The following is a 56,596-nucleotide window of genomic DNA, read 5'->3' on the forward strand; positions in this document are numbered from 1 at the left end:
CGTCCTCGCGGAAGCGGTGGTAGTGGTCGACCGCGACCTCGCCGGTGTGGCCCTGGAAGACCTTGCCAGGGGTGCGGCAGAAGGTGTCCCAGATCGAGGCGGTGCGGCCGTCCTCGGCGGCGGCCCCCTCCACCTGGTAGGCGGAGGTGGCCGCGCCCCAGAGGAAGCCGGCCGGGAACCGGGGCGGCGCGGTGGTGGCTGGGAGGGCGCGGGAGGGGGGAACGGGCACGGGCTGCTCCAACGGTGAGGGGGTACGGCGTTCCGGAGGCGGTGGAGATCATGCCGATGGTGAAGGTGTTGCCCAGGGCGTTCCGGAGGTAGGCGCTGTTCCGCGGGTCGGTGATGCCGGGGCACGCCGGTGGAGGCCCCCGAAGACGGCGTGGGAGCGCTCCCATGTCATGCCGGAAGGTTCCTGCCTCAGCTGATCCGGCGTCAAGGGATGAGGCCGAACTGCCCGGGGGCGCCCGCCGGTCGGCCGGTCCACGCCATCCCGGACCCGGGCGAACCATGGCGGCGCCGCGCCCCGGTGACCTACGATCGCCTGCCAGACGGGCGCGAGACCGATGGCGGCGACGGAAGGCGCGTGGGCAGTGGGCGGACGGCAGAGCGGAAGGCCGACCCTGGAGGAGGTCGCGGCCCGGGCCGGGGTCGGGCGCGGCACGGTGTCGCGGGTGATCAACGGGTCGTCGCGGGTCAGCGAACAGGCGAAGGAGACGGTGGGCCGGGCCATAGCGGAGCTGGGCTACGTGCCCGACCGGGCGGCCCGGGCGCTGGCCGGCAGCCGGACGGACGCGGTCGCGCTGGTCGTTCCGGAGAGCGAGGCCCGGCTGTTCGCGGAACCGTACTTCCTGGACATCATCCGCGGCGTGAGCGCCGAACTCGGCTCGGCGGACAAGCAGTTGCTGCTCACGCTGATCCGCACCGAGCAGGAGCGGCAGCGCTTCGAGCAGTACCTCGCCGCCCAGCGGGTGGACGGCGTGCTGCTGGTCTCGGTCCACCGGGACGACCCGCTGCCCGACCAGGTGCGCGCGCTGGGTCTGCCGACCGTGCTGAACGGGCGCCGTTCGCCGCACGAGCCGGTGGCGTACGTCGACTCCGACAACGTGGGGGCCGGCCGTTCGGCGGTGGAGCACCTGGCCGGGCGCGGGCGGCGTCGCATCGCCACCATCACCGGCCCGTCGGACATGGACGCCGCCGAGGGCCGGCTGGCCGGCTACCGCCAGGGGCTGGCGGCGGCCGGACTGCCGGCGGACGAGGGCCTCGTCGCCGTCGGGGACTTCACGGAGGACGGCGGCCGCCGGGCGATGCGGGAGCTGCTGGCGCGCTGCCCGGACCTGGACGCGGTGTTCGCCGCCTCCGACCTGATGGCGGTGGGCGCCCTCGCCGTCCTGCGGGCCAGGGGCCTGGACGTGCCCGGCGACGTCGCGCTGGTGGGCGTCGACGACTCGCCGGTGGCCCGCCACCTCGATCCGCCGCTGACCACCGTCCGCCAGCCGATCGAGCAGATGGGCCGCACGATGGCCGGACTCCTGCTGCGGCAGATCGCGGGTGAGGACGTGGAGCCGTCCCGCCTGGTGCTGCCGACGGAGCTGGTGGTGCGGCGGTCCTCCTGACCCGCGGGCCGTCCGGAGCCACGCGGGGCTCCGGACGGCCGGGGCGCTGACCGCCGGGTCACAGCGCCGGGTAGGCGTTCCTCAGCAGCTCCTGGAACTGGGCGGAGAACCACTCGCCGGACAGCGGCGCGTCCGGCAGCGCACCGGACATGTGGTTGTTGTTCCTCGGGTTGCCGGTGTACGTCGGGTCGCACATCCCGTCGAAGCCCTTGCCGTCGTTGTTCGGGATCTGCTTGCCGGCCCCGTCCGACTCACCCGGAGGCTTCATCCAGACGTACGCGTCGATCCCCGGCGCCGGGGCGGCCTGCGGCCGTTCGCCGAGGCCCGCGCCCGCCTGGTTGCACCAGTTGCCGGTGTTCAGCCGCCGGTCGTACCGCCCGCCGTCGACGTAGGCGTCGACGCTCGTCCGCGGCCCGGGCCCGGACGGCCGGGCTGCGCCGCCCCAGCCGTTGCGCGAGGTGTCGATCAGCATGCCGAGCTTGGGGTCGAAGCCGTGTGAGCGTGCACACGGACCGCTTCCGGATCAACCCTCCGTCGGCCCCCTCAGCGCCCCGGGGGGAAGCCTCCCCAGACGGACGCGGAACCGCCCGCGGACTGGGCGTCGACCCGGTAACCGTCGTTCGCGGAACCGCGCACGCCGGTGGCGTGGTTGTACTGGCCGGCGAACTCGTGCTGCCCGGCCGGAACGGTACGGCCCGGCTTGAGCACCCAGCGGTAGACCAGTGCGCCGCCGGTCTCCTGGACGGTCACGGTGAAGTCGTCGACGGGCAGCGTCCGCCAGTTGCCGGTGTCGCGCACGTCGCCGGTCTGCGCGATGCGCAGTTCGACGGTGAGCGAGGTGAGCGGCTGGGTGGTCCTGAGGGTGAGGTTGCTCTGGGCCCAGAAGACGGTGCTGTGCGGGTCGATCGACGCCTCCGACCACAGCGGGCCGTTCTGGGCCCGGCTGCTCGCCGACGGGGTCGGTCGCGGGCCGGTCGGCGTGCCGGTCGGGGCGCCGGTGGGCGGCGCGGGGGTCGCCGGTGCCGGGGCGGCGGGCGGGGGAGCGGAGCGCGTCGGCGTCGGCGTCGGTTCGACCGTCGGCGAGGGGGTGGCCGGTGCGGTGGTGACGGTGTCCGACGGCGTCGGGGTCCAGGAGCCGATGCCGGCCATGGCGAGTCCGCCGGTGGCCAGGGCGCCGACGGCGGCGAGGCCGGCGAGCGCGACCTTGGGCCATGACCGCAGGCCCGACCGTGCGCGGTGACGGACGGCGGGACCGGCCGCGCCGCGCTGCACGCGGGCCAGCATCCGTGCGCGATCGGGCTGGTGGGCCTCGGCGGCCTCGCGCAGCTGCCGGGTGATGTGCTCGTTCACCGGTTCCTCCTTCCTGCGGTCAGTTCGCCGACGGCTCGTGCGCCGAGTGCTCTCTCCAGCTCGGCCATCCCCTTCGAGGTCTGGCTCTTCACCGTACCGACCGATGTGCCCAGCGCCGCGGCGGTGTCCTTCTCCGAGAGGTCGAAGGCGTGCCGCAGCACCACGCACGCCCGCTTCCGGAACGGTAGCCGGGCGAGCGCCGCCCGGACGTCCAGCACGGCCGCCACGTCCGGTCCGTCGGTCCTCTCGGGGCTGCGGGTCCAGAACAGCAGGACCCTGCGGCGTTCGCGGACCGCGCTGCGGATCCGCTCGCGGGCCATGTTGGCGACCACCCCGCGGGCGTAGGCGAGGGGGTGGTCGGCCGCGCGGAGCCGGTCCCAGCGTTGCCACAGCGCGAGCAGGGCGTCCGCGGCGAGGTCGTCGGCCGCGTCCGCCTCGCCGGTCAGGAGGTACGCGAGACGGGCGAGTTCGGCGTAGTGGCGGTCGAAGAAGTCGTGGAATTCCGCGGAGGTGTCATCGAGGAGCATTTCCCCCGGTCTCCCTCTCCCTGCAATGTGAGCGTTAACAATCGGCGTGAGCGTAGCAGTGCCAGCTTCCGGGGCGACGCGGTGCCCACCCCGGAGGGGTGCGACCGGCCGTCGACGGAAGGGTGTCGCGGTCAATGCCGGGCGAACTGCACACGCGTGGGCTGGGCGACGTCCGGCTTCACCGCGATCCCGTCGACGGTCAGCTGCTCCCCGTAGACGTCGGTGACCCTGATCGCCCCACCGCACCCGCCGCCGTCGGGGGAGAGGAAGTAGTTGTAGTCGGTGCGCGACAACCGTCGCCAACCGCCGCCGCTCCGGACCTCCAGCGTGGCCACCGGGTTCCGGTGCCCGATCACCTGGATCCCGCACCACCACTGGGTGGACCCGGTCTTGTGCCGGACCGACACGGTGTCCGGAGCGCTGCCGGGGCTCAGCAGCGTCCAGGTGATCGGCAGCCGGCCCACCGAGAGCTCGGCGAGCTCGGCGAAGGCCTCGTGGCTCAGGTCGAGCTGCCCGGGCGCGCAGGGCAGCGGGCACTCGTTGACGATCCGCACCGTGATGCTCGCCCCGCCGGCGGCGCGGACGAGCACGTACGCTCCGCAGGCACGGGACACCTCGTAGTCGGCGTGGTTCATCGCCGCGACCATGAGGTCGCCGGACGGGCCGAACGAGCACGCGCCGTTGCCCGGGAGCAGTGCGAGGGACAGGCACAGAAGCACCCCGACGGCCGCCAGTGCCGGCGGAATCGCCACGACCAGTCCTTGCCGTCGCCGTGCCCGCGGGTCGGCGTGCTTCGTTGCCCTCATGCCCATCCAGTTCGGTAGATCGAGTCGACGTTGCACCACTCGGTGGCCACCGGAGACGGAAAGGTTGCCGCCCGATCGGGAAATCTTCGACCGGCCGGACCGTGAGTCGGAGGCGGCGGGCGGACCGCCGGACCACCGGGACGGCTCGTGCGTCCGGGGGGCGGCCTTCCGGAGCGGAAGGCCCCATGCCGCTCAGGGCAACAGGATGTTAACCAGATCGGCACACGTTGCGCCCGGAACGCGTCTTTACTCTTCCCATGGGCGTGCTTTACTCGCTCTTGACGCGTCATCAGGTCGCCGGACCGGCACCGACGACGACGCGGCCCAGCGGCGTGCCGCACCCGTCGCACCCGTCGCGGACGCGCGCTTCCGCCCGGAGCACACCGTTCCGAGGCACCGCCCCGTCCATCACCCCTTCGGCCGAAGCCGCAGGGGGCACAAAGGAGGCACCAACCCCCATGGATCCGCTGATCGACCGGGCCCGGGCCTTTCCGCAGCGCGCCGGCGACACCGGCCGGGAACTCACCGGCCTCGCCGCAGGCCAGGCACCCCAGGCCCTCTTCATCACCTGCTCGGACTCCCGCGTGGTGCCCGCGCTGATCACCAACGCCGACCCCGGGGACCTCTTCGAACTCCGTACCGCGGGCAACATCGTCCCCGCCTACCGGGCCGACCGCGCCTCGGGCGAGACCGCCACCATCGAGTACGCCGTCGAGGTGCTCGGTGTCCGCGACATCGTGGTCTGCGGCCACTCGCACTGCGGCGCCGTCGGAGCCGTGGTCCGCGGGGAGGACCTCAGCGTCGTTCCCGCTGTCCGGGCCTGGTTGCGCCAGGCCGACCCGGCCGAACTCGGCGCGGACGGGGCCGACGTGTTCGACCCCACCGTCGCCGGACCGGTGCAGCGCCACGTCCTCGCCCAGCTGGACCGGCTGCGCGGCTACCCGGCCGTGGCCCGGCGGCTGCGGGAGGGCGGGATCCGGCTGCACGGCTGGTTCTACGAGATCCACACCGGGCTGGTGCTCGCCCACCGGCCCGACGCGGACCTCTTCCTTCCGCTGTGAAGCCCCGTGAAGCCTCGCGAAGTCGCCGTGAACCCGTCGTGAAGCCGCCGTGAACCGGGCTGTCCCTCCGGTGAACGCTCACACTCCTCCCCGCCCCCGCCCCGGCGCCGCCGCCACCACCTTCCGGACCGACACCGTCCGCACCGCTACTCTCCCGAGGACCCGATGACCCGTCGTCCCGCCCTTCGGCTGAGCACTCTGCGCTCTGACCTCCCCGCTTCCGTCGTCGTCTTCCTGGTCGCGCTCCCACTGTGCGTGGGCGTCGCCGTCGCCTCCGGCGTGCCGGCCGAACTCGGCCTGATCACCGGCATCGTGGGTGGCGTGCTGACCGGACTTATGCCCGGCAGCAGCCTCCAGGTGTCCGGCCCCGCCGCCGGCCTGACCGTGCTGGTCTTCGCCGCCGTCCAGGAGCACGGTCTCGCCACCCTCGGCGTCGTCACCGCCGCGGCCGGCCTGCTCCAACTCGCCATGGGCGCGGCCCGACTCGGCCGACTCTTCCGGGCGATATCCGTCTCCGTGGTCCAGGGGATGCTCGCCGGAATCGGCCTCGTCCTGATCGCCGGTCAGCTCTACGCCCTGGCCGACGCCAAGGGTCCGGGCGACGGCCTCGCCAAACTGGCCGGCCTCCCGGGCCTGGCCGCCGAGGTCGCCGGGAGCCCGCACGCCCGCGCCGCCGTCGTGATCGGCGCCGGTACGGTGGCGGTCCTGCTGCTCTGGACACGCCTGCCCGCCCGCGTCCGGGTGGTGCCCGCACCGCTCGCCGCCGTCGCCGCCGCGACGGCCGCCACCGCCCTGTTCGACCTGCCCGTCGCCCGGGTCCGGGTGGCCGGCCTCGCCGGGGTGGTCCACCTGCCCGGCGGCTCCGACCTCGCGGCGCTCGGCAGCGTCGGCGTCCTCGGTACGGCGCTCGCGTTCGCGCTGATCGCCTCGGCCGAGAGCCTGTTCAGCGCCGCGGCCGTGGACCGCCTGCACGACGGCCCGCGCACGGACTACGACCGCGAACTGCTCGCCCAGGGCGTCGGCAACACCGTCTGCGGATTCCTCGGCGCGCTCCCGATGACCGCCGTGATCGTGCGCAGCGCCGCCAATGTGCAGGCCGGCGCCCGCACCAAGGCCTCCCGGGTGCTGCACGGACTGTGGCTGCTGCTCTTCGCCGCACTGTTCCCCGCCGCGCTCTCCGCGATCCCGCTCGCGGCCCTGGCCGGCGTGCTGGTGCACGCCGGCGCCAAGCTGGTCCCGGTCCGCACGCTGCGCCCGCTCTGGCGGGCCGATCGCGGCGAGGCGGCGATCCTGACGGTCACCGCGCTGGCCGTCGTGGTGACCAACCTGCTCGAAGGCGTGCTGCTCGGCCTGCTCCTGGCGGTGCTCAAGAGCGCCTGGGACACCTCTCACCTGCACATCGCGGTCACCGATCCGGCCGACGGTGCCGTCCGGGTGACCCTGCACGGGAACGCCACCTTCCTCCGGCTGCCCCGGCTGCTGGAGACCCTGGAATCCCTGGAGGAACTGCCCGCGGACCGCCCGGTCAGGCTCGACCTCTCCGGCGTGCGCCACCTCGACCACGCGTGCCGCAGCGCCCTGGAGCTGTGGCAGGAGCGCCACAACCGCAGCGGCTGCGCCGAGTTGGTCGGGCTCCCGGCCGCGGCGGGCTGAGCGGAGGCCCGGCTCCGGCAGGTGGGCGGGCTGTCCGGCGGTCCGGACGTGCCGATTCGGCACGGGCTGGAGAGGATGCCGGCCTACCTGCCGGTGGGGGCTCACATCGTGACCTCCGGGACGGGCGGGGCCCCGGGGCCGGGGACCCGCAGGACGCTGGAGACCGCGGAGGGGAGACGAACGGGCGGGGAACGGCACGGCGCCCACGTTTCACCGTGCTGTTCCCCGCCCGCGTTCGGGGGGCAGGCCGCGTCAGGAACCGGCCTTGCGCTTGTTGTAGACGTCGAAACCGACGGCCGCGAGGAGCACCAGGCCCTTGATGACCTGCTGGTAGTCGGTGCCGACGCCGACGAGCGACATGCCGTTGTTCAGCACGCCCAGGACCAGGCCGCCGATGATCGCTCCGAGGACGGTGCCCACGCCGCCGCTGGCGGAGGCGCCGCCGATGAAGGCGGCGGCGATGGCCTCCAGTTCGAAGTTGATGCCGGCCTGCGGCGTGCCGGCGTTGAGCCGTGCCGCGAAGACCAGTCCGGCGAGCGCCGCGAGGACGCCCATGTTGGTGAAGGCGAGGAAGACGACGCGCTTGCTCTTCACCCCGGAGAGCTTGGCCGCGGCCTCGTTGCCGCCGATCGCGTAGGTGTGCCGCCCGATGATCGAGTTGCGCATCAGGTAGCCGAAGCCGACCAGCAGGGCGCCGAGGATCAGCAGGACGATCGGCACACCGTGGTAGCTGGCCAGCAGCAGCGTGAACACCAGCACGGCGGCCGTGATCACGGCGAGCTTGGCCAGGAACAGCCCGAGCGGGAGCACCTCCAGCCCGTACGAGGCGGTCCGGCGCCGCCCGCGCAGCTCCTGGACGACGGCGACGGCCAGCACCGCGAGGCCCAGCAGCAGGGTGAGGTTGTGGTAGTCGGTGTGCGGGCCGACCTCCGGGAGGAAGCCGCTGCTGATGTTCTGGAAGCCCTTGGGGAACGGGGCGACCGACTGGCCCTGCAGGAGGATCTGGGTGCCGCCGCGGAAAAGCAGCATGCCCGCCAGGGTGACGATGAAGGACGGGATCCCGAGGTAGGCGATCCAGAAGCCCTGCCAGGCGCCGGCGAGGGCCCCGATCACCAGTGCCGCGATCAGGGCCACCGGCCAGGGCAGGTGGTGCTTGACCATCATCACGGCGGCGGCCGCGCCGACGAAGGCCGCGAGCGATCCGACCGACAGGTCGATGTGCCCGGCGATGATGACGATCATCATGCCGATCGCCAGGATGAGGATGTAGCCGTTCTGCTGGATCAGGTTGGTGATGTTGAGCGGCTGGAGCAGGATGCCGTCCGTCCAGATCTGGAACAGCACCACGATCAGGGCCAGCGCGACCAGCATGCCGTACTGGCGCACGTTGCCGCGCAGCGCGCCGGCCAGGGCGGAGCCGATGGACCGGCTCGGGCCGGCCTGCGGCGCCTTCGGGGACGCATCCGGGATGATCTCGGTCGGGGCCATGCCTCACACCTGCTCGTTGCTGGATGCGGTGCTCATGGTCATGAGCCGCATGAGGTTTTCCTGGGTGGCCTCGGCGCGGGCGACCTCGCCGGTGATCCGGCCTTCGGCCATCGTGTAGATCCGGTCGCACAGGCCCAGGAGTTCGGGGAGTTCGGACGAGATGACGAGCACGGCCTTGCCCTGGGCGGCCAGCTCGGCGATGACCGTGTAGATCTCCGCCTTGGCGCCGACGTCGATGCCCCGGGTGGGCTCGTCGAGGATCAGCACCTCCGGTTCGGCGAAGATCCACTTGCTGAGGACGACCTTCTGCTGGTTGCCGCCGCTGAGCGTGCCGGTCCGGGTGAACACCGTCGGGGCCTTGATGTTCATGGTCCGCCGGAACGATTCGGCGACCCTGCTCTCCGCGTGCCGGTCGACCCGGCCGTACCGGGCGACCTTGCCGAGCGCGCTCAGCGAGATGTTCCGGCTGATGTCGTCGATGAGGTTCAGACCGAAGTGCTTGCGGTCCTCGGTGACGTAGGCGATGCCGTGCCCGATCGCCTCCGGCACCGTCCGGGTGCGGATCTCCCGGCCGTGCAGCCGCACCCGCCCGCCGCTCCACCGCCCGTACGAGCGGCCGAAGACGCTCATCGCGAGTTCCGTGCGGCCGGCGCCCATCAGCCCGGCGATGCCGACGATCTCGCCGCGCCGCACGTTCAGCGAGGCGCCGTCCACGACGGTGCGCTGCTGGTCGATCGGGTGCCGGACGGTCCAGTCCTCGACCTCGAAGGCGACCTCGCCGATCTCGGGAGTGCGCTCGGGATAGCGGTGTTCCAGGTCCCGGCCGACCATGCCGCGGATGATCCGGTCCTCGGAGATGCCCTCCGGGCCGATCGCGATCGTCTCGATGGTCCGTCCGTCGCGCAGGATGGTCACGGAGTCGGCGACCCGGGCGATCTCGTTCAGCTTGTGCGAGATGATGATGCAGGAGATCCCCTGCGCCTTGAGTTCGAGGATCAGGTCGAGCAGCTTGCGGCTGTCCTCGTCGTTCAGCGCGGCGGTCGGCTCGTCCAGGATGAGCAGCTTGACCTTCTTGGCGAGCGCCTTGGCGATCTCGACCAGCTGCTGCTTGCCCACACCGAGGTCCGCGACCCGGGTGTGCGGGCTCTCGTCCAGGCCTACCTGGCGCAGCAGTTCGGCGGCGTGGGTGAGCGTGCGGTGCCAGCTGATGATGCCCCGGGTGGCGTGCTCGTTGCCCAGGAAGACGTTCTCGGCGACGGACAGGTACGGCACCAGGGCCAGTTCCTGGTGGATGATGACGATGCCGCGCTGCTCGCTGGCCCGGATGTCCCTGAACCGGCAGGGCTCGCCCTCGAAGAGGATCTCGCCCTCGTAACCGCCGTGCGGGTGGACGCCGCTGAGCACCTTCATCAGGGTGGACTTGCCGGCGCCGTTCTCACCGCAGATGGCGTGCACCTCACCGGCGGCGACGCTCAGGTTGACCTCGGAGAGCGCCTTGACGCCGGGGAACGACTTGCTGATCGACCGCATTTCGAGAACCGGTCCAGCCATGGTGTGCTTCCGTATCGTTCGGGGTGGTGCGGTGGGGGAGGAGGCCCCGGGCTCGGTGAGCCCGGGTTCCGCACCGCGGGTGTCGGCGCGGGGCCCGTCGACCGGGCCCCGCGGGCTACTTGAGCTGGTCCGCGGTGTACTGACCGCCGTCGACCAGGACCTTCTGGTAGTTGTCCTTGTCGACGCTGACCGGCTGGAGCAGCTGGGCCGGAACGGTCTTCGCGCCGTTGTCGTACTGGGTGGTGTCGTTGACCTCGGGCTTGCCACCGGTCAGCAGGGCGTCGCCCATCTGGACGGCGGCCTTGGCGAGCTGCCGGGTGTCCTTGTAGACGGTCTGGGTCTGCTCGCCCGCGATGATCGACTTCACCGAGGCCAGCTCGCCGTCCTGGCCCGTGACGATGGGCAGGGACTTGGCGGTGCCGTAGCCGACGGCCTTCAGCGAGGAGAGGATGCCGATCGAGATGCCGTCGTACGGCGACAGCACGGCGTCGACGTGGGCGCCGGTGTAGGCCTTGCTCAGCAGGTTGTCCATCCGGGACTGGGCGAGAGCGCCGTCCCAGCGCAGCGTGGCGACCTGGTTGAACTCGGTCTGGCCGCTCTGCACGACCAGCTTCTTCTGGTCGATGTACGGCTTGAGGACGCTCATCGCGCCGTTGAAGAAGAAGGTGGCGTTGTTGTCGTCCGGGGAGCCGGCGAACAGCTCGACGTTGAACGGGCCCTTGCCGTCCTTGAGGCCGAGCTTGTCGGCGATGTAGCTGCCCTGGAGGACGCCGACCTTGTAGTTGTCGAAGGTCGCGTAGTAGTCGACGTTCTGGGTGCCCCGGATCAGCCGGTCGTAGGAGATGACCGGGATGTGCGCGTCGGCGGCCTTCTGCAGCACGTTGGTGAGGGAGGAACCGTCGATGGCGGCGATCACCAGCAGCTTGGCGCCCTTGGTGATCATGTTCTCCACCTGGGAGACCTGGTTCTCGACCACGTTGTCGCCGTACTGCAGGTCGGTCTTGTAGCCCTTGGACTGGAACTCCTTGACCATGTTGGTGCCGTCGTTGATCCAGCGTTCCGACGACTTGGTCGGCATCGCGATGCCCACGAGCCCACCCTTGGTGTCGCCCTTGGCCGTACCGTCGCCGGCACCGTTGGCGCTCTGGCCGCAGGCCGCCAGCGAGAGCGTCAGGCCCACCGCGACGAGGCCCGCTGAAAGCTTCCGCACAAGTTCCTCCAGTGATGATGTTCCGCGACCGGCACAGAGCGACCCAGGTCAGGCGACCGGGAGCGGTCGGGCGGGGCCGGCCGGAGCGGTTCCCGGTGCTGTGGAACGGCGGGCTGCGGTAGCTCTGGCCTGGCGTGACATGAGTGTTAACGCTCACAAGAGTGGCGTCAAGGGGCCGCGGGATCACCGTTGGGTTCCAGTGTCCCGTCGGCCGGCGTGGGCGCAGCCCTCCGGCGCGGTCGAGCTCCCGGTCGGGCTCCCCGAAGTCCTGGAGGCCCGAGGCGGGGGGAACCGGCCCGCGCGGTGGCGCGCCACGTGACGCCGGGGGCTGCGTGCCTGCGTGCGGGCGCTCCGCGACCGGTCGCGCCGTGGTCCCGAGCCGAGCGCCCCGGTCCCGAGCCGAGCGCCCCGGTCCCGAGCCGCGCACCCCGCCCCCCGCTGTGACCCCGCCCCGAGCCCGAACCGAACGCGCCGAGTGGCGACCCGCTCACCATTCGCTGCCGTCGCGCGGGCGGCCGGTGATCCCGGCAACCTCCCCCGTGGAGTCTTCGTGAGCGTTAACTTGGCGATGTCGGCACCTGTGAGCAGCCGGCGTTGCTGGTATGAAGGGGGGCCGCCGGTTGAACCGAGGGTGACGGATTGGTCCGGACCTGGTCGCGTACGCTGGTCCGCAGCCTGAGGAGGGAACTGCGAGTGGGAACCGATAGTGCCGGGGCGGAATCGCGCCTGCCCGTGATGGCGGACGTGGCGAAACTGGCGGGGGTGTCCCACCAGACGGTGTCCCGGGTGCTCAACGGCGCCCCGCACGTGCGGCCCGACACCCGGGACCGGGTGCTGGCGGCCATCCGGGAGCTGGACTACCGGCCCAACTCCGCCGCCCGGGCACTGGTCACCCGACGCTCGCAGACCCTCGGGGTGGTCAGCTTCGACTCCACCCTGTACGGCCCCGCGTCGATGCTGGACGGCATCGAGCGGGCCGCGCGCAGCGCCGGGTACTTCGTCAGCGTGACCAGTCTGCGCTCCCTTGACGGCCGTTCGGTCCAGGAGGCCGTCGACCGGCTGCGCGACCAGGGGGTGGAGGGCGTCGTGGTGATCGCGCCGCAGACCTCCGCCGTCAGCGCGGTGGCCCGGCTCTCCAGCTCGGTGCCGCTCGTCGCGGTCGGTTCGGGCAACCAGACGCAGGTGCCCATGGTGTCGGTGGGCAACCGTTACGGCGCCGGCGAGGCCACCGGGCACCTGCTCGACCTCGGCCACCGCACGGTGCACCACCTCGCCGGGCCGGCCAACTGGCTGGAGAGCCAGGACCGGGAGGAGGGGTGGCGGTCGACGCTGCAGGCGGCCGGTGCCCCCGTGCCCGAGGTGGAGCGCGGCGACTGGAGCGCCCGCTCGGGCTACCAGGCGGGCCTGCGGATCGCCGAACTGCGCGACGTCACCGCCGTGTTCTGTGCGAACGACCACATGGCCCTCGGCCTGCTGCGGGCCCTGCACGAGGCCGGCCGGTCGGTCCCGAACGACATCAGCGTGGTCGGCTTCGACGACATCCCGGAGGCCGCCTACTTCATCCCGCCGCTGACCACCGTGCGGCAGGACTTCGGCGAGCTCGGCCGGCGGGCCCTGGAGCTGCTCGTCGGGGAACTGGAGGGTGTCGCGCCTTCGTCGCCCCATCTGCAGATCTCCCCGGAGCTGGTGCTGCGGCGCAGCACGGGCCCGGCCGTGCGGCGCTGAACCGGTGACGGTCACCGGTACCGCTACCGGTGACCGATCCGCGGCGTCTTCGCCTCGATCGTCCGTTTTCCAGGGTTCCTGCCGTGAACCTGCCTTGACAGCACGTTTGTTAGCGCTAACACTGCATGTGAGCGTTAACAATGGCGCTCCTTCCCGCTCCGTCGGCCGGGTCGCCGCCATCCCGCTTCTGTGCGTCCGGCCGACGGTCACCCGTTCCGCCCTTGATGAGGGAGAGGTAGCGGAACGAAGCCTGTCGCCGGTGCGCACCCGCCCTGCCCCGGTTGAGGAACGCACCGGCGACAGGCACCAATGCAGGCCTCCCGTACGAAGGATGAGAACGTGACCGTGATCCCTGCCGCCCCCGACCCGGACCGGTACGTCGTCGGCGTCGACTTCGGCACCCTCTCCGGCCGCGCCGTGGTCGTCCGGGTGCGGGACGGCGAGGAAGTGGGCACCGCCGTCCACGACTACCCGCACGCCGTCATCGAACGCGAACTCCCCGGCACCGCCGAGGTGTTGCCGCCCGACTGGGCGCTCCAGCACCCGGCGGACTGGCGTGAGGTGCTGCGCACCGCCGTCCCCGCCGCGCTCGCCGCCGCCGGTGTCGACCCCGCCCACGTGATCGGCATCGCCACCGACTTCACCGCCTGCACCGTCCTGCCGGTGCTCGCCGACGGCACCCCGCTGGCCGAGACGGACGCCTGGGCGTCCCGCCCGCACGCCTGGCCCAAGCTCTGGAAGCACCACGCCGCCCAGCCCCAGGCCGACCGGATCAACGCGCTGGCCCACGCCCGCGCCGAGAAGTGGATCTCCCGCTACGGCGGCCGGATCTCCGCCGAGTGGCAGTACGCCAAGGCCCTCCAGGTGCTGGAGGAGGACCGGGCCGTCTACGCCGCGACCGCCCGCTGGATCGAGGCCGCCGACTGGATCGTCTGGCAGCTCACCGGCGCCGAGAGCCGCAACACCTGCACGGCCGGCTACAAGGGCATCCACCAGGACGGGAGCTACCCCAGCGAGGAGTACCTCGCGGCGCTCCACCCGGACTTCGCCGACTTCGCCCGCACCCGCCTGGAGCACCCGCTCTCCCCGCTCGGCTCCCGGGTCGGCGGGCTCACCGCGCAGGCCGCGGAGTGGACCGGCCTGCCCGAGGGCACCGCGGTCGCCGCCGGCAACGTCGACGCGCACGTGGCCGCACCGGCCGCCCGGGCCGTCGACGACGGCCGACTCCTCGCCATCATGGGCACGTCCACCTGCCACGTCGTCAACGGCGCGACGCTCGCCGACGTCCCCGGCATCTGCGGCGTGGTCCAGGACGGCATCGTCACCGGCTCCTACGGCTACGAGGCCGGCCAGAGCGCCGTCGGCGACATCTTCGCCTGGTGGCTGCGCCAGGGCGTGCCCGCCGACTACCTGGCCGAGGCCGAGGCGAACGGCGAGGACCTGCACCGGCTGCTCACCCGCAAGGCCGCCGACCAACCCGTCGGCGCGCACGGACTGGTGGCGCTCGACTGGATGAACGGCAACCGCTCCACCCTGGTCGACCACCACCTGTCCGGAGTGATCGTCGGTCTCACCCTGGCGACCCGTCCCGAGGAGATCTACCGCGCCCTGCTGGAGGCCACCGCCTTCGGCACCCGCGTCATCGTCGAGGCCCTGGAACGGGGCGGCGTCCCCGTCACCGAGTTCATCGTCACCGGCGGCCTCAAGAAGAACGCCCTGCTGATGCAGATCCACGCCGACGTGCTGCGCCGCCCGGTCTCGGTCGCGGAGTCCGAGCAGGGGCCGGCCCTCGGCTCCGCCATCCATGCCGCCGTCGCCGCCGGAGCGTACCCGGACGTACGGACCGCGGCCGCCGCCATGGGACGGGTGCACCGGGACGCCTACCGGCCGCGGCAGGCCGCCGCCGACACCTACGACCGGCTCTTCGCCGAGTACCGCGCGCTGCACGACCACTTCGGCCGGGGCGCCGACAAGCTCCTGCACCGCCTGCGTGACATCCGGAACGCCGCCCTCACCACCCCGAGCGAGGCATTGTGAACGCGACCGTCGACGCCGTCCGCCGCGAGGTCAGCGACCTCCACCAGGAACTCGTCCGCTACGGCCTCGTCGTGTGGACGGCGGGCAACGTGTCCGCCCGCGTCCCGGGCGAGGACCTGCTCGTCATCAAGCCGAGCGGGGTCTCCTACGACGAGCTGACGCCGCAGAACATGATCGTCTGCGACCTGGACGGCAACGTCGTCGAGGGTGACCACGCACCCTCCTCCGACACCGCCGCGCACGCCTACGTCTACCGCCACGTGCCCGAGGTCGGCGGCGTGGTGCACACCCACTCCACCTACGCCAGCGCCTGGGCGGCGCGCGGCGAGGCCGTGCCCTGCGTCCTCACCGCGATGGCCGACGAGTTCGGCGCCGAGATCCCGGTGGGCCCCTTCGCCCTGATCGGCGACGACTCGATCGGCCGGGGCATCGTGGACACCCTCAAGGGCCACCGCTCGCCCGCCGTCCTGATGCAGAACCACGGTGTCTTCACCATCGGCAAGGACGCCGAGGCGGCGGTCAAGGCCGCCGTGATGTGCGAGGACGTGGCCCGCACCGTCCACCTCTCCCGCCAGCTGGGCGAACCGCTGCCGATCGCCCAGGCGGACATCGACAGTCTCAACTTCCGCTACCAGAACGTCTACGGCCAGCCCCAGGGCCGGTGAGGAGCCACCCCATGACCAAGCCACTCGAAGGCCGCGAGGTCTGGTTCCTGACCGGCAGCCAGGGCCTGTACGGCGAGGAGACGCTGCGGCAGGTCGCCGAGCAGTCCCAGCGGATCGCCGCAGCCCTCGACCGGGACGCCGCCGTACCGGTCGAGATCGTCTGGAAGCCCGTCCTCACCGACGCGAGCGCCATCCGCCGGGTCTGCCTGGAGGCCAACTCCGCGGACGACTGCATCGGCCTGATCGCCTGGATGCACACCTTCTCCCCGGCCAAGATGTGGATCGCGGGACTCGACGCCCTGCGCAAGCCGCTGCTGCACCTCCACACCCAGGCCAATGTCGAACTCCCCTGGGAATCCATCGACATGGACTTCATGAACCTGAACCAGGCCGCCCACGGCGACCGCGAGTTCGGCTTCATCCAGTCCCGCCTCGGAGTTGCCCGCAAGACCGTCGCCGGGCACGTCAGCGACCCGACCGTGGCCGCACGGATCGCCACCTGGTCCCGTGCCGCGGCCGGCCGTGCCGAACTGAGCGGCCTCAAGCTCGCCCGCTTCGGCGACAACATGCGCGACGTCGCCGTCACCGAGGGGGACAAGGTCGAGGCGCAGCTGCGCTTCGGCGTCTCCGTCAACACCTACGGCGTCAACGACCTGGTCGCCGCGGTGGACGCGACGGACGACGCCGACGTCACCACGCTGGCCAAGGAGTACGAGGACAGCTACCGCCTCGCGCCCGAACTGCGGGCCGGCGGGGAGCGCCACGATTCGCTGCGCTACGCCGCGCGCATCGAGCTCGGCCTGCGCGGGTTCCTGGAGCAGGGCGGCTTCAAGGCCTTCACCACCAACTTCGAGGACCTCGGCGGGCTGCGCCAGCTGCCCGGCCTGGCGGTGCAGCGGCTGATGGCCGACGGCTACGGCTTCGGCGGCGAGGGCGACTGGAAGACCGCCACCCTGCTGCGCACCCTCAAGGTGGCTTCCACCGGGCTGGCCGGAGGCACCTCCTTCATGGAGGACTACACCTACCACCTGGAGTTCGGCAGTGAGCTGATCCTCGGCGCGCACATGCTGGAGGTCTGCCCGAGCATCGCCGCCGACACCCCCTCGTGCGAGATCCACCCGCTCGGCATCGGCGGGCGGGAGGACCCGGTCCGCCTGGTCTTCGACGCCGAGCCCGGCCCCGCCGTGGTGGTCGGCCTCGCCGACCTTGGCGACCGCTTCCGGCTGGTCGCCAACGAGGTCGACGTGGTCCCCTCGCCGGAGCCGCTGCCCAACCTGCCCGTCGCCCGTGCCGTCTGGCGGCCGCGTCCGGACCTGCAGACCTCCGCCGAGGCCTGGCTGACCGCCGGCGCCCCGCACCACACCGTGCTCTCCGGCGCGCTCGGCACCGAGGAGCTCGACGACCTCGCCGAGATGCTCGGCGTCGAACTCCTGGTGATCGACGACGACACCACGATGCGCCGCTTCACCAAGGAACTGCGCTGGAACCAGGCCTACCACCGGCTGGCCCAAGGGCTCTGACCCTCGCAGTCCCCCGCGCGACGACGCCCGCCCACCCGGCGGGCGTCACCCCTTTCCCCGAACGCTGCTCCGCAGTCCCGGGCAGCCCCTTACCGCACCCCGTCGAACGGAGAGCAGCCCGTGCCCAGAGACGTCCTCGTCTCCCCCGGTGACCTGATGGTGACCCAGGAGGTCGCCGCGGCCATGCCGGACGGCCGGCGCATCACCCGCTGGACGTTCGGCTCCCGGGCCGGGGTGACGGCCGAGGTGCTCAGCCTGGGCGCCCGCCTCCAGGCCCTGAACGCGCCCGACCGGGCCGGGCGGAAGGCCAACGTGGTCCTCGCCGGCGGCAGCGTGCAGGACCTGCTCGGCCAGGCGTCGTACCTCGGCGCGACCGTCGGCCGCTACGCCAACCGGGTCGCCCGCGGCGTGCTGCGACTCGGCGACGTGATGTACCGGCTGGACACCCAGCTCACCGGACACACCCTGCACGGAGGCCCGGACGGCTTCGCCACCCGCCTCTGGGACGGCGTTCCGGTCCGGGCGGACCGGCAGGTCGGCGTCCGCTTCCGCCTGCGCAGCCCCGCCGGGGACCAGGGGTTCCCGGGAACCGTCACCGCCGAGGTGACGTACCTGCTCGATCCCGACGGTGAGCTCTCGATCACCTACCAGGCCGCCACGGACGCCCCGACGGTCGTCAACCTCACCAATCACGCGTACTTCAACCTGGCCGGCGAGGGCGGCGGGACGGTGCTCGACCACCTGCTGCGCGTCGAGGCCGCCGGGTACCTCCCGGTGGACGGGGACCTGATCCCGCTCGGCCCGGTCGAGCCGGTCGCCGGCACGCCGTTCGACCTTCGCCGCGCCCGCAGGATCGCCGAGTGCGTCACCGCGGAGCACCCCCAGCTCCGGGCGGCCGGCGGCGGGTTCGACCACACCTGGGTGCTCGACGGCTGCGGGTTCCGGCGGGCCGCCGTGCTGAGCCACCCGGCGAGCGGCCGGCAGGTCGAGTGCCTGACCACGGAGCCGGGCCTCCAGGTCTACACCGGCAACCACTTCGACGGCTCGCTGATCGGCCGCTCCGGCCGCCGGTACACCGCGTACGCGGGCATCGCGCTGGAGACCCAGCACTTCCCGGACTCGCCCAACCGGCCCGACTACCCCTCCACCCTGCTCCGCCCGGGCGAGAAGTACCGGTCGAGGACGGCCTACCGCTTCTCGGCGGAATAGCAGCGGAACGACAGCCGCCGGGAGTGAAGCGGAGGGGTGGTGGGCCCGGCGGGGCCCGCCACCCCTCCACGCTTCGCGTGCTCAGTCGGCGACGAAGACCCGCACGTCCCAGGCACCGAGGGCGACCGACCCGCCGGCGGGCACGGAGGCACCGCCCAGCACGTCGGTCAGAGGACGGCACGGTCGAGTACTACGTGCCCGAGGGGACGTGGACCAACGTCCTGACCGGCGACCGGGTCGGCGGCCCGCGCTGGGTGCGCGAACGGCACGGCTTCCACACCCTGCCGCTGCTCGCCCGCCCGGACTCCGTCATCCCGTTCGGGGCGGACGACCAGCGCCCGGTCTCCGCCTGGGCCGAGGGCGTGGAACTGCGGGTGCACGCCTTCGCCGACGGCGCCGAGCGCATTGTCGTGATCCCGCACACCAAGGGGCCCGGCGAGAGCGCCCGCTTCCGGCTGCGCCGCGCCGGGGACCGCCTGCGGGTGACCACCGACAGCCCGCACCCCCGGCAGCTGCGGATCGGCGGCCCGGACGGCACGCTGCACGTCAGCCCGGCCGGCACCCACGAGGCCGAACTGCCCTACCCGGCCTGAGGCCGGCCCCGGACGCGAGGTCCCGCGCGCCACCGCATGGGCGCGCGGGGCCTCGCCCTTTCCTCCACTCACCGCCCCTTCCGGGGCGTCCACCCCCTGTCAGCCGAGGGGCGGCGCCGCCTCGCCGAGGGACGATCCGGCCTCGCCGAGGGTGTCGCGGAGCCACTGCTCGACCCCGGCGACGTGCACGGTCGCCCAGGCGTGGGCGAGTTCCGGGCGGCGGCCGGCGATGGCGTCGAAGATCGCGCGGTGCTGCAGGCGGGTGCCGGCCACCGCGCCCTCCTCGGTCAGCCCGCGCCAGATCCGCGCGCGCATGGTGGGCCCGGAGAGGCCGTCGATCAGCGAGCAGAGCACGGTGTTGGCGGACCCGGCCGCGATCCTGCGGTGGAACTCCAGGTCGTTGGCGATGAGTTCCTCCAGCGACGCGTCCTCGGCCAGGCTCTCCAGCACGTCACCCAGCGCGGCGATGTCCTCCTCGGACATGACCCGGGCGGCCATCGCGGCGGCGGCGGGTTCCAGGATGCGGCGGACCTCCAGGAACTCCAGCACCGTGTCGTCCTGGTGGAAGTCGACGACGAAACCCAGGGCGTCCAGGAGGACTTCGGGCTCCAGGCTGGTCACGTACGTGCCGTCGCCCTGGCGCACGTCGAGGACCCGGATCAGGGAGAGGGCCTTGACCGCCTCCCGCAGGGAGTTGCGGGACAGGCCGAGCCGGTCGGCGAGGTCGGCCTCCTTCGGGAGCTTCGCCCCGGGGCGAAGCTCGCCGCTCACGATCATGGCCTTGATCTTCTCGATCGCCTCGTCGGTGACTGGCACAGCTATGCCCTTCCTGGTCATCTGATCTTCGCAGCATAAGGGTTCCGCCCGGCCCGGCCTCGGCGGTTCCGGGAACCGCCGAGGCCGGGCCGGGCCGAGGTCACAGCTCCCACACCACGGGGAGTCCGGCCGCGGCACCGGCCGCCGAGTAGTCGCGGCCGACGTCGAGGAGTTCGGCCATCCGCACCTGCCAGACGATGTTGACCGGCAGGTCCTCCAGCTCGGCGAGCAGCCGGCCGTAGTCCTCGCACTCCAGGAGGTGGAACAGCTCGGATCCGCTGCGCCAGATGGTCCAGGAGCCCACGCCGGCCGCCCTGATGGCGTCGGTGAGTTCGGCGGGCACCTCGCGGTGCGCGGCCTCGTGCTCCTCGATCCGGTCCGCACGTACGCGGGTGTGCAGGGCGATCCTCATGGCTGCTCCGCAGGCTCGGGGTCGGTGGTGGCGCCGGTGGCGCCGGTGGCGCCGGTGGCGCCGACGGTCGTGTGGAGGGTGCCGTCGGTGCCGTCGGTGGTGTCGGTGGTGCCGGTGGTGTCGGTGGTGTCGACGACGATGACGTGCAGGGTCCGCGGCCCGTGGACGCCCTCGACCCGGTCGAGTTCGATGTCGCTGGTCGCCGACGGGCCGGAGACGAAGGTCAGCGGCCGCCGCGGGTCGAGGCGCGCGAGCGCCGCGGGGACGTCGTCGACGATCTGCTCGGCGCGGACGACGCACAGGTGGTAGTCCGGGACGAGGGTGAGCGCGCGCCTGCCCTGGCCCGGCCCGGTGTCCAGGGCGATGGTGCCGGTGACGGCGATGCCGACGGCCGCGAGCGTGACGGCGCCGTCGAGGGCGTCCAGGGCGGAGACGTCCAGGGGCTCCCGGTGCCACTCCCATTCCCCGGACGGCAGGGCGTCGTCCGGGAAGCCGGCGGGCACCGCCAGCCGCCCGGCACCGCGCGCGGTGAGGGCGGCGGCGATCGCCCCGGGCAGTCCGGCCGGTCCGGTCCGGGTGACCGTGGCGCGGTAGTCGGCGACCCGTTCGGCGAACAGGGCCACGAGGTCCTGCCCGGGGGCGGTGTGGCCGCGCCGGTAGGAGCGGGGTACGGGCAGGTCGTCCGGGCCCTCGTCGGCGGGGACGTCGGCGAGGGCGGCCCGGATGCGGGCGAGGACGGTCTCGCGGCTGGTCATTCGCTCTCCCTGTTCTTGCGCCACCACGTGCGGAAGGACTCGGCGGGCGGTGCGGGGGTGTCGCGGCTGTCGGACCAGCCGCGCAGCGGTCCGGGCAGCCGGCCGATCCGCCCGCCCCGGGCGAGGGCCCGGCCGCCGAGCGAGGCCGCCTTCTGGGCGGCGGTGAACAGCGCGGGGGAGTCGAGGACGGTGGCGGCGGCCTTCATCGCCAGGGACTCCGCCGATCGTCCCCCGGCCTCGACCACTTCGGCCCGCAGGTGGACCAGCAGCTTCGGGATGTCGATCTTCACGGGGCAGGCGTCGTAGCAGGCCCCGCAGAGCGTGGAGGCGAACGGAAGCGTGGCGGCGCTGCTCCTCGTGTCACTGCCGACGCCGATGAGCTGCGGGGTGAGGACGGCGCCGATCGGCCCGGGGTAGACCGAGCCGTAGGCGTGCCCGCCGGTGCGCTCGTACACCGGGCAGACGTTGAGGCAGGCGGAGCAGCGGATGCAGGCGAGGGCCTGGCGGCCGACGGTGTCGGCGAGGGTGTCGCTGCGGCCGTTGTCGAGCAGGACGAGGTGGAAGTCCTGCGGTCCGTCGCCCTCGGTCACCCCGGTCCAGGCGGAGGTGTAGGGGTTCATCCGTTCGCCGGTGGAGGAGCGGGGGAGCAGTTGGAGGAACACCTCCAGGTCGGCCCAGGTGGGGAGGACCTTCTCGATGCCCATGACGGTGATCAGGGTCTGCGGGAGGGTCAGGCACATCCTTCCGTTGCCTTCGGACTCGACGACCATGACGGTGCCGGTGTCGGCGACGGCGAAGTTGGCACCGGACACGGCCACCTTGGCGGTGAGGAACTTCTCCCGCAGGTGCAGCCGGGCCGCCTCGGCCAGTGCCTTGGGGTCGTCGCTGAGGCCGTCGGGTGCGGGGCGGCCCCAGTGGCCCATCTCGGCGGCGAACAGGTCGCGGATCTCGGTGCGGTTGCGGTGGATCGCGGGCACGAGGATGTGCGAGGGCCGGTCGTCGCCCAACTGGACGATCAGCTCGGCGAGATCGGTCTCGTACGCGGTGATGCCGGCTTCGGCCAGGTGCTCGTTGAGGCCGATCTCCTGGGTGGCCATCGACTTGACCTTGACCACCTCGCGCTCGCCGGTCGCGCGGACCAGCTCGGTGACGATCCGGTTGGCCTCCGCCGCGTCCGCCGCCCAGCGCACGGTTCCGCCGGCGGCGGTGACCGTCTCCTCCAGTCGCAGCAGATGGTGGTCGAGGTGGCGCAGGGTCCGGGTCTTGACGGCGTCGGCGGCGGCGCGCAGCTCCTCCCAGTCGTCCAGCTCGGAGGCCGCGGCGAGGCGCTTGTCGCGGATGACGGTCGTCGCCCGCTTCAGGTTGGCCCGCAGCCGGGTGTCCCCGAGGGCTTCCCGGGCGGCGTCCGGGAAGGACGGCGAGCCCAGCCACACCACGCCGCGGTCACCCGGAGTGGTCGCGGGCACCTTTCCGGTCATGGGCGTCCCCCTTCGGTCGTGGCCAGGATCTCGGCCAGGTGCATGGTCCGCACCGGGGCGGCCTGCCGGGACAGGCCGCCACCGATGTGCATCAGGCAGGAGTTGTCGACCGTGCACAGCACGTCGGCCCCGGTCTCCAGGACGGCGTCGACCTTGTCGAGGAGCATCGCGCCCGAGGTCGCGGCGTTCTTGACGGCGAAGGTGCCGCCGAAGCCGCAGCACGAGTCGGCGGCCGGGAGCTCGACCAGGTCGAGGCCCTCGACCGCGCGCAGCAGCCGCTGCGGCCGGTCGCCGAGGCGCAGCCCGCGCAGCGAGTGGCAGGTCGGATGGTAGGTGACCCGGTGCGGGAAGCGCGCACCGACGTCCGTGACGCCGAGGACATCGGTCAGGAACTCGGTGAACTCGTGCACCCGGAGCGCCAGTTCGGCGACCTGTCGACGCAGCTCCGGGGGGCTGTACTCCTCGGCGAGGGCGGGGTGGTGCTCCCGGACCAGCCCGGCACAGGACGCGGACGGCGTGACGACCGCGTCGTACTCGCCGAAGGCGCGCGCGAACCGGGCGATCAGCGGGACGGCGTCCGTGCGGTAGCCGGTGTTGACGTGCATCTGCCCGCAGCAGGTCTGGTCCTGCGGGAACTCCACGGTGTGGCCGAGCCGTTCGAGGACGCTCACCACGGCCCGGCCAGTGCCGGGGAACAGGGTGTCGTTGAAGCAGGTGATGAACAGCGCGACGCGCATCAGGGTGCCTCCTGCGGGGTCGGGACGCCTGGTGGGAGCAGATCGCGGTCCTTCAGCTCCGCCCACAGCTCGTCGGGGACCGGGTGCCGGAGCATGGCGGCGGCGTCCCGGGCCTCGCCGGCGTTGCGGGTGCCGACCAGCACGCTGACCACGGCGGGGTGCCCGAACGGGAAGCGCAGCGCCGCGGCGCGCAGCGGCACCCCGTGCTTCTCGCAGACGGCCTTGAGGTCCAGTGCGCGGGCGATCAGCTCCGCGGGGGCGGCGGCGTAGTCGAAGGTGGCCCCGGGGCGCGGGTCGGCGAGCAGGCCGGAGTTGAAGACTCCGCCGATGACGACGCCGACGCCGCGTTCGGCGGCCAGCGGCAGCAGCTCGGTGAGTCCGCGCTGGTCGAGCAGGCTGTAGCGGCCCGCGAGCAGGACGGCGTCGAGGTCGGTCTCGCGGACGAAGCGGGTGAGGAGCTCGGCCTGGTTCATCCCGACGCCGATCGCGCCCACCATGCCCTCGGCGCGCAGCCGGGCCAGTTCGGGGTACGCCTCGGCGAGTGCCTGCTCCGCGTGGTCGTCCGGGTCGTGCAGGTAGACGACGTCGATCCGGTCGAGGCCGAGGCGCTCCAGGCTGTCCTCGATCGAGCGGCGGACGCCCGCGGCGCTGAAGTCCCAGACCCGGTGCCGGGTGGCGGGGACGGCGAACCCGTGGGCGAGGTCGTCGCCCGCCGGCTCCGGTGCCGGGCGCAGCAGTCGGCCGACCTTGGTGGACAGGACGTACTGGTCCCTGGGCCGGCCGCGCAGGGCGCGGCCGAGCCGCCGCTCGGACAGGCCCAGGCCGTAGTGCGGGGCGGTGTCGAAGTACCGTACGCCGCACTCCCAGGCGGCGGCGACGGCCTGCTCGGCGTCGGCGTCGGTCAGCGGGGTGAAGAGGTTCCCGATGCCCGCCGCGCCGAAGGCGAGCTCGCCGACCGCGACCCCGCTGCGCCCGAGGGTCCGGAGGGGCGCGGTCACGGCCGGGGCTCCGGGCGCAGCCGCAGCCCCGCCATCCCGCCGTCGACCTGCAGCGCGGTGCCGGTGGTGCTGCCGGCCGAGGGGGAGGCCAGGTAGGCGATGGCGGCGGCGACCTCCTGGGCGGTGACCAGGCGTCCGTGCGGCTGGCGGCCGCTCAGCGCCGCACGTTCGGCGGCCGGGTCGTCGGTGGCGTCCAGCAGCCGCCCCACCCAGGGGGTGTCCACGGTGCCGGGGTTGACGCAGTTGACCCGGATGCCCTCGCGGACGTGGTCGGCGGCCATCGCCCGGGTGAGTGCCAGGACGGCGCCCTTGGTCGCCGAGTAGAGCGCGCGCTGGGGGAGGCCTGCGGTGGCGGCGATGGAGCAGGTGTTGACCACCGAGGCGCGCCGGGAGCGGCGCAGGTGCGGCAGGGCGGCGCGGGTGGTGCGGACGACGCCGAGCAGGTTGACGTCGAGGACGCGGTGCCACTGCTCGTCGGAGTTGTCCGCGACGGTGCCGACCGCGCCGATGCCCGCGTTGTTGACCAGGATGTCGATTCCGCCGAGGGTGCGGGCCGCCGCCGCGACGGTGGTCCGCACGGAGGTGTCGTCGGTGACGTCGACGGCGAAGCCCAGCAGCGGCTCCGGCACCGTTCCGGGGTGGAGGTCGAGGACGGCGACCCGCGCGCCGCGTTCGGCGAGCAGGGACGCGGTGGCGAGGCCGATGCCGGAGGCGCCACCGGTGACGAGTGCCGTCAGTCCGTCGAGTTCCGTGGTCGTCATGCGCCCGCCTCCTGGTTAGGCGTCGGTTCCGCGGCCCAGAAGGAGCCGTGCGGGTAGTGGTAGGTGTCCAGTGAATCCTGGTGCATGGCGGCCGAGAAACCGGGGAGGGTGGGCGCGCGGTAGTGGCCGTCGGCGATCACCACCGGGTCGAGGAAGTGCTCGTGGAGGTGGTCGACGAACTCGATGACGCGGTCCTCGATGGTGCCCGTGAGGGCGACGAAGTCGAACATGGACAGGTGCTGGACGAGCTCGCACAGGCCCACGCCGCCGGCGTGCGGGCAGACCGGGACGCCGAACTTCGCGGCGAGCAGCAGGATCGCGAGGTTCTCGTTGACGCCGCCGACCCGGGCCGAGTCCAGCTGGAGGACGTCGATGGCACCGGCCTGGAGCAGCTGCTTGAAGACGACGCGGTTCTGCACGTGCTCGCCGGTGGCGACCTTCACCGGGCTGACCCCGCGCCGGATGGTGGCGTGCCCGAGCACGTCGTCGGGGCTGGTGGGCTCCTCGATCCAGTACGGGTCGAACTCCGCCAGCGCCTTGGTCCATTCGACGGCCTCGGCCACGTTCCAGCGCTGGTTGGCGTCGATGGCCATCCGGATGTCGGGCCCGACGGCGGCGCGGGCGGCGCGGCAGCGGCGGATGTCGTCCGCCAGGTCGGCGCCGACCTTCAGCTTGATCTGTCGGAAGCCGTCCGACACGGCCTCGCGGGCGAGGCGGGTGAGCTTCTCGTCGTCGTAGCCCAGCCAGCCGGGGGAGGTGGTGTAGGCGGGGTAGCCCCGGCGGAGCAGTTCGGCGGTGCGTTCGGCGGCGCCGGCCTTCCCGCGGCGCAGCAGCTCCAGGGCCTCCGCCGGGTCGAGGGCGTCGGCGATGTAGCGGAAGTCGATCTGGGAGACGAGCCACTCGGGCTCGGCGTCGGCGAGCAGCTGCCAGAGCGGCTTGCCCTCCCGCTTGGCCGCGAGGTCCCAGACCGCGTTGACGACGGCCCCGATGGCCATGTGCATCACGCCCTTCTCCGGTCCCAGCCAGCGTAGTTGGCTGTCGCCGATCAGGTCGTGGTAGAGCGAGCCGGGGTCGGCGCACAGTTCGGCGACCGGGCGTCCGAGGACGTGCGGGCGGAGCGCGTCGACGGCGGCCACCTGGACGTCGTTGCCGCGCCCGATGGTGAAGGTGAAGCCGTGGCCCTCGGGGCCGTCGTCGGAGGTCCGCAGGACGACGTAGGCGGCGGAGTAGTCGGGGTCGGGGTTCATCGCGTCGGACCCGTCCAGCTCCCGCGAGGTGGGGAAGCGGATGTCGAAGGTGTCGACGGCGGTGATCCGTGCTGCGGTTGCGGACAAGGGGCTGCCTTTCACGCGTTGCGGAGGGTCTGGCGCTGGGCGCCGAGGCCGTCGATGGACAGTTCCACGGTGTCGCCCTCGCGCAGGTAGGGGGTGCCGGGCAGGCCCAGGGCCACGCCGGCCGGGGTGCCGGTGTTGATGACGTCGCCGGGGCGAAGCACCATGTACCGGCTCAGGTACCAGACCAGGTACGCGACGTCGAAGACCATGTTCCGGGTGCTGCCGTCCTGGCGCGTCTCGCCGTTGACGGCCAGGCGCAGTCCCAGGTCCTGCGGGTCGCCCACCTCGTCCGGGGTCACCAGCCAGGGGCCGAGCGGGTTGAAGCTCTCGCAGGACTTGCCGAGGTCCCACTGGGCGGAGAACTCCAGCTGGAACTCCCGCTCGGAGACGTCGTTGCTGATCGCGTAGCCCGCGATGCAGTCCTTCGCGGCGTCCGGGCCGGCGAGGTAGCGGGCCTCGCGGCCGATGACGACGGCGAGTTCCACCTCCCAGTCGGTCTTCACCGAGCCGCGCGGGATCAGCACCGGGTCGAAGGGTCCGACGACGGTGGACGGGTCCTTGAGGAAGACCACCGGCCGCTCGGGGACGGCCGCCCCGGTCTCCTCGGCGTGGTCGCGGTAGTTGAGGCCGATGCAGACCACTTTTCCGGGACGGGCGACCGGTGCGCCGGTCCGCAGGCCGGCCGTGTCCACGGCGGGCAGCGAGCCCTCGGCCAGGGCGGCCCGGGCCCGGTCGATCCCGTCCGAGGCGAGGAAGGCGCCGTCGATGTCGCCGGTCAGGTCCGTGAGGGCGAAGGCCGTCCCGTCCTCGTCGAGGACGACCGGCGTCTCCGCGCCGGGCTCGCCCACCCGTAGCAGCTTCATGTGGTGGCTCCTCTCCGATACATCGGATGAATCCGTGATGCGATGACGATACGAGGCCGCGTTGAGCGTCGCAAGGATTCCTCGGATGTTTGCTCGTCAGGTGCCCGGCCGGTGCGCAACTGTGCAGGTGGACAACGAGACTGAGGGAGCAATTCACCGGGCGGGGAGCCCTGGATCACGGTTGCGATTCATCCGAGGCCTCCCTCTTGTCAGCCGGATTTCCGACTCGTAAAGTCCTCAACACCGCGAGCCATCCGATGAATGTCGGCGGATGCCCCCGGCTGCTTCCCGCCTCCACCCACCCCCCCCGGGGCGTCGGCCTTCCCAGCCAAGGAGACCAGCACCATGAAGCCTCGCTCCTCCAGAATCGCGGCCACGGCCTGCAACCGCGGCAGCGACTCGACCTCCGCCGCCTCCGGTGACGGAAAGCCGGCGATCGGCATCGACCTGCCCCGCGCGGACTCCGACTTCTGGAACAGCTACGCGCAGTACGCCAAGCAGGACGCCTCCTCCCAGGGCCTCGACACCCTGCCGGTCAGCAACTCGCAGAACGACGTCACCAAGCTGGTCGCGAACGTCCAGGTCTTCCGGAACACTGGCGCCAAGGCCGTCGTCATGGCGCCGCAGGACACCGGCGCGATCGCCTCCACCCTCGACCGGCTGGCCGCCAGGAAGATCCCGGTCGTCAGCGTCGACACCCGCCCCGACAAGGGCAACGTCTACATGGTGGTCCGCGCCGACAACAAGGCGTACGGCACCAAGGCGTGCGAGTTCCTCGGCAAGCGGCCGAGGAGCGAGCGCGCGTGAGAGTCGACGCGCACCACCACCTGTGGGAGTTGGGCCGGCGCCCGCACTCCTGGCTCGACGAGCCGGAACTGGCCGCCGTCCGGCGCGACTTCGGGCCGGCCGACCTGGCGCCCCGGGCCCGTGAGGCGGGCATCGACCGCACCGTGCTGGTGCAGGTCCTGCCGGATGCCGCCGAGACCGAGGAGTTCCTTGCCCTGGCCGCCGCCGAACCGCTGATCGCGGGAGTCGTCGGCTGGGCGGACCTCACCGCGCCCGGGATCGCCGACACCCTCGCCGAACTGCGGCGACGGCCGGGCGGAGACCGGCTCGTCGGCATCCGCCACCTCGTCCAGGGCGAGCGCGACCCGGCCTGGCTCGCCCGCCCCGACGTCCGGCGCGGACTGCGCGCCGTCGGCGACGCCGGGCTCTGCTACGACCTGCTCGTGCGGCCCCGTCAACTGCCCGCCGCCATCGACGCGGTGCGCGCCCTGCCGGGGCAGCCGTTCGTCCTGGACCACCTCGCCAAACCGCCGATCGCGCGGGGCGAACCGGAGCCCTGGGCCGGACGGGTGCGCGAACTGGCCCGCGAGCCGAACGTCTTCTGCAAGCTCTCCGGGATGGTGACGGAGGCCGCTCCCGACGGCTGGACCGTCGCCGGGCTGCGCCCCTACGCCGAGACCGTGCTCGACGCCTTCGGGCCCGAACGCGTCATGTTCGGCTCCGACTGGCCGGTCTGCCTGGTGGCCGCCTCCTACGGACAGGTCGTCAGCGCGGCGGAGGAGTTGACGGACGGCCTCGAACCGCACGAGCGCGCCCAGGTCTTCGGCGGCACCGCGACCCGGATCTACGGGCTGGGCGAACCGGCCCCGTCCGGCTCGGGGGAGGAGCCGTCATGAAGGTCCGACTCGCCTACGGCGAGACCGGGCTCGACACCGACGTGCTCGCCGAGGCGGCACAGTCACCCGCCCTGACCGACGCCGGGGCCGGGGCCGGCTTCGGCGCGACGCCCGTCGTGATCGACGGGTTCGTCTCCGGCCGGCTCGACCACGAGCGGCAGCCCGTCGTCGAGGAGGCCTGAGATGGGTACCGGCCCGCGCGGACACCGGCCACCGGCGCACCGTCGGTACCGCCCCCTGACCACCTTCTTCCGGCCCGTCCGCCCGGACACCGGACCCGGCCGCGCCCACGATCGGAGCGACGACATGCCCACGGAGACCCGGCAGCCCGCCACGGACCCGCTCTGGTACCGGCGCGCCGCCGACGACTTCCTGGCAGCGCTTCCACTCGGCAACGGCCGGCTGGGCGCCATGACGTACGGAGGCGTGCACACCGAGCGGATCGAGCTCAACGCGGACACCCTGTGGTCCGGAGGCCCCGGCCCCCGGGACCGGGCCGGCGCAGCCGACCACCTGCCCGCCCTGCGGGCGGCGGTGCTGCGCGACCGCGACCACGCCGGCGCCCACGCGCTCGCCACGGCCCACTTCCTGGGCCCCGACGCCGAGGCGTACCAGCCGCTCGCCACCCTCCTGTTGGCCTTCCCGTCCTGCGGCGAGCACGACGCCGTCGACTACCGGCGCGAGCTGGACCTCGACGAGGCCGTGCACACCGTGTCGTTCACGGCGGGAGGGGTCCGGTACCGGCGGGAGAGTTTCGTGTCCGCGCCCGCGGGCGTGCTGGCCGTCCGCCTCACCGCGGAGGCCCCCGGCGCCCTCGCCTTCCGCGCGAGCCTCACGACGCCCCATCCGGCCGCGGACCCGGTGGCCGACCCGGGAACCGGCGAGCTGTCGGTCCACGGCCGCGCCCCGGCGAGCGCGTCGCCCCGGCACGGTGAGGATCCCGTCCACCGGGACGACGAGGGCACGGGCTTCGCCGCCGCGGCTCGCGTGCGGACGGTCAACGGGAGCACCCGCGCCGTGGACGGCGGGATCGAGGTCACCGGTGCCGACGAGGCGGTGCTCCTGGTCGCCGTCGGCACCGGATACCGGCACTGGCGGCAGCGGCCCGAGGGCCCCGGGGCGGCGCTCGCCGAAGCCCGCCGGTGGCTGGACGGGACCGGCGGGCAGGACTACGACGAACTGCGGGCCGCGCACGTGGCCGACCACCGGCGGCTGTTCGGGGCCGCCGCACTCCGCCTGCACGGCCCGGCCGAGGCGGCGCACCGGCCCACCGACGAGCGCCTCGCCGCGGCGAACGCGGGCGCCGAGGACCCGGGGCTCACCGCCCAGCTGTTCGCCTACGGCCGCTACCTGCTCATCGCCTCCTCCCGGTCGGGCACCCAGCCCGCCAACCTCCAGGGCATCTGGAACAACGACGTCAAGCCGCCCTGGAACTCCGACTGGACGTCGAACATCAACCTCCAGATGAACTACTGGCCGGCCGAGACCACGGGCCTCGCCGAATGCCACGGTCCGCTGTTCGACCTCGTCGCCGACCTCGCCGACGCGGGGCGCTCCACCGCGCGGGTCTACTACGACGCGCCGGGCTGGTGCTGCCACCACAACGTCGACCTCTGGCGCGCCACCAACCCCGTGTCGGGGGACCCGGTCTGGGCGCACTGGCCGATGGCCGGGCCGTGGCTCGCCGCCCACCTGTGGGACCACCACCTCTTCCACGGGGACCGCGACTTCCTCGCCGACCGCGCCTACCCCGCCATGCGCGAGGCCGCCCGCTTCCTCACCCACCTCCTGGTCGAGACCCACCCGCCGGGTGAGGAGGGCGACGGCGAGCTGGTGACCTGCCCGTCCACCTCGCCCGAGCACCACTTCAGGCTCGCCGACGGCTCCCTGGCCGCCGTCGACGCCGGCTCCACCATGGACCACTGGCTGGCCGCCGAACTCCTCGGCAACACCGCCGCCGCCGCCCGCGAACTCGGCGTCGACCACGAGCTGGCGGACGAACTGACCCGCCTGCGCGCCCGGCTGCGCCCACCGGCACTCGGCGCCGACGGCCGACTGCTGGAATGGCGGGACGACCTCCCCGAGGAGGACCCCGGCCACCGCCACCTCTCCCACCTCTACGGCCTCTACCCGGGCAGCGCCGTCGACCCGCTCGGCGACGACACCCTGCTGGAACCGGCCCGCCGCGCCCTGGACCGGCGCCTGGAACACGGCGGAGGCGGCACCGGCTGGAGCCTCGCCTGGGTCGCCGCGCTCGCCGCCCGCCTGGGCGACGGCGCGCTCACCGGGCACGCCGTGGAGCGACTGCTCGCCACCTCGATCGCGCCGAACCTCTTCGACCTGCACCCGCCCCGGCTCTTCCAGATCGACGGCAACTTCGGCATCACCGCCGCCATCGCCGAGGCGCTGCTGCAGAGTCACAACGGGGTCCTGCGGCTGCTGCCCGCACTGCCGGCGAGCTGGCCGGACGGGGACGTCCACGGCCTGCGCGCGCGGGGCGGGCTCACGGTCGGCCTGAGCTGGCGCCGAGGCGTGCTGACCGGGGCCGCCCTCCGGGCCGCCCGGGACACCACCGTCGAGCTGCGCCTGCCCGAGCCGGCGGGCGACCTCGTCCTGACCGGCGGGGACGGCCGGGCGGTCGCGGCCACCGCCGTCCCCGGCGACGAGCGGCGCTTCCGGGTCCGCCTCACGGCGGGCGGGGTCTACCGGCTCTCCCACCCAGGACCGGCCGTCGGGCACTGACCGGGACACCGGCCGTCGGGCACTGACCGGGACACCGGCCGTCGGGCACTGACCGGGACACCGGCCGTCGGGCACTGGTCCGGAGGCACTGACCCGGAGTCACGGCCCCGGAGTCACGGCCCGGGCGTCCCGGTTCCGGACCGCTACCGTCGACCGCTACCGTCCGTCGGGCGGGGGAGGGATCGTGGCGGTGCCGGGCGCCGGTTCCGGCCAGACCAGCAGCACCGGGCAGGGCGCGTGGTCGACGACGAAACGGGTCGCGGGGCCGAGGCTGTGCGGTCCGAGGCGGGTGCGGTCGCCGTCGCGGGCGAGGACGAGCAACGCCGCGCCCTCGGTGGCCGCGACGACCTCGCGCTCGACCCGTCCGGTCCGCTCCACCCGGGCGCAGGGCCGTCCGAGCCGCTCGGCGGCGGCGTCGAGGAGTTCCCGGGCGGAGGCCGCCGCCAGGGTCTCCACCCGGGTGCCGGGGTCGCGCTCGCGGTGGCCGCGACCGAGCAGCCCGGCGAACGCGCCGTGCGCGACGCCGGGGACCTCCTGGCCGCTGACGTGGAGCAGGACGATCTCCGCCTCCCGGGGTGCGTGGGCGCGGGCGGCGTCCACGCAGGCGGGCCAGGTGCCTTCGGTGATCCAGACGACGACGGTCACGCGGTCAGCCTCCGATGATGTGCAGGGACCCCCACAGTGCCACCACGGCCGTCACCAGGGCAGCGGGCACGACGAGCAGTCCGAGCCGGGTGAACTCGCCCAGGCCGACCTCGGTTTCGTGCTCGCGCACGATGCGCCGCCACAGCAGCGTGGCCAGCGAGCCGGCGTAGGTGAGGTTGGGGCCGATGTTGACCCCGAGCAGCACCGCCAGCACCGCCCCGGCGCCGGACGGCACGGCCAGCGGGAGCAGGACGAGGGTGGCGGGCAGGTTGTTGATGACGTTCGCGAGCACCGCCGCCAGCGCCGCGGTGCCCAGCAGCGCGGGCAGCGAGGTGCCGTCGGGCACGAGGTGCCCGAGCGCGGAGGCCAGCCCGTTGTCGACCACGGCCCGGACCACGATGCCGAGCGCCAGGACGAAGGCCAGGAACGGTACGGCGGCCGAGCGCACGATCGCCACCGGGGTGGAGCGCCGCCGGACCAGGGCCCGGACGGCGAGCACCAGCGCGCCGGCCAGCGCCGCCCAGGCCGGATCGACGCCGACGATCGAGGTCAGGACGAATCCGGCGAGCGTGCAGGCGACGGTGACCAGCGCGAACAGCGGCATCTCCGGCGCCTCCGCCTCGCCCGCGGCCGGGGCGCCCGCGTCGAGATCGGCGGCGAAGAACCGGCGCAGCACCACGTACTCGACGGCGATGGCCGCCAGCCACGGCAGCGCCATCAGTGCGGCGAACCGGGTGAAGCTCAGCCCGCTGGCGGCGAAGGCCAGCAGGTTGGTGAGGTTGGAGACCGGCAGCAGCAGCGAGGCGGTGTTCGACAGGTGGGTACAGGCGTACAGGTGCGGTTTGGGGCGCGCGCCGAGCCGGGCCGCGGTGACGAACACCACCGGCGTCAGCAGCACCACGGTGGCGTCCAGGCTGAGCACCGCCGTGACCACCGAGGCGACCACGAACACCTGCACCAGGAGCCGCCGCGGACTCCCGGCCGACGTCCGGGCCATCCACGCCCCGCAGGCACGGAACAGGCCCTCGTCGTCGCACAGTTGAGCCAGCACCAGCACGGCTGCCAGGAACCCGATCACCGGCCCGAGCCGCTGCGCCTCGGCCACCGCGTGGTCCCAGGAGATCGCGCCCGTGGCGATCGCCAGCCCGGCCGCCGGGACCGCGACCACCGCCTCCGGCCAGCCCCACGGCCGTACCACCGCGCAGACGAGTACCAGCACCAGCAGGCCGACGGACAGCGCTTCCGCGGATGACGTACTCAGGGTCTTGCTCCTCGCAGGTGACGGTGACCACCCACCCGATCCGGAAACTCGCAGGTGAGCCGGTAGGAATGTACCGGTTGGCCGCCGTACCGCCGGTGTCGGCGCGGGGGAGGTGCGCGGTGGGCACGGCCCCGCTGTCCGGGGCCCACCCGCTGCCTCGGCCGGCGCGGGGGCGGCCGGGCGTCCGAGGCCGCGCGCGGCACGGCTCTGTCCACGGCTGGGGAGGACGCGCTGGGAATCCCGGCCCGGGCCGCGGCACCGACTACAACGAGTCCCGGGCCGCCGTCGCCGCCTCATCCAGTGGCCCTGCGGTACGGGCGCGAACCAGCAGTTCCAACGGCGCGCGGCGTGAGGTAGCCACCCTCGCCTCCCATCCCGGGAGCCGGGGGCCGGAGGCTCGCCGACCGGGGGCCGCGCCCGGCTGCGGGGTGGCCCCCGGGTCGAGCGGGCCGATCGCGCCATCGGCCCGGCGCCCGGTGCGTGGGACCCCGATGACGCGGCGCGCACCCGGACCTCTGGACTTACTAGGACGTCCAACTATATGGTCGACGGCAGGTCCGCGGTGTCAGGGAAGCCGGTGTGAGTCCGGCACGGTCCCGCCACTGTGACCGGGGAGTCCGCCCTCGCAGGAGACGGCCACTGGCAGCCAGCCGGGAAGGCCTGAGGGCGTGCGGTGATCCGGGAGTCAGGATACCGGCCGCGGGTGATCCGTGTTTTCCACGAGGATGGAGACGACACGCATGACTCCGGGCTGCTCCCGTTCCGCTGCTCCTGGTGGTCCCGTGCCGATGGCCGTCGGGGCCCACCTGCCCTGACGGTCCGTCAACCACCGCAGCCGGGGCGGCGCACGACCGTGCGCCCCGCCGTCCGGCGGCGGCCTCCATTCCTCCTCTCCCGACCCGTTGAGAGAAGGAACCGATGGTCCGTGAACTGACCCACTTCGTCGCCGGGAAGCGCACACCCGGGACGTCCGGTCGCTTCGGCGACGTGTACGACCCCAACACCGGCCGGGTGCAGGCCCGGGTGCCGCTCGCCGACCGCGCCGAGGTCGAGGCGGTGATCGCCGACGCCGCGCAGGCCCAGCCCGCGTGGGCGGCCTGGAACCCGCAGCGCCGGGCCCGCGTCCTGCTGCGCTTCCTGCAGCTCGTCGAGCAGGAGAAGGAGGAGCTGGCCCGGCTGCTGTCCGCCGAGCACGGCAAGACCGTCGCCGACGCCCACGGCGACCTCCAACGCGGCCTGGAGGTCGTGGAGTTCGCCGCCGGGATCCCGCACCTGCTGAAGGGCGAGTTCAGCGACAACGCCGGCACCGGCATCGACGTCTACTCGATGCGCCAGCCGCTCGGCGTCGTCGCGGGCATCACGCCGTTCAACTTCCCCGCGATGATCCCGCTGTGGAAGGCCGCGCCCGCGCTGGCCTGCGGCAACTCCTTCGTCCTCAAGCCCTCCGAGCGTGACCCGTCGGTGCCGCTGCGGCTGGCCGAGCTGTTCCTGGAGGCCGGGCTGCCGCCGGGCGTGTTCAACGTGGTCAACGGCGGCAAGGAGGCCGTGGACACCCTGCTGGAGGACCCGCGGGTCGAGGCGCTGGGCTTCGTCGGCTCGACCCCGATCGCCCAGTACGTCTACGCGACCGCCGCTGCGCACGGCAAGCGCGCGCAGTGCTTCGGCAGCGCCAAGAACCACATGATCGTGATGCCGGACGCGGACCTCGACCAGGCCGCCGACGCGCTGATCGGCGCCGGCTACGGCTCGGCCGGCGAGCGCTGCATGGCCATCTCCGTCGCCGTCCCGGTCGGCGAGGAGACCGCGGACGCCCTGGTGGCGAAGCTGGTCGAGCGGATCGCCGCGCTCAAGGTCGGCCGCTCGGACGACCCGGCGGCGGACTTCGGCCCGCTGGTGGGCCGCGACGCCCTGGAGCGGGTCCGCGGCTACCTGGACCTCGGGGTCGAGGAGGGCGCCGAACTCGTCGTCGACGGAAGGGACTTCCGCCTGGAGGGGCACGAGGACGGCTACTTCCTCGGCGCCTCGCTGTTCGACCGGGTCACCCCGGAGATGCGGATCCACCGCGAGGAGATCTTCGGCCCGGTGCTCACCGTCGTCCGCGCCGCCGACTACGAGGAGGCGCTGCGCCTGCCCAGCGAGCACGAGTTCGGCAACGGCGTGGCCATCTACACCCGGGACGGCGACACGGCGCGGGACTTCGCCCGCCGGGTGAACACCGGCATGGTCGGCGTCAACGTGCCCATCCCGGTGCCGATCGCCTACCACACCTTCGGCGGCTGGAAGCGCTCCGGCTTCGGCGACCTCAACCAGCACGGCCCGGACTCGATCCGCTTCTACACCCGCACCCGCACCGTCACCTCGCGCTGGCCCTCCGGGGTCAAGGAAGGCGCGAGCTTCACCATGCCGACGATGGGATGAGCGCCGTGCACGATCTCACCGAGGACCAGCGCGCCATCGCGGAGACGACCCGGGCCTTCGCCGACGAGTACCTGGCACCGAACGCCGTCGAGTGGGACCGGACCAAGCACTTCCCCGTGGACGTGCTACGCAAGGCAGCGGACGTCGGTCTGGCCGGCGTCTACGTGCGCGAGGACGCCGGCGGTTCCGAACTCTCCCGCCTGGAGGGGGTGGTGGCCTTCGAGGCGCTGGCGACCGGCTGCCCGTCGATCGCCGCCTACCTGTCCATCCACAACATGGTCGGCTGGATGATCGACCGCTACGGCAGCACCGCGCAGCGCTCCCGCTGGCTGCCCGGCCTCTGCACCGCCGAGCACCTGGGCAGCTACTGCCTGACCGAGCCCGGCGCCGGCTCCGACGCGGCGGCGATCGCCACCCGGGCCGTCCGGGACGGCGACCACTGGGTGCTGGACGGCGTCAAGCAGTTCATCTCCGGGGCAGGCGACTCCCGGATCTACGTGGTGATGGCCCGCACCGGTGGACCGGGAGCCGACGGGGTCTCCGCGTTCGTCGTCGAGCGGGACGACCCCGGCGTCTCGTTCGGGCCGAACGAGCGGAAGATGGGCTGGAACGCCCAGCCCACCCGGCAGGTCGTGCTGGACGGTGTCCGGCTGCCCGCCGACCGTCTGCTCGGCGCCGAGGGCGAGGGCTTCCGGATCGCCATGAGCGGGCTGAACGGCGGCCGGCTCGGCATCGCGGCCTGCTCGCTCGGCGGCGCGCAGGAGGCGCTGGAGCGCGCCACCCGCTACCTGGCGGACCGTGCGGCGTTCGGCGCCCGGCTGCTGCACGCCCAGGCTCTGCAGTTCCGACTGGCCGACATGGCAACGGAGTTGGAGGCGGCCCGGGCGCTGGTGTGGCGGGCGGCCGGCGCGCTGGACCGGGGCGATCCCCGGGCGCCGCAGCTGTGCGCGATGGCCAAGCGCTACGCCACCGACACCGGCTTCGACGTCGCGAACCAGGCCCTCCAGCTGCACGGCGGCTACGGCTACCTGGCCGAGTACGGCATCGAGAAGATCGTCCGCGACCTGCGGGTGCACCAGATCCTGGAAGGAACCAACGAGATCATGCGCGTCATCGTCGCCCGCAGCCTGACCGGAGCCGCGTGATGGCCGGCCACGACCTCGACGAGGTCATCCTCCAGCGCGAGGGCCGGACCGGACTCATCGTCCTCAACCGGCCGGCGGCCCTGAACGCCCTCACCCACACCATGGTGCTGCGCATCGCGGAGGCCCTGGACACCTGGGAGCAGGACGACCGGGTCGAGTCCGTCGTCATCACGGGGGCCGGGGACCGCGCGTTCTGCGCCGGCGGCGACATCGTCGCCATCCACCGTGCCGCCACCGGCGGGGACCCGGGCGCGGTCGAGGAGTTCTGGCGCGACGAGTACCGCCTCAACGCCCGGATCGCCCGCTACTCCAAGCCCTACGTGGCCGTGATGGACGGCATCGTCATGGGTGGCGGCGTCGGCGTCTCCGCCCACGGCAGCGTGCGGATCGTCACGGAGACCACCCGCATCGCCATGCCCGAGGCCGGCATCGGCTTCGTCCCCGACGTGGGCGGCACCTACCTGCTCGCCCTGGCGCCCGGCGAGCTGGGCACCCACCTCGCCCTCACCGCCGGATCGGTGGGAGCGGCGGACGCGCTGCTCTGCGGGCTCGCCGACCACTTCCTGCCCTCCGAGCGGGTGCCGGCGCTGCTCGACGACCTCGCCGGGCTGCCCGTGCACGACGCCCTGGAGCGGCACGTCGAACCCGCGCCGACCGGTGCGCTGGACGGGCAGCGCGCCTGGATCGACGCCTGCTACGCGGCCGGTACCGTCGAGGAGATCCTCGACCGGCTGCGGGACAGCGGTGAACCCGAGGCGAAGAAGGCCGTCGACCGGATCACCGCCAACTCCCCGACGGCGGTGAAGGCGACGCTGGCGGCCCTGCGCCGGGCCCGGGCCCTCGGCCCGCTGGAGGCGGTGCTCGACCAGGAGTACCGCACCTCGTGTGCGGCGCTCGCCACGCCGGACCTCGCCGAGGGCATCAGGGCGCAGGTGATCGACAAGGACCGCTCGCCGCGGTGGAGCCCCGCCACCCTGGGCGCCGTCGAACCCGCCGCCGTGGCCCGCTACTTCGCCCCGCGCGGCGGACGCGAGCTCGGCCTCGCCGCCACCACCACACCCCTGGAGCGCTGGTGACCCACAGCATCGGATTCATCGGACTGGGCAACATGGGCGGCCCGATGGCCGCCAACCTCGTCAAGGCCGGCCACCGGGTGATCGGCTACGACCTCTCGGCCGAGGCCCGGGACCTGGCCGCAGCACAGGGAGTGATGATCGCGGTTTCCGCCGCCGAGGCGGTCGGCGAGGCCGACGTGGTGCTGACCATGCTGCCGACCGGACGCCATGTCCTCGACTCCTACGGCGAGTTGACCGAGGCGGCCACCGGCGCGCTGTTCATCGACTGCTCCACCATCGCCGTCGGGGACGCCCGGGTCGCCGCCGACCTGGCCCGCACGGCCGGGCACCGGGCCGTCGACGCACCGGTCTCCGGTGGTGTGCCCGGTGCCGAGGCCGCGAGCCTCACCTTCATGGTCGGCGCCGACGAGGCCGACTTCGCCGAGGCGGAGCCGCTGCTGGCCGCGATGGGCCGCAGGGTCGTGCACTGCGGTTCCTCCGGTGCCGGGCAGGCCGCGAAGATCTGCAACAACATGATCCTCGGCGTCTCGATGATCGCGGTCAGCGAGGCCTTCGTGCTCGGGGAGAGCCTCGGGCTCAGCCATCAGGCCCTGTTCGAGGTGGCCTCCACCGCCTCCGGACAGTGCTGGGCGCTCACCTCCAACTGTCCCGTGCCCGGCCCGGTCCCGGGCAGCCCCGCCAACCGCGACTACGCCGGCGGATTCGCCGCCGCCCTGATGGCCAAGGACCTCGGACTCGCGGCCGCCGCGGCCGCCGCCTGCGACGTACCGGCCGAACTGGGCGGCAGGGCATCGGAGTTGTACGCCGCGTTCGCCGAAGGGGCGGGCGCCGGGCTGGACTTCTCCGCCATCATCACCACCCTCCGGAAGGACACCGCATGACGTTCGAGACGATCCTGGTCGAGCGCAGGGGCCGGGTGGGGCTGATCACGCTCGACCGCCCGAAGGCGCTCAACGCGCTCAACACCCGGCTGATGACCGAAGTCGTCGCCGCGGCCACGGAGTTCGACCGGGACCGCGAGATCGGCTGTCTGGTGGTCACCGGCTCGGAGAAGGCCTTCGCGGCCGGCGCCGACATCAAGGAGATGCAGTCCCTGGAGTTCGTCGACGCCTACCTCGGCGACTGGTTCGCCGCCTGGGACCGCTTCGCCGCGCTGCGCAAGCCGGTCGTCGCGGCGGTGGCCGGGTACGCGCTGGGCGGCGGCTGCGAGCTGGCGATGATGTGCGACGTCCTGCTGGCCGCGGACACCGCCAAGTTCGGCCAGCCGGAGATCAAGCTCGGTGTGATCCCCGGCATCGGCGGCTCGCAGCGGCTCACCCTGGCCGTCGGCAAGGCCAAGGCGATGGAGCTGTGCCTGACCGGCCGGATGATGGGCGCCGAGGAGGCCGAACGGGCCGGCCTGGTCTCCCGGATCGTCCCCGCCGACCAGCTGCAGACGGAGGCCCTGGCCACCGCCGAGACCATCGCGGCGATGTCCACCCCGGCCGCGGTCATGCTCAAGGAGAGCGTCAACCGCTCGTACGAGACCACCCTCGCCGAGGGCGTCCGCTTCGAGCGCCGGCTCTTCCACGCCACCTTCGCCACGGCGGACCAGAAGGAGGGCATGGCGGCCTTCGCCGAGAAGCGCCCGCCGACGTTCGGCAACCGCTGACGTCCGGCAACCGCTGAGTTCGGCAACCCGCTGACGCCCGGCCCGGTGCGCCGCCCCTCCACGGGGCGGCTCACCGCCGGTCAGCTCCCGGCCCGCCGGAGCAGGTAGGTGTCCATGATCCAGCCCTTGCGCTCGCGGGCCTGCTCGCGCAGCTCGCGGATCCTCGGGGCGGCCTCGGCGAGCGGGCCGGCGACGAGGATCTCGTCGGGGGTGCCGAGGTAGGCGCCGTACCGGATCTCCAGCCCCTCGGGGTCGATCTCCGTGAAGGCGGCCCGGCCGTCCAGCATCACCACCACGTCGTCCACGCCCTCGGGGAAACCCTCGGCCAGACGGCGGCCGGTGGTGATCTGCACCGGGCGGCCGACCCGGGTCAGTGTGGTGCGGTGGCGGGCGGCGAGCGCCGAGACGCTGCTGATGCCCGGGACCACCTCGGAGTCGAACACGACGGTGCCGCGGGCCAGGACGTCGTCCACGACGGCGATGACGCTGTCGTACAGGCTCGGGTCGCCCCAGACCAGGAACGCCCCCGTCTCGTCCTCGCCGAGGTGCTCGGCGAGGAGCCGTTCGACCAGGTCGGCGCGGCGGACGCGCCAGTCGTCGACGGCGGCCGCGTACGCGGGGGTGCTGCGGTCCCGCTCCGCGTCCGGCGCCTCGACCACGCGGTGCCCGGCCCGGCCGTGCTCGGCGAGGATCCGTCGACGCAGCCGGATCAGGTCCTGCCGTTCCTCGCTCTTGTCGAGGATGAAGAAGACGTCCGTGCGGGCGAGCGCCTTGACGGCCTGCAGGGTGAGGTGGTCGGGGTCGCCCGCGCCGATGCCGATGACGAAGATGTGCCGCATGGGAGGCATTCTGCCCTCCGACCGGCCGTTCCCCGACCGGCGGACCGGCGCGCGTCCAGGAATCCACCCGCGTCACCGTGACGTGACGCACGATCCCTTGACCCGATCTTTTCCGTTTCGCCATGATGAGCCGTCACGTTGTGACTCCGCCCACGGGGGAAGTCCGGTTCGAATCCGGCGCTGGCCCGCAACGGTAGGCCGCCGACGCCACGTCGGCGGCGAGCCCGAGTACCCGTCGGCGGAGGTGTGTCGTCCCCTCCTCCCGTCGTGGTCTGCGGGCCGGAGCTCCGAGGGCTGCTCCGGCATACGCCGACGCCCTCCGGGCCCCTGCGTCCAGGCCCGGAAAGGCACCCATGCCCACGCTCCGCCGCACCCTCGGTCTGCTCGCGATACCCGCCCTGGCCCTCGCCACCGCGCTCCCTGCGGCCACCGCCGCCCACGCCGACACCACCTCCTCCCGGACGGTCCGCCCCGACGGTGCGGCGGCCGGCTGGCTGGCCCGCCAGCTCGTCGGCGGTGACCACTTCGAGAGCGTCTTCAACGGCACGGCCTACCCCGACCAGGGGCTGACCATCGACGCCGTGCTGGCCTTCGCCGCCTCGCACAGCTCCGACGAGGCCGCCGCCCGGGCCACCGCCTGGCTGGCGAAGCCCGAGATCATCTCCGGCTACCTCGGCGACGGCACCACCGAGGCGTACGCGGGCGCGACCGCCAAGCTGCTGCTCGCCGCCGAGGTCCGCGACGCGAACTCGGCGAGCTTCGGCGGCGTCGACCTGCCCGCCCGGCTGCGCTCGCTCCAGACCCCCGAGGGCCGCTTCTCCGACCGCTCCCAGTGGGGCGACTACAGTAACGCCTTCGGCCAGTCACTGGCCCTGATCGCCCTGCACCGCACCCCCGGTGACGCCCCGACGGCGGCCGTGGACTACCTCGCGAACAGCCAGTGCGCGGATGGCGGGTTCCCCGTCGCCTTCGGCCAGACCACCTGCACCAGCGACCCGGACGCCACCGCCCTCGCCGTCCAGGCGCTCGCCGCCACCGGCCGCACCGCCAAGGCGAACGCCGGCCTCACCTGGCTCACCACCCACCAGAACGCCGACGGCGGCTTCGCGGCGGCCGGGGCGACCGCCTCCAACGCCAACACCACCGGTCTGGCCACCCAGGCGCTGCTCTCCGGCGGGCGCTTCGGCGCCGGCCTCAAGGGCTGGAGCCGGCTGGTCAAGCTCCAGCAGGGCTGCTCGGCCGACCCGGCGGTGCGCGGCGCCGTCGCCTACGACGCGACCGGCTTCAACGCGGGCAACGGCGCCCGGGCGACTGCGCAGGCCGTCCTCGGCCTGGGCGGTGCGCCGCTGGCCACCCTGTCCGCGGCCGGCGCGCGCCCCGACGCCCCCACCCTGGCCTGCCCGGCCCCGGCCGCCCACTGAACGGCTCTGATACCGCGAGGAGTTCACCGATGACCGACACCCTCACCCTGGCCCGCCCGGCCCGACGTACGCTCGGGTCGATCGCGGCCGCGGCGGCCCTCACCGCCGGCCTGCTCGGCGTCTCCGCCGCCCAGGCCCCGCAGGCCCACGCGGCGGCCTGCAGCGGCACCACCGGCGTCACCGTCGTGGTCGACTTCACGGCCGTCGGCGGCGGCATCGAGACCGGCTGCGCCCCCGGGGACCCGGCCAGCGGCCTGGCCGCGCTGACCGGCGCCGGATTCACGTACGGCTTCCACCCGCGCTTCCCCGGCTTCGTCTGCAGGATCAACAGCCTGCCGACGACCTGCACCAACCCCACCGGCAGCGCCTACTGGTCGTACTGGCACGCCCAGCACGGCGGCCCCTGGTCGTACAGCAACCTCGGCGCGGGCAGCTACAACCCGGCGCCCGGCGACGTCGAGGGCTGGTCCTTCGGCGCCGGCGCCCAGCCCGGCATCACCGCCCCCTGACGTACGACGACACACCGGTGCCCCGGCCCTTCCGCGGAAGGGCCGGGGCACCGCCTACGCGGGGATCACCTTCCGCGAGCCGTCCTCCGGCGGCGGACGAAGTGCTCGGCCAGCACCACGGTGATGACGCCGGCAGCGGTGAACAGCAGTGTGTTGGCCACGATGCCCGACGTGGTCAGCCACCCGGGATCATCGCCGTTCGGCAGTCGTGTCGTGGTGAACAGCTCACCGACGCCCGTCAGCAGCCCCCGGGCGAGGTAGACGCCCGCGAACGCGGCGAGCCCGACGGGCAGGGTGAGGACGATCGACGCGAGGTAGTAGCGCCCGTTCCCCGTCAGCCCGCCAATGGCGGCCAGTACGCCGACCGAGGCCACGTAGCCGCCTGCCACCCACCTGGAAACACCCATCGGTACCACTTCCCCCTGTTCCGTGGTCCGGCGGCGGGATCCGTCGGGCCGTCGTGGTTCTGCCCTGCCGAGGGGAGGATGATCCGTGCTCGACTCCCCTGCGGAGTCGGAGCGGTCAGCTGCCGTAGCGCAGCGAGACGGTGTCGCCGAGGTGGACGGTGGTGGCCCGGGTGGCGGCCACGGCGGTGGCGCCGTCCAGGCTGACCTTCCAGGTGGACGAACCGCTGTTGGCGGTGCCGTTGATCGCCGTGACGGTGCCGCCGCCGGTGGACGGCGTGACGGCGGTGACGCAGCCGGCCGGGGTGGCAGTGCCCGCCGCGTCGAGGACGTCGCCGAGGGTCGCGGTGCCGCCGGTCGGGGTGAGCGTGACGGTGCAGGCCTTGAGCGCCCCGGTGCCGTCGTCGACGACCAGGGCGAGCCTGGCGGCGGTACCGGCCGTGAAGCCGGTGGTGGCGGCCCAGGTCGGCTCGCCGACGGTGACCGGGGCGGGCGGGGTGGCGGTGAACCCGGCCCCGGCCACGGCGCGCAGGCCGTCGACGGAGGCGTAGGGGGACGGGGAGGTGTCGGTGGGCAGGTACTTGAAGCCGCCGCCGGGCTTGAACTGCTGGGCGATGAGGAAGTCGAGCGGGGTCTTGCCGGTGCCGCTGGTGAAGTCGGTGCCCTGGGGGTTGATGCCGCAGGCGTTGAGGCCGGACACGGCCCAGCCGTTGGAGTCGGTGTTCACTCCGAACATGGCGCTGAAGGCCCCGGAGGAGGCCAGCTTGCCCTTGAGGAAGTTCTTGGCCACCACGATCGCCGGGTCGGTGTTGGGGACGCCCGCCGCGCACAGCGAGGCCATGGCGGCGCCGGTCATGTCGATGTCGCTGCCCTGGGTGAGCGCGGTCGGGTCGCCAGCCGCTTTGCTGTAGTTCCAGCCGCCGTCGTTGTGCTGGTTGGCGCGCACCGCGGTGACGGAGGCGTTCAGCAGGGCCTGCGGGGCGCGCTGGGTGCCCGTCTGGGTCTTCGCGCCCGCGAGGGCGAGCAGGCCGAAGACGGTGCCGTTGAAGTTGGCGGACGGACCGTAGTAGCCGGGCTCGGCGGTCTGCCAGTAGGCGACCGCGTCGGCGATCAGGTTGCGGCCGGGGCCGACGCGGGCGGGGTCGATCCCGGCGGCGTAGGAGTTGAGGATGGCGCGCTCGTAGTCGGTGACCACCGGCGAGCCGCCGGGCCAGCCGGCGGCGGCGAGCTGGTTCCGGTACACGAGACGGGCGTTCTTGCTCGGGTCGCCGCCGGGGGTCACGTCCGCGGCGGCGGTGCCGGCGGCCGCCAGCGCGCTGAAGGCCCACTCGTTGGAGAGGCCTCCGCCGGTGACGTAGCTGCCGTCGGCGGCCTGGAGGGACTTCAGGTACGTCACGCCGGTGCTCTTGGAGGTGGCTATCTGCGTGGGGCTGGCCGTCGCGTGGGCGGGAACGGCGGACAGCAGCAGGGCTCCGGCCGTCAGGGCGACGGTGGCCACGGAGGCGGCACGGGCCGGGGCGGTCGGCTTCGGGGTAGTGCGCTTCGGGGCGAGGAGGGGCACGGGACAGGCTCCTTGGGGTGGCGGGCGCCGACCCTGCCCCGGAAGTCCCGGCGTCCGTTCGGGGGCGCGCGACAGCCGGAACGGTCGCCGCCCGGATCGCGTGGGCCGGCATTCGCCGTGGTGCACGGTCGGGCGGGCATTCGGGCTCGGAACGGCGCAGCCGCCGCCCCACACCGCTGCGCGTCAGCCCCGGAGTCGCACCGGGTTCCCCCACTCGGCCACGGCGGACGCTACCGCACGCGCGGACCGACTGACGAGGTGCTGTGACCTACCTGACGACCTGTTGACTCCGAATCGAGCACCGTGGTCTGATGAATCGGTTTTTCGCCCTCGGCATTCAGGGGAAGCCGGTCCAACTCCGGCGCTGACCCGCAACCGTAGACCCACCGCCCGGTGGGTGAGCCGGACTGCCTGGACCGGGGGTCTGTTCACACAGCACTTGCGTCGTCGCGGACTACGACGCAGCTCATGACGGCCCCGTGTCTCCGGGAACAGCCGTCGGCTGCGCCGTGGCCTCCTGCGTCGACCGACCAGGGAGTCGTCGTGAGGGTCAGCAGCAGTCGCACACGTCACAGAAACCGGGACCTCGCGTCCCTGCTGGTCGCCGGCACCGTCGCGGCCGCCGCCTGCGGCACGGTCCTGCTCTGCCGGCCCGGCATCGCCGCCGCCGACCCGATCGAGCAGTGCACCGCGACCACGGGCGCGATCGTCGCCGTGGACTTCACCCACTGGGGCGGTGGAGTCGTCCGGGGCTGCGACGCCCACCCCACGACCGGGATGAACCTGCTGCACAACGCCGGATTCACCACGGCCGGCACCGAGCACGACGGGCCCGCCTTCATCTGCCGGCTCGGCACCGGAACCTTCAACGGCGGCGTCCAGTACCCGACGCCCGCCGAGGAACCCTGCGTCAACACCCCGCAGGCCACCGCCTACTGGTCGTACTGGATCGCCGCACCCGGCCAACAGACCTGGTCCTACAGCCAGTTCGGTGCGGGCACCCAGCAGCCCAAGCCCGGCGAGGTCGAGGCCTGGGTCTACGGCGGCACCGACATCGGCGGCACCAGCGGAGCACCGAGCTTCACCCCCGACTCCGTACGGGCCAAGAACGGCAGCCCCTCACCCTCCACGCCGCCCTCACCCTCCGCGACCCCGACCCCGACCGCCACTCCGACCGGGCCCTCCGCCACCGGTGACCCGGCCGCGGCCGCCGCCTGGCTGGCCGGTCAACTCGTCGGCGGCGACCACATGGAGAACTGGGCCACCGAAGGGCCGGACTACCCCCGCACCGCGCTCACCGCCGTCGCCCTCGCCGCCGCGGGCACCCAGGACCCGGCGCTGCGCAAGGTGGTCGCCTTCCTCGCCGCCCACACCGACGCCTTCCTGTACCCCGACGGCCCCACCGCCCAGCCCGACACCAGGGCCGCCGCGCTGCTGGCCCTCGTCGCCGAGAGCACCGGCCGCGACCCGCGCACCTTCGGCGGACGCGACCTGATCGCCGCGCTTACCGACCACGTCTGCACGGCGTCCGGGGAGAACGGGAAGTGCACCGCCGCCGGGGACTTCCTCGGCGCGGCCTCCCCCTGGGTCCAGTCGCTCGGCGTCATCGCGCTCCAGCGGGCCGGGGTCACGCCGCCCGCCCCGGCGCTCGCCCGGTTCACCGCCCTGCAGTGCGCCGACGGCGGGATGGCCGGATCGATGATCGCCGCTGGTGACCACTGCGAGTCCGACCCGCTCACCACCGCCGTGGCCGCTCTCGCGCTGCGCACGGCCCCCGGATACGAGGCTGCGGCGAAGAAGGCGGCCGACCAACTCGCGGCGAGCCAGCAGCCGGACGGATCGCTCGTCCCGTACGCCGGAGCCCCCGGAGACACCCTCAGCACCGCGAGCGCCGCCCAGGTGTTCCGGGCCACCGGCCAGGGCGCCCGGCGGGCCGCGGCCACGGCGTGGCTCGCCGCCCGGCAGGGCAAGGACGGCGGTTTCGGACCCGACGCCTCCACCACCGACCCCGACGCCGCCGCCACCGAGCAGGCCCTCCTGGCCCTGACCGGCACCGACCTCACCAGCGTCCGGCACAACCCGAACGGCGCCACCACGACGCCGACCCCGCCCGCCGGTCGGAAGCCCGACGCCGCCAAGGGCAGCGCCTACCTCACCGATCCCGCCCGGCTGATCGACGGCCACTACTACGAGGGCTTCCCGGCCTTCGCCGACTTCGGCCTCACCATCGACGGCGCCTACGCCCTCGCCGCCACCGGCACCGACGACGCCGCGCTGCGCAGGATCGTCGACTTCCTGGACCAGCAGGGCAAGGACGCGAGCGACCGCACCGTCAACGACTGGACGGGCATCGGCACCGAGTACGCCGGCGGCGGCTCCGTCGGCAAGGAAGCGCTGCTCGCCGAGATCGTCGGCCGCGACCCGCGCGCCTTCGGCGGCCACGACCTGATCGCCGCCCTCGCCGCCCTGGTGTGCACCAAGGCCGACGCGAACACCGGCTGTGACGCCCCCGGCAACTACACGTACGCCACCTCCGTCTTCTCGCAGGCCCTCGGCATCATGGCCCAGCTCCGCGCCGGGGAGTCGAACGGTGCCGCGCCCGCGATCGCCTACCTGAGGAGCCTCCAGCACGCGGACGGCTCGTGGCCGAGCCTGATCCCCGCCACCGGCGACTCCGACGTCGACAGCACGGCCATGGCCGTCATGGCCCTCGCCCTCGTCCCCGGCGACGACGCCGCCCAGGCCGTCGACAAGGGACTCACCTGGCTCGCCGCCCAGCAACTGCCCGACGGCGGCTTCCCCGGCGCGGCCGGCCACTCGACCAACTCGGCGGCCCTCGCCGTCCAGGGCATGACGCTCCACAAGGCCGCCTACGACGGGCAGATCGCCAAGGCGCTGGACTTCCTCGCCGGGCAGCAGAACGGCGACGGCGGGTTCAACGTCGCCTCCGCCGGACAGCAGGGCTCGGACGTCCGGGCCTCGACCCAGGTGCTGGGCGGCGCCACCGGCATCTCCTTCGGCACGCTGGCCCACAGCCTCGGCGGCACGCCGACGCCGACGCCCACGGGGACGCCGACCGGGACGCCGACCGGGACGCCGACGGGCACTCCGACGGGCACCCCCACGGGGACGCCGACGGGCACTCCGACGGGCACCCCCACCGGGACGCCGACCGGCTCGCCCTCGACGACCGGGCCCGCACCGGCCACCAGCGCCCCCTCGACCGGCGCCGGCCCGACCACTGTGCCGGCCGGCGGCATCGACGGCCCGGCCGGTGGCGGCGGCGCCGCCGGGGGCGACAACGGGCAGGCCGCGGGCGTGTCGGTGCAGAGCGGTTCCGGGGACCTGGCCCGCACCGGCACCGAGGCGCTCACGCTGACGGCGGGCGCCGGCGTGCTGACGGCACTCGGGGCCGCCGCCGTCGTCATCGCCCGTCGCCGCGCCGCCGCCACCCCGGGGCGTCACCGGTGACCGGCCGGCCCGGCACGCGACTCGGCCGGCTGTCCGGGGCGGCGGCACTGACCTTCGCGCTCGCCTGCGGCGGCATCGCCGTGGGCACCGCCCCCGCAGCGGCGGCACCACTGCCGATGGACCAGTGCACCACCACCTCCGGCGTCGTGCTCGCCGTGGACTTCGGCAAGTGGGGCGGCCCGCTGCTGCGGTCCTGCGGCACCACCCCGACCACCGGCTACGCCCTGCTCAACCAGGGCGGTTGGAAGACCACCGGCACCGGCCACGACGGCCCGGCGTTCATCTGCCGGATCGGCTACAGCGGCTTCCAGGGCGGCAAGCAGTTCCCCACCCCGGACCAGGAGAAGTGCGTCCTGACGCCGCCGGCCACGGCCTACTGGTCGTACTGGCACGCCGACCCCGGGCAGAACACGTGGTCGTACAGCCAGCTCGGCGCCATGCTCTACCAGCCGAAGCCCGGCAGCGTCGACCTGTGGATCTTCGGAGGCACCAACATCGAGGGCACCGAGGGGCGTCCCACCTTCTCGCCGGACAGCGTCCGGACGCACAACTCCAGCCCCGGCGGGCAGCCGGCCGACCCGGGCCAGGGCACCGCGGGCGGCTCCGGCGGTTCCACGGGATCCGGCGGTACGAGCGGTACCAGTGGCACCAGTGGTACGGGAGGTGGTGGCTCCGGCACCGGTTCGGGCGGCAGCTCCGGCAGCTCCGGCGGCAGCGGCGCCTCCAGCGGCTCTGGTACGGGCGGGGGCACCGGCCGGGCCCCGGCCCCCGCCAAGCCCCCGGCGGGCGGAGCCCGTCCGCCCGCGCCGACCCCGCCCGCAGGGGCCGGTACGGCCGGCACCCCCGAGGACGGTGTCACCCCGCCGGGCGCGCCCGAGCCGACGGAAGTGCCCGCCACCCCGGTGCCCGTCGAGCCGCCCACCGCAGCACCGACCGACACCCCGAGCGAGCAGCCGACGCCGCCGACGGACGCCGTCGCCGCGCCGACCGCCACCCCGGCGGTGCCCGGCGGAGTGCAGAACGCCCCGCCGATGGCCGACGCGTCGCACGACTCCGGGTCGATGCTCCCCGCCGTGATCGGGTCCGTCCTCGTGGTGGTCCTGGGCGTGGCGACCGTGATCACCGCCCGCCGTCGCCGGCGAGGGGCCGAGTGATCCGGTGACCATGTCCGACAAGCGCTCCGCCGGTTCCCCGCCCGCCGGTGCCCCGTCCGCCGCCCCCGGGCGCGGCGCGGGGGGCCGGCGCGTCCCGCGGAACCTCCACCCACTGGCCTGGTGGACCTGGGCGATCGCCCTGGCGACGGCGGCCAGCCGCACCACCAACCCGCTGCTCCTCCTGCTCGTCCTCGCCGTGCTCGGCTACGTGGTCACCGCCCGCCGCAGCGAGGCCCCGTGGGCGCGCGGGTTCACCTACTACCTGTGGGTCGCGCTCACCGTGGTGGCGATCCGGGTGGTCTTCCGGTGCGTCTTCGCCACCGGCATCACCCCGAGCGACCACCTGCTCTTCTCGCTGCCGCACATCCCGACCCCCGCCTGGTACGCGGGCATCCGGATCGGCGGCCCGGTCTCGCTGGAGGCGACGCTCTCCGCGGCCTTCGACGGGCTGCGCCTGGCCTGCCTGATCTGCTGCATCGGCGCCGCCAACACCCTGGCCAACCCCAAGCGGGCGCTGCGCGTGCTGCCCGGCGCGCTGTACGAGCTGGGCGTCGCCGTCACGGTGGCGCTGAGCGTCGCGCCCCAGCTGGTGCAGAGCGTCCAACGCGTCGCCCGGGCCCGGCGGTTGCGCGCAGGCGGGCGCAAGGGCATCCGCGCGCTGCGCGGCATCGTGGTACCGGTCCTGGAGGACGCGCTGGAACGCTCGCTCGCCCTGGCCGCCGCGATGGACTCGCGCGGTTACGGACGCGCCGGCACCGCCTCGCGCCGCTCCCGCCGGACCACCGGCGCGCTGATGCTGCTCGGCATGTGCGGCCTGTGCGCCGGGGTGTACGGGCTGCTGGACGGCACGGCCCCCGCCGCGCTCGGCCTGCCCGCCTTCGTGGTGGGCGCCGTCCTGTGCGTCGCGGGCCTGCTGCTCGGTGGGCGCCGCGTGCGACGCACCACCTACCGGCCGGACCGCTGGCGGGCCGCCGAATGGGGTGTGGCCGGCTGCGGCGTGACCGCCGCCGTCCTGCTGTTCGCCACCGTCGGCTACGACGCCACCGACCTCAACCCCTCGCTGTACCCGCTGACCTGGCCGACCCTGCCGCTCGTCCCTGTGCTCGCCCTGCTGCTGGCGGGCGCCGCCGGGGTCGTCTCGCCGCCGCCCGGCCGGACACCCGAGCCCGCCGGTGACCCCCGCAGTACCGGCGACCCCCGCGGTACCGGCGGCCCCCGCAGCACCCGCACCGCCCGCACGACCTCAGAGGTGAGCACGTGATCCGATTCGACCAGGTCAGCGTGGTGTACGACGGCGAGACCACGCCCGTCCTGCGCGACGTGGACCTGCACATCCCGGAGGGCGAACTCTGCCTCGTGGTCGGCCGCACCGGCACCGGAAAGTCCACCCTGCTGGGCGCCGTCAACGGCCTCGTGCCGCACTTCACCGGCGGCACCCTGCGCGGCCGCGTCACCGTGGACGGCCGCGACACCGCGCACCACCCGCCACGCGAACTCGCGGACGTGGTCGGCGTCGTGGGGCAGGACCCACTGGCCGGTTTCACCACCGACACGGTGGAGGAGGAACTGGCCTACGTCATGGAGCAGTTGGCGATCCCGCCGGAGGTCATGCGCAAGCGCGTCGAGGAGACCCTGGACCTGCTCGGCCTGGCCGACCTGCGCCACCGCGCCCTGTACGAGCTCTCCGGCGGCCAGCAGCAGCGCGTCGCCATCGGCTCCGTCCTCACCGCGCACCCGCGCGTCCTGGTCTTGGACGAGCCCACCTCCGCGCTCGACCCGACCGCCGCCGAGGAGGTGCTGGCCGCGATCACCCGGCTGGTGCACGACCTCGGCGTGACCGTCCTGCTGGCCGAGCACCGCCTGGAACGGGTCGTCCAGTACGCCGACCGGGTCGCCTACCTGCCCGGGGACGGCACCGTCGTGCACGGCCCGCCCGCGGAGGTCTTCCGGACCACCGCGATCGCCCCGCCCGTCGTCGACCTCGGCCGACTGGCCGGCTGGCGGCCGCTGCCGCTGTCCGTCCGGGACGCCCGCCGCGCCGCGGCCCCGCTGCGGCAGCGGCTCAGCGACGTGCCCGTTCCCCCGCCGCGCCGGGCAGCGGTGGCGGGGGAGCCGGTGCTGGACGCCCGGGGGGTGGTCGTCCGCTACGGGCCGGTGGCCGCCGTCCGGGACGTCGACCTGTCGCTGGGCGCCGGCGAGGTGACCGCCCTGATGGGGCGCAACGGCTCCGGCAAGTCCTCGCTGCTGTGGGCGCTGCAGGGCTCCGGCCCGCGCCAGGGCGGCAGCGTGAAGGTCACCGGCGCCGGGGAAGGGAAGACCGAGGACCCCAAGCGCCTCCCGGCCGCCCGGGCCCGCCAGCTGGTCGGTCTCGTCCCGCAGACTCCCACCGACCTGCTGTACCTGGAGACGGTCGCGCAGGAACTCGGCCAGAGCGACGTCGAAGCCGACCGGGTCGGCGGCCCGACCGCACGGCAGATCCTGGACCGCCTGGCCCCCGGGATCCCGGATGACACCCACCCCCGGGACCTCTCCGAGGGCCAGAAGCTGGCCCTCGTCCTGGCGATCCAACTCGCCGCCGCACCACGGGTCGTGCTGCTGGACGAGCCCACCCGCGGGCTCGACTACCAGGCGAAGGAGGCGCTCACCGGCATCGTGGACGCCCTCGCCGTCGAGGGGCGCACCGTCGTGGTCTCCACCCACGACGTCGAGTTCGTCGCCTCCGCTGCCGACCGGGTCGTGGTGATGGCCGAGGGGGAGGTCGTCGCGGACGGCCCGACCGCGGAGGTCATCGTCGCCTCACCGACCTTCGCCCCCCAGACCGCCAAGATCCTGGCGCCGCTGGCCTATCTGACGGCCCACCAGGTCGCCGAGGCCCTCGAACCGGCGGAGGCGGCCCGATGACCGCCCTGCGGATCCCCGGCCGGGCCCGGGTCGTCATCGCGCTGGCGGCGTTCATCGGCCTGGTCGCCTTCACCTGGCCGTTCGCCGTCGCCCCGGGGAAGTTCGGCTCCTCCTACGCGCCACCGCTGATCTTCGGCGCCCTGCTGGTCCTGGTGCTCGCCGTCGTCATCGCGGAGATCTCGTCCGGCGGCATCGACGCCAAGGCCCTCGCCATGCTCGGCGTCCTGTCGGCCGTGAACGCCGGACTGCGCCCGCTCGGCGCCGGCACCGCCGGGGTGGAGACGGTGTTCTTCATCCTCGTCCTGGCCGGCCGGGTCTTCGGCCCCGGCTTCGGCTTCACCCTCGGCTGCACCTCCCTGTTCGCCTCCGCCCTGCTCACCGGCGGCGTCGGCCCCTGGATGCCCTACCAGATGTTCGGCTGCGCCTTCGTCGGCATGCTCGCCGGCCTGCTGCCCGGTACCCGGCGGCGCCGTGTGGAGGTGCCGATGCTGGCCGTGTACGGCGCCTTCTCCGGCTACCTGTTCGGCTTCCTGCTCAACCTGTCCTTCTGGCCGTTCTCCACCGACCCGAACAGCTCGATCGCCTACCTGCCGGGCCTCCCGTTCACCGAACAGTGGCACCGCTACCTCCTGTTCGACCTCGCCACCTCGCTCGGCTGGGACACCGGCCGCGCCGTCACCACCTTCACCGCCGTCCTCGTCGTCGGGCCGGCCGTCCTCACCGTCTTCCGCCGCGCCGCCCGCCGCGCCAACTTCGAGCCCACCGTGCGCTTCGAGGCTCCGCGCGGTGCGGACGCCGCGGTGGGAACGCAGGCCGTCGCCCGGCCCGTCGGGGCGGAGAACTCCTGAACCGGAAGGCCACCATCGTGCCCAAACCCGCGAAACCCCGGACGATCACGCTGAACGGGGTCGACGTCGTCGTCCTGACCCCGGAACAGCACGCCGGCCTGGCATCCGCACGCCGCCAGCTGGGCGGGGCTCAGGCGCAGGTCGCCCGGATGAAGCTCGACCTCCACCGGAAGAGCCAACTGCTGGGCGAGGCCGAACGGATACTGGCGAGCATCCCCGCCGACGGGATCGGGCACCTGGACTGTCAGCTGGATCCAGGACGCACCCTGCCCCAACTGATCGCGGACATCCGCGCCGCCCTGCCGCGCACGCCCGACGCCCAGGCGCGTCCCTGACCGTCGCTGGGTGTACGGAACCGGGTGAGGCCCCGGGCCGGCGGCCGTGCGCCGCGGCCATGGCCGGTGCCCCGGGGTGCACCCGTGCGCCTCCGCGGGCGGCGCCGGGTCTCACCATGCGGACACGTTGCGTGAATTCCGCGTGGGTTCGGGTTCCTTGCCCCTAAGCTGGCCGGGCAGCTGGTTCGCCCTGTCCGCCAGGCGGGGCGTCGTAAGAGGGAACCCGGTGACGCCGTTTGATCGGCCAGTCCGGGACTGCCCCGCAGCGGTGAGTGGGAACGACCGCCGTCATACGCACTGGGCCCGGGACGGGTCTGGGAAGCGACGGCCAGTAGGAGTCCGCCCTCGACAGGGTGGGCGTGCCCGCGAGTCCGAAGACCTGCCACTGCCCGCCCGCGGAGGATCCGCGCGCGGCAATCCGGTGACCTCGTGGGCGGGTCGGCGACCATACCAGGCAGATCAGGCCCGTACGTCGGTGCGGCCGCTGCCCGGTCCGTCATCCCTTCGCGCCCCTGCGGTCTCCGGATCCCTGAGGAGACAGACTCGCGAAGGAGAGTCCCTTGACCACGAAGTCCGCAGCCGCGGCAACCCTCGCCACCGCGTACGGCTACCCCCGCCAGGGGCGGGGCCGGGAGCTGAAGAAGGCGATCGAGGGCTACTGGAAGGGCGCGGTCACCGCCGAGACGCTGCTGGCGACGGCCGCCGACCTGCGCCGCGGGAACTGGCAGCAGCTCGCCGATTCCGGCATCGGGGAAGTCCCGACCGGTGACTTCTCGCTCTACGACCACGTGCTGGACACCACCGTCGCGGTCGGCGCGATCCCCGTCCGCCACCGGGCCGCGGTCGAGGCCGACCCGCTGGACGGCTACTTCGCCATGGCGCGCGGCACCCAGGACGTCGCGCCACTGGAGATGACCAAGTGGTTCGACACCAACTACCACTACCTGGTCCCGGAGTTGGGCCCCGACACGGCCTTCGCGGCGAACCCGGCCAAGTCGGTGGGCGAGCTGACCGAGGCCCTCACGCTCGGTCACACCGCCCGGCCGGTGCTGGTCGGGCCGGTCACCTACCTGCTGCTCGCCAAGCCCGCGCCCGGTGTCGCCGAGGACTTCCAGCCGCTGACCCTGCTGGACCGGCTGCTGCCGGTCTACGCCGAGCTGCTCGCGGCCCTGAAGGCCGCCGGCGCCGAATGGGTCCAGCTGGACGAGCCCGCCCTCGTCCAGGACCGCACCCCCGCCGAGCTCAACGCCGCCGCCCGCGCCTACCGCGACCTCGGCGCCCTCACCGACCGGCCCAAGCTCCTGGTCGCAAGCTACTTCGACCGCCTCGGCGACGCCCTGCCCGTCCTGGCGAAGGCCCCGGTCGAGGGCCTGGCACTGGACTTCACCGGACCGGCCGCGGCCAACCTCGCCGACCTCGCCGCCGTCGGCGGGCTGCCCGGCAAGCGACTGGTCGCCGGGGTGATCGACGGACGCAACATCTGGATCAACGACCTGGAGAAGTCGCTCGCCACCCTGGCGACCCTGCTCGGCCTCACCGACCGGGTCGACGTCGCGCCCTCCTGCTCACTGCTGCACGTGCCGATCGACGCCACGCTCGAACGCGACATCGACCCGCAGATCGCCCGCTGGCTCGCGTTCGCCAAACAGAAGACCGCCGAGGCCGCGCTGCTCGCCCGCGGCCTGCGCGAGGGCACCGGCGCGATCACCGCCGAACTCGCCGCCAACCGCGCCGACCTCGCCTCCCGCGCCACCTCACCGATCACCCGCGCCCCCGCCGTCCGCACCCGCGCCGCCGCCGTCACCGCGGACGACGCCCGCCGCGCCCAGCCCTACCCCGTACGGGCCCAGGCCCAGCGCGCCCGGCTCAGGCTGCCGCTGCTGCCGACCACCACCATCGGCTCCTTCCCGCAGACCACCGAACTGCGCGTCGCCCGGGCCGACCTGACGGCGGGCCGGGTCGACGCGGCCGCCTACCGGGAGCGGATGGAGGCCGAGGTCCGCGACGTCATCGCCTACCAGGAGAAGGCCGGACTGGACGTCCTGGTGCACGGCGAGCCCGAGCGCAACGACATGGTCCAGTACTTCGCCGAACAGCTCACCGGCTACCTGGCCACCCGGCACGGCTGGGTCCAGTCGTACGGCACCCGCTACGTCCGCCCGCCGGTCCTCGCCGGGGACATCTCCCGCCCGCACCCGATGACGGTGGACTGGTTCGGCTACGCGCAGGGCCTGACGGACCGCCCGGTCAAGGGCATGCTGACCGGCCCGGTCACCATGCTGGCCTGGTCCTTCGTCCGCGACGACCAGCCGCTCGCCGACACCGCCCGCCAGGTCGCCCTCGCCCTGCGCGACGAGGTCACCGACCTGGAGGCCGCCGGCGCCGCCGTCGTCCAGGTCGACGAGCCGGCCCTGCGCGAGACCCTCCCGCTGCGCGCCGCCGACCGCCCGGCCTACCTGGACTGGGCCACCGAGGCGTTCCGGCTGGCCACGTCGGGCGTCCGCGCGGACACCCAGGTCCACACCCACATGTGCTACGCCGAGTTCGGCGCGATCATGAAGGCGATCGACGACCTCGACGCGGACGTCATCTCCCTGGAGGCGACCCGCTCGCACATGGAGGTCGCCGGGGAGCTGGCCGAGGCCGGATACCCGCGCGAGGTCGGCCCGGGCGTCTGGGACATCCACTCCCCGCGCGTCCCGAGCACCGAGGAAGCGGTCTCGCTGCTCCGGGCCGGCCTCGCCGCCATCCCGGCCGAACGCCTCTGGGTCAACCCGGACTGCGGCCTGAAGACCCGCGGCTGGCCGGAGACCCGTGCCTCCCTGGACAGCCTGGTCGCCGCCGCCCGCCGCCTGCGTGAGGAACTCGCCGACTGACCGTCCCCCCGAAGGGAGCCGTCGGCCGAGCGGCCGGCGGCTCGCGGCCCCGGCGGACCTTCCGTCGGGGCCGCCCGGTGCGCACTCCCGTGCGCCCGGGGGCCGGTCAGCGGGCGCCGGTGACGCTGCCGTCCTCGGCTGCGGCTCGCGGCCTGTGGGCGACGAAGGTCAACCGTCCCCCCACCCCGATGGTCAGGTTCTCGAAGCCCAGCGTCTGCAACCGCGTCAGGAAGGACGACGGCTCCACCGGGTTGTACGTGTCGCCCTCGTGGAAGTGGTGCAGCCCGTCGCCGGCCAGGCTGTCCGAGCCCACCAGCACCCCGCCCGGGCGCAGCACGCGCAGGACCTCGGCGAGCAGCCTGTCCTGCAGGGCCCGGGTGGGGACGTGGTGCAGCATCGTGAAGCAGGCCACCGAGTCGAAGGCGGCGTCGGCGAAGGGCAACGCGGTGGCGTCGCCGTGCCGGACCTCGACGTTGGTGCCGGCGAAGCGGGCCG

Annotated in this window: 47 protein-coding genes, 3 pseudogenes and 5 riboswitches (2 of these 55 cut by a window edge); of the genes and pseudogenes, 27 read left to right on the forward strand and 23 right to left on the reverse strand. The window is 73.6% G+C overall.

The features are described from left to right. Positions 1-229, reverse strand: partial view of a GH1 family beta-glucosidase gene (locus tag ACIGG8_RS08350; protein WP_396546432.1) — the 5' end (the start) only. It extends 1,223 nt beyond the left edge of the window; the window shows 229 of its 1,452 coding nt (coding positions 1-229); its start codon is at positions 227-229; its stop codon lies off the left edge, out of view. A gap of 334 nt (positions 230-563) precedes the next feature. Between ACIGG8_RS08350 and ACIGG8_RS08355 the strand changes: the two genes are divergently transcribed. Then, the gene (locus tag ACIGG8_RS08355; RefSeq protein ID WP_396546433.1) at positions 564-1,613 is read left to right on the forward strand and encodes a LacI family DNA-binding transcriptional regulator; all 1,050 of its coding nucleotides are present in this window, start codon (positions 564-566) and stop codon (positions 1,611-1,613) included. A 58-nt stretch (positions 1,614-1,671) separates the two neighbouring features. Here the strand turns inward: ACIGG8_RS08355 and ACIGG8_RS08360 are convergent. The 4 genes and pseudogenes from ACIGG8_RS08360 to ACIGG8_RS08375 all read right to left on the reverse strand — a co-directional run. Beyond that, positions 1,672-2,112, reverse strand: a pseudogene (locus ACIGG8_RS08360) (glycoside hydrolase family 6 protein); the annotation flags it as partial. Between the two features lie 44 nt (positions 2,113-2,156). Then, positions 2,157-2,963: a hypothetical protein gene (locus ACIGG8_RS08365; protein ID WP_396546434.1), complete on the reverse strand. Its 807-nt coding sequence runs from the start codon at positions 2,961-2,963 to the stop codon at positions 2,157-2,159. Then, complete coding sequence (locus ACIGG8_RS08370) at positions 2,960-3,490, reverse strand: SigE family RNA polymerase sigma factor (protein ID WP_396546435.1); 531 nt, start codon at positions 3,488-3,490, stop codon at positions 2,960-2,962. The genes ACIGG8_RS08365 and ACIGG8_RS08370 overlap by 4 nt, the downstream gene beginning before the upstream one ends. A gap of 131 nt (positions 3,491-3,621) precedes the next feature. Continuing rightward, a pseudogene (locus ACIGG8_RS08375) lies at positions 3,622-4,176 on the reverse strand (expansin EXLX1 family cellulose-binding protein); the annotation flags it as partial. 578 nt (positions 4,177-4,754) lie between these two features. On the opposite strand from ACIGG8_RS08375, the gene ACIGG8_RS08380 reads away from it, so the two are divergent. Then, the gene (locus tag ACIGG8_RS08380; RefSeq protein ID WP_396546436.1) at positions 4,755-5,357 is read left to right on the forward strand and encodes a carbonic anhydrase; all 603 of its coding nucleotides are present in this window, start codon (positions 4,755-4,757) and stop codon (positions 5,355-5,357) included. Positions 5,358-5,522: 165 nt separating this feature from the next. Continuing rightward, complete coding sequence (locus ACIGG8_RS08385; protein ID WP_396546437.1) at positions 5,523-7,010, forward strand: SulP family inorganic anion transporter; 1,488 nt, start codon at positions 5,523-5,525, stop codon at positions 7,008-7,010. A 252-nt stretch (positions 7,011-7,262) separates the two neighbouring features. On the opposite strand, the gene mmsB (ACIGG8_RS08390) is transcribed toward ACIGG8_RS08385, so the two are convergent. The 3 genes from mmsB (ACIGG8_RS08390) to chvE all read right to left on the reverse strand — a co-directional run bounded on the left by mmsB (ACIGG8_RS08390) (position 7,263) and on the right by chvE (position 11,259). Then, positions 7,263-8,498 carry a multiple monosaccharide ABC transporter permease gene (gene mmsB / locus ACIGG8_RS08390; RefSeq protein WP_396546438.1) on the reverse strand — a complete coding sequence of 412 codons (1,236 nt, stop codon included), beginning with the start codon at positions 8,496-8,498 and terminating at the stop codon, positions 7,263-7,265. 3 nt (positions 8,499-8,501) lie between these two features. Continuing rightward, complete coding sequence (gene mmsA / locus ACIGG8_RS08395) at positions 8,502-10,049, reverse strand: multiple monosaccharide ABC transporter ATP-binding protein (RefSeq protein ID WP_396546439.1); 1,548 nt, start codon at positions 10,047-10,049, stop codon at positions 8,502-8,504. Between the two features lie 115 nt (positions 10,050-10,164). Beyond that, entirely contained in the window at positions 10,165-11,259 is a 1,095-nt protein-coding gene (gene chvE, locus ACIGG8_RS08400; protein WP_396546440.1) for a multiple monosaccharide ABC transporter substrate-binding protein, read from the reverse strand. 735 nt (positions 11,260-11,994) lie between these two features. On the opposite strand from chvE, the gene ACIGG8_RS08405 reads away from it, so the two are divergent. The 6 genes from ACIGG8_RS08405 (at position 11,995) to ACIGG8_RS08430 (ending at position 19,008) form a co-directional block, all read left to right on the forward strand. Beyond that, a complete protein-coding gene (locus ACIGG8_RS08405; RefSeq protein ID WP_396546495.1) occupies positions 11,995-12,984 on the forward strand; it encodes a LacI family DNA-binding transcriptional regulator in 990 nt (329 codons plus the stop codon). A 339-nt stretch (positions 12,985-13,323) separates the two neighbouring features. Beyond that, on the forward strand, positions 13,324-15,021 hold the full coding sequence (locus ACIGG8_RS08410; protein ID WP_396546441.1) for a ribulokinase: 1,698 nt from the start codon (positions 13,324-13,326) through the stop codon (positions 15,019-15,021). Further along, the gene (locus ACIGG8_RS08415; protein WP_396546442.1) at positions 15,018-15,686 is read left to right on the forward strand and encodes an L-ribulose-5-phosphate 4-epimerase; all 669 of its coding nucleotides are present in this window, start codon (positions 15,018-15,020) and stop codon (positions 15,684-15,686) included. Before ACIGG8_RS08410 ends, ACIGG8_RS08415 begins: the two co-directional genes overlap by 4 nt. A gap of 11 nt (positions 15,687-15,697) precedes the next feature. Then, a complete protein-coding gene (gene araA / locus ACIGG8_RS08420; RefSeq protein WP_396546443.1) occupies positions 15,698-17,206 on the forward strand; it encodes an L-arabinose isomerase in 1,509 nt (502 codons plus the stop codon). A 120-nt stretch (positions 17,207-17,326) separates the two neighbouring features. Then, on the forward strand, positions 17,327-18,415 hold the full coding sequence (locus tag ACIGG8_RS08425) for an aldose epimerase family protein (RefSeq protein WP_396546444.1): 1,089 nt from the start codon (positions 17,327-17,329) through the stop codon (positions 18,413-18,415). A gap of 194 nt (positions 18,416-18,609) precedes the next feature. Next, positions 18,610-19,008, forward strand: coding sequence for a hypothetical protein (locus tag ACIGG8_RS08430; protein ID WP_396546445.1), 399 nt, complete (start codon positions 18,610-18,612; stop codon positions 19,006-19,008). A 99-nt stretch (positions 19,009-19,107) separates the two neighbouring features. Here ACIGG8_RS08430 and ACIGG8_RS08435 read toward each other — a convergent pair whose 3' ends face one another. The 9 genes from ACIGG8_RS08435 to ACIGG8_RS08475 form a co-directional block, all read right to left on the reverse strand. Beyond that, positions 19,108-19,824, reverse strand: coding sequence for a FadR/GntR family transcriptional regulator (locus ACIGG8_RS08435; protein ID WP_396546446.1), 717 nt, complete (start codon positions 19,822-19,824; stop codon positions 19,108-19,110). Positions 19,825-19,924: 100 nt separating this feature from the next. Then, positions 19,925-20,236, reverse strand: a complete 312-nt coding sequence (locus tag ACIGG8_RS08440; protein WP_396546447.1) for an L-rhamnose mutarotase — start codon at positions 20,234-20,236, stop codon at positions 19,925-19,927. After that, on the reverse strand, positions 20,233-20,991 hold the full coding sequence (locus ACIGG8_RS08445) for a lactate utilization protein C (protein WP_396546448.1): 759 nt from the start codon (positions 20,989-20,991) through the stop codon (positions 20,233-20,235). Before ACIGG8_RS08445 ends, ACIGG8_RS08440 begins: the two co-directional genes overlap by 4 nt. Beyond that, positions 20,988-22,469: a LutB/LldF family L-lactate oxidation iron-sulfur protein gene (locus tag ACIGG8_RS08450; RefSeq protein WP_396546449.1), complete on the reverse strand. Its 1,482-nt coding sequence runs from the start codon at positions 22,467-22,469 to the stop codon at positions 20,988-20,990. The genes ACIGG8_RS08445 and ACIGG8_RS08450 overlap by 4 nt, the downstream gene beginning before the upstream one ends. Further along, positions 22,466-23,206 (reverse strand): (Fe-S)-binding protein, encoded by a 741-nt coding sequence (locus ACIGG8_RS08455; RefSeq protein ID WP_396546450.1) that lies wholly within the window; start codon positions 23,204-23,206, stop codon positions 22,466-22,468. The genes ACIGG8_RS08450 and ACIGG8_RS08455 overlap by 4 nt, the downstream gene beginning before the upstream one ends. Continuing rightward, on the reverse strand, positions 23,206-24,204 hold the full coding sequence (locus ACIGG8_RS08460; protein ID WP_396546451.1) for an aldo/keto reductase: 999 nt from the start codon (positions 24,202-24,204) through the stop codon (positions 23,206-23,208). Before ACIGG8_RS08460 ends, ACIGG8_RS08455 begins: the two co-directional genes overlap by 1 nt. After that, positions 24,201-24,965 (reverse strand): SDR family NAD(P)-dependent oxidoreductase, encoded by a 765-nt coding sequence (locus ACIGG8_RS08465; RefSeq protein WP_396546452.1) that lies wholly within the window; start codon positions 24,963-24,965, stop codon positions 24,201-24,203. Before ACIGG8_RS08465 ends, ACIGG8_RS08460 begins: the two co-directional genes overlap by 4 nt. After that, a complete protein-coding gene (locus tag ACIGG8_RS08470) occupies positions 24,962-26,299 on the reverse strand; it encodes an L-fuconate dehydratase (protein ID WP_396546453.1) in 1,338 nt (445 codons plus the stop codon). Before ACIGG8_RS08470 ends, ACIGG8_RS08465 begins: the two co-directional genes overlap by 4 nt. An 11-nt stretch (positions 26,300-26,310) precedes the next feature. Then, the gene (locus ACIGG8_RS08475; RefSeq protein WP_396546454.1) at positions 26,311-27,162 is read right to left on the reverse strand and encodes a fumarylacetoacetate hydrolase family protein; all 852 of its coding nucleotides are present in this window, start codon (positions 27,160-27,162) and stop codon (positions 26,311-26,313) included. Between the two features lie 345 nt (positions 27,163-27,507). Here ACIGG8_RS08475 and ACIGG8_RS08480 point away from each other — a divergent pair. From ACIGG8_RS08480 to ACIGG8_RS08495, 4 genes and pseudogenes are all read left to right on the forward strand, one after another. Then, a pseudogene (locus ACIGG8_RS08480) lies at positions 27,508-27,948 on the forward strand (sugar ABC transporter substrate-binding protein); the annotation flags it as partial. A gap of 17 nt (positions 27,949-27,965) precedes the next feature. Further along, a complete protein-coding gene (locus ACIGG8_RS08485; protein WP_396546455.1) occupies positions 27,966-28,844 on the forward strand; it encodes an amidohydrolase family protein in 879 nt (292 codons plus the stop codon). Further along, positions 28,841-29,026, forward strand: coding sequence for a hypothetical protein (locus ACIGG8_RS08490; protein ID WP_396546456.1), 186 nt, complete (start codon positions 28,841-28,843; stop codon positions 29,024-29,026). Before ACIGG8_RS08485 ends, ACIGG8_RS08490 begins: the two co-directional genes overlap by 4 nt. A gap of 124 nt (positions 29,027-29,150) precedes the next feature. Further along, positions 29,151-31,586: a glycosyl hydrolase family 95 catalytic domain-containing protein gene (locus tag ACIGG8_RS08495; RefSeq protein ID WP_396546457.1), complete on the forward strand. Its 2,436-nt coding sequence runs from the start codon at positions 29,151-29,153 to the stop codon at positions 31,584-31,586. Between the two features lie 156 nt (positions 31,587-31,742). Here the strand turns inward: ACIGG8_RS08495 and ACIGG8_RS08500 are convergent, their stop codons facing one another. After that, positions 31,743-32,231 (reverse strand): universal stress protein, encoded by a 489-nt coding sequence (locus ACIGG8_RS08500; RefSeq protein WP_396546458.1) that lies wholly within the window; start codon positions 32,229-32,231, stop codon positions 31,743-31,745. Between the two features lie 4 nt (positions 32,232-32,235). Continuing rightward, a complete protein-coding gene (locus ACIGG8_RS08505; RefSeq protein ID WP_396546496.1) occupies positions 32,236-33,492 on the reverse strand; it encodes an SLC13 family permease in 1,257 nt (418 codons plus the stop codon). 525 nt (positions 33,493-34,017) lie between these two features. Further along, positions 34,018-34,209, forward strand: a riboswitch (cobalamin riboswitch). 201 nt (positions 34,210-34,410) lie between these two features. On the opposite strand from ACIGG8_RS08505, the gene ACIGG8_RS08510 reads away from it, so the two are divergent. The 5 genes from ACIGG8_RS08510 to ACIGG8_RS08530 are packed head-to-tail and all read left to right on the forward strand — an operon-like array spanning position 34,411 to position 39,782. Continuing rightward, positions 34,411-35,910 carry a CoA-acylating methylmalonate-semialdehyde dehydrogenase gene (locus ACIGG8_RS08510; RefSeq protein ID WP_396546459.1) on the forward strand — a complete coding sequence of 500 codons (1,500 nt, stop codon included), beginning with the start codon at positions 34,411-34,413 and terminating at the stop codon, positions 35,908-35,910. Next, positions 35,907-37,055, forward strand: a complete 1,149-nt coding sequence (locus ACIGG8_RS08515) for an acyl-CoA dehydrogenase family protein (protein ID WP_396546460.1) — start codon at positions 35,907-35,909, stop codon at positions 37,053-37,055. Before ACIGG8_RS08510 ends, ACIGG8_RS08515 begins: the two co-directional genes overlap by 4 nt. Then, on the forward strand, positions 37,055-38,131 hold the full coding sequence (locus tag ACIGG8_RS08520; protein ID WP_396546461.1) for an enoyl-CoA hydratase/isomerase family protein: 1,077 nt from the start codon (positions 37,055-37,057) through the stop codon (positions 38,129-38,131). Before ACIGG8_RS08515 ends, ACIGG8_RS08520 begins: the two co-directional genes overlap by 1 nt. Next, positions 38,128-39,012: a 3-hydroxyisobutyrate dehydrogenase gene (gene mmsB, locus ACIGG8_RS08525; RefSeq protein ID WP_396546462.1), complete on the forward strand. Its 885-nt coding sequence runs from the start codon at positions 38,128-38,130 to the stop codon at positions 39,010-39,012. The genes ACIGG8_RS08520 and mmsB (ACIGG8_RS08525) overlap by 4 nt, the downstream gene beginning before the upstream one ends. Continuing rightward, on the forward strand, positions 39,009-39,782 hold the full coding sequence (locus tag ACIGG8_RS08530; RefSeq protein ID WP_396546463.1) for an enoyl-CoA hydratase: 774 nt from the start codon (positions 39,009-39,011) through the stop codon (positions 39,780-39,782). The genes mmsB (ACIGG8_RS08525) and ACIGG8_RS08530 overlap by 4 nt, the downstream gene beginning before the upstream one ends. Positions 39,783-39,862: 80 nt before the next feature. On the opposite strand, the gene cobF is transcribed toward ACIGG8_RS08530, so the two are convergent. After that, on the reverse strand, positions 39,863-40,621 hold the full coding sequence (gene cobF, locus ACIGG8_RS08535; protein WP_396546464.1) for a precorrin-6A synthase (deacetylating): 759 nt from the start codon (positions 40,619-40,621) through the stop codon (positions 39,863-39,865). Between the two features lie 114 nt (positions 40,622-40,735). Continuing rightward, positions 40,736-40,876: riboswitch (cobalamin riboswitch) on the forward strand. A gap of 98 nt (positions 40,877-40,974) precedes the next feature. On the opposite strand from cobF, the gene ACIGG8_RS08540 reads away from it, so the two are divergent. Beyond that, positions 40,975-42,042 carry a prenyltransferase/squalene oxidase repeat-containing protein gene (locus ACIGG8_RS08540; protein WP_396546465.1) on the forward strand — a complete coding sequence of 356 codons (1,068 nt, stop codon included), beginning with the start codon at positions 40,975-40,977 and terminating at the stop codon, positions 42,040-42,042. A 29-nt stretch (positions 42,043-42,071) separates the two neighbouring features. Next, entirely contained in the window at positions 42,072-42,551 is a 480-nt protein-coding gene (locus ACIGG8_RS08545) for a flagellar hook-length control protein FliK (RefSeq protein ID WP_396546466.1), read from the forward strand. Positions 42,552-42,616: 65 nt separating this feature from the next. Here the strand turns inward: ACIGG8_RS08545 and ACIGG8_RS08550 are convergent, their stop codons facing one another. Both ACIGG8_RS08550 and ACIGG8_RS08555 read right to left on the reverse strand, forming a co-directional pair. Beyond that, positions 42,617-42,958: a hypothetical protein gene (locus ACIGG8_RS08550; protein WP_396546467.1), complete on the reverse strand. Its 342-nt coding sequence runs from the start codon at positions 42,956-42,958 to the stop codon at positions 42,617-42,619. A 115-nt stretch (positions 42,959-43,073) separates the two neighbouring features. After that, the gene (locus ACIGG8_RS08555; RefSeq protein ID WP_396546497.1) at positions 43,074-44,453 is read right to left on the reverse strand and encodes a hypothetical protein; all 1,380 of its coding nucleotides are present in this window, start codon (positions 44,451-44,453) and stop codon (positions 43,074-43,076) included. Between the two features lie 197 nt (positions 44,454-44,650). Further along, a riboswitch (cobalamin riboswitch) is annotated at positions 44,651-44,727 on the reverse strand. Positions 44,728-44,818: 91 nt separating this feature from the next. Continuing rightward, a riboswitch (cobalamin riboswitch) is annotated at positions 44,819-44,950 on the forward strand. 109 nt (positions 44,951-45,059) lie between these two features. Between ACIGG8_RS08555 and ACIGG8_RS08560 the strand changes: the two genes are divergently transcribed. From ACIGG8_RS08560 to metE, 7 genes are all read left to right on the forward strand, one after another. Beyond that, positions 45,060-47,987, forward strand: coding sequence for a prenyltransferase/squalene oxidase repeat-containing protein (locus ACIGG8_RS08560; protein ID WP_396546468.1), 2,928 nt, complete (start codon positions 45,060-45,062; stop codon positions 47,985-47,987). Further along, a complete protein-coding gene (locus ACIGG8_RS08565) occupies positions 47,984-49,141 on the forward strand; it encodes a hypothetical protein (protein ID WP_396546469.1) in 1,158 nt (385 codons plus the stop codon). Before ACIGG8_RS08560 ends, ACIGG8_RS08565 begins: the two co-directional genes overlap by 4 nt. Positions 49,142-49,151: 10 nt before the next feature. Beyond that, positions 49,152-50,402, forward strand: a complete 1,251-nt coding sequence (locus ACIGG8_RS08570) for a CbiQ family ECF transporter T component (RefSeq protein WP_396546470.1) — start codon at positions 49,152-49,154, stop codon at positions 50,400-50,402. Then, positions 50,399-52,042 carry an ABC transporter ATP-binding protein gene (locus ACIGG8_RS08575; RefSeq protein WP_396546471.1) on the forward strand — a complete coding sequence of 548 codons (1,644 nt, stop codon included), beginning with the start codon at positions 50,399-50,401 and terminating at the stop codon, positions 52,040-52,042. The genes ACIGG8_RS08570 and ACIGG8_RS08575 overlap by 4 nt, the downstream gene beginning before the upstream one ends. After that, positions 52,039-52,890, forward strand: coding sequence for an ECF transporter S component (locus ACIGG8_RS08580; protein ID WP_396546472.1), 852 nt, complete (start codon positions 52,039-52,041; stop codon positions 52,888-52,890). The genes ACIGG8_RS08575 and ACIGG8_RS08580 overlap by 4 nt, the downstream gene beginning before the upstream one ends. A gap of 17 nt (positions 52,891-52,907) precedes the next feature. Beyond that, positions 52,908-53,225, forward strand: coding sequence for a hypothetical protein (locus ACIGG8_RS08585; RefSeq protein ID WP_396546473.1), 318 nt, complete (start codon positions 52,908-52,910; stop codon positions 53,223-53,225). Between the two features lie 181 nt (positions 53,226-53,406). Next, a riboswitch (cobalamin riboswitch) is annotated at positions 53,407-53,610 on the forward strand. A 175-nt stretch (positions 53,611-53,785) separates the two neighbouring features. Then, positions 53,786-56,101, forward strand: a complete 2,316-nt coding sequence (metE, locus tag ACIGG8_RS08590) for a 5-methyltetrahydropteroyltriglutamate--homocysteine S-methyltransferase (RefSeq protein ID WP_396546474.1) — start codon at positions 53,786-53,788, stop codon at positions 56,099-56,101. A 106-nt stretch (positions 56,102-56,207) separates the two neighbouring features. On the opposite strand, the gene ACIGG8_RS08595 is transcribed toward metE, so the two are convergent. After that, on the reverse strand, positions 56,208-56,596 hold the 3' portion of the coding sequence (locus tag ACIGG8_RS08595; RefSeq protein ID WP_350522663.1) for a class I SAM-dependent methyltransferase. The gene runs 211 nt beyond the window's last position; only the last 389 of its 600 coding nucleotides appear in the window; the start codon falls outside the window, past its right edge — the gene reads right to left on this strand; its stop codon occupies positions 56,208-56,210.

The organism is Kitasatospora sp. NPDC085464, assembly GCF_044541955.1.
GTDB lineage: Bacteria > Actinomycetota > Actinomycetes > Streptomycetales > Streptomycetaceae > Kitasatospora.

Bases quoted from the DNA above. Each gene is read 5' to 3' on its own strand.
- cobF (WP_396546464.1), bottom strand. From the start codon at position 40,621: ATGCGGCACATCTTCGTCATCGGCATCGGCGCGGGCGACCCCGACCAC.
- mmsA (WP_396546439.1), bottom strand. From the start codon at position 10,049: ATGGCTGGACCGGTTCTCGAAATGCGGTCGATCAGCAAGTCGTTCCCC.
- ACIGG8_RS08580 (WP_396546472.1), top strand. From the start codon at position 52,039: ATGACCGCCCTGCGGATCCCCGGCCGGGCCCGGGTCGTCATCGCGCTG.
- ACIGG8_RS08405 (WP_396546495.1), top strand. From the start codon at position 11,995: ATGGCGGACGTGGCGAAACTGGCGGGGGTGTCCCACCAGACGGTGTCC.
- ACIGG8_RS08370 (WP_396546435.1), bottom strand. From the start codon at position 3,490: ATGCTCCTCGATGACACCTCCGCGGAATTCCACGACTTCTTCGACCGC.
- ACIGG8_RS08570 (WP_396546470.1), top strand. From the start codon at position 49,152: ATGTCCGACAAGCGCTCCGCCGGTTCCCCGCCCGCCGGTGCCCCGTCC.
- ACIGG8_RS08490 (WP_396546456.1), top strand. From the start codon at position 28,841: ATGAAGGTCCGACTCGCCTACGGCGAGACCGGGCTCGACACCGACGTG.
- ACIGG8_RS08540 (WP_396546465.1), top strand. From the start codon at position 40,975: ATGCCCACGCTCCGCCGCACCCTCGGTCTGCTCGCGATACCCGCCCTG.
- ACIGG8_RS08545 (WP_396546466.1), top strand. From the start codon at position 42,072: ATGACCGACACCCTCACCCTGGCCCGCCCGGCCCGACGTACGCTCGGG.
- ACIGG8_RS08355 (WP_396546433.1), top strand. From the start codon at position 564: ATGGCGGCGACGGAAGGCGCGTGGGCAGTGGGCGGACGGCAGAGCGGA.
- ACIGG8_RS08385 (WP_396546437.1), top strand. From the start codon at position 5,523: ATGACCCGTCGTCCCGCCCTTCGGCTGAGCACTCTGCGCTCTGACCTC.
- ACIGG8_RS08515 (WP_396546460.1), top strand. From the start codon at position 35,907: ATGAGCGCCGTGCACGATCTCACCGAGGACCAGCGCGCCATCGCGGAG.
- ACIGG8_RS08440 (WP_396546447.1), bottom strand. From the start codon at position 20,236: ATGAGGATCGCCCTGCACACCCGCGTACGTGCGGACCGGATCGAGGAG.
- ACIGG8_RS08510 (WP_396546459.1), top strand. From the start codon at position 34,411: ATGGTCCGTGAACTGACCCACTTCGTCGCCGGGAAGCGCACACCCGGG.
- ACIGG8_RS08530 (WP_396546463.1), top strand. From the start codon at position 39,009: ATGACGTTCGAGACGATCCTGGTCGAGCGCAGGGGCCGGGTGGGGCTG.
- mmsB (WP_396546438.1), bottom strand. From the start codon at position 8,498: ATGGCCCCGACCGAGATCATCCCGGATGCGTCCCCGAAGGCGCCGCAG.
- ACIGG8_RS08550 (WP_396546467.1), bottom strand. From the start codon at position 42,958: ATGGGTGTTTCCAGGTGGGTGGCAGGCGGCTACGTGGCCTCGGTCGGC.
- ACIGG8_RS08475 (WP_396546454.1), bottom strand. From the start codon at position 27,162: ATGAAGCTGCTACGGGTGGGCGAGCCCGGCGCGGAGACGCCGGTCGTC.
- ACIGG8_RS08445 (WP_396546448.1), bottom strand. From the start codon at position 20,991: ATGACCAGCCGCGAGACCGTCCTCGCCCGCATCCGGGCCGCCCTCGCC.
- araA (WP_396546443.1), top strand. From the start codon at position 15,698: ATGACCAAGCCACTCGAAGGCCGCGAGGTCTGGTTCCTGACCGGCAGC.
- ACIGG8_RS08450 (WP_396546449.1), bottom strand. From the start codon at position 22,469: ATGACCGGAAAGGTGCCCGCGACCACTCCGGGTGACCGCGGCGTGGTG.
- ACIGG8_RS08465 (WP_396546452.1), bottom strand. From the start codon at position 24,965: ATGACGACCACGGAACTCGACGGACTGACGGCACTCGTCACCGGTGGC.
- ACIGG8_RS08455 (WP_396546450.1), bottom strand. From the start codon at position 23,206: ATGCGCGTCGCGCTGTTCATCACCTGCTTCAACGACACCCTGTTCCCC.
- ACIGG8_RS08380 (WP_396546436.1), top strand. From the start codon at position 4,755: ATGGATCCGCTGATCGACCGGGCCCGGGCCTTTCCGCAGCGCGCCGGC.
- ACIGG8_RS08520 (WP_396546461.1), top strand. From the start codon at position 37,055: ATGGCCGGCCACGACCTCGACGAGGTCATCCTCCAGCGCGAGGGCCGG.
- ACIGG8_RS08495 (WP_396546457.1), top strand. From the start codon at position 29,151: ATGCCCACGGAGACCCGGCAGCCCGCCACGGACCCGCTCTGGTACCGG.